This window comes from Yoonia sp., assembly GCF_046292185.1.
Lineage (GTDB): Bacteria > Pseudomonadota > Alphaproteobacteria > Rhodobacterales > Rhodobacteraceae > Yoonia.
Genome location: NZ_JBKBQY010000014.1, coordinates 1 through 45,456, shown reverse-complemented (window position 1 = coordinate 45,456; position 45,456 = coordinate 1). Strand labels below are relative to the sequence as shown.

Genomic DNA, 45,456 nt, shown 5'->3' with positions numbered 1-45,456 from the left:
GACGGGATTGAGCCAAAACTGTCCTCCCTGCCCGGTCGTGCAGCATTGCTGATCCCGGTGATCTTTCTGGCGGTGCTGACGATGGTGATCGGGTTGATGCCTGACCCGTTCGTGGAATTCGCGACGCGGTCATCGGTGCAATTGCTGGATTCCACCGCCTATATCACCGCCGTTCTGGGCGAGGATGCGATTGCAGCGCCAGTGCCGGATCTGGATGAAATCCCGACGACCGAGATTCTGGAGGTCGCGCCATGAACATGTTCATCCTCAATCTCGCGCTGGCGGTCATGTGGGCGGCGCTCTGGGGGAGTCCGACGCTGGTCATGCTGGCGGCCGGGTACGTGCTGGGCTTTCTGACGCTCTGGTTCGCGTCGCCGGTCTTTGGCTTGCCGGATGGATATTTCCTGCGCGCCTGGCGGATCGTGCGGCTGATCCTGTTCTTTATCTATGAGCTGATCATGTCGAGCCTGCGCGTCGCTTATGACGTGTTGACCCCGAATGATTACAGCACGCCTGCAATCCTTGAAATGCCGCTGGATGTGAAAACCGATTTCGAGATTCTGCTGATCACCAATCTGATTTCGCTGACCCCCGGCACGCTGAGCCTTGATGTATCGGATGATCGCAAGACACTGACCTTTCATGCGATGTATGCCGAAGACCCCGAGGCGTTGATCAGCGACATGAAAAACGGGATGGAACGGCTGGTCATAGAGGTATTTGAATGATGGACACCGCTAGCTTTCTGAACATCGCGGTCACGATATCCGTCGCGCTGGTGGCGCTGTCGCTGGCGATTGCTTTCGTGCGCATGGTACTGGGGCCGACATTGTCGGACCGGGTCGTAGCATTGGACATGATGACCACGCTGATCATCGCCTTCTGCGGGATCATCGCCACGATGACAGCCGTGGTGGCGTTTCTGGATGTCGCCATCGTTGTGGCACTGATCGGGTTCCTGGCGACCGTGGCGCTGGCGCGTTATGCGGATCGCCGCGACCCCGACAATGAGGATCATGCCAATGATTGATATTCTGGTTGGAGTGTTTCTGCTGATCGGCAGTTTCTTTGCGCTTGTTGCCGCTATCGGCATTTTCCGCCTGCCCGATGTGTTGATGCGGATGCACGCGTCAACCAAGGCAGGGACTTTGGGCAGCAGTCTGATCTTGATCGGCTGCGCGATTTTCTATGCCGATGGCGCCACCACGACGCGCGTCATTGCGACAATCGTTTTTCTGATGCTGACCGCCCCGATTGCCGCCCATATGCTGGGCCGCGCGGCGGCACGCGGCTACAAGAAATCCACCTTGGCGAAATAGACCGCGCCTTTAGCGGTCTGGCGCGTCCTTGGCGAGGGTGGATTTGTTTTCATCGCGGTGCATCTTGGGATCATTGATCCTGTCGATTGTTTTCTTGCGACTGCGCACAGCGAAAAAAATTACCGCCGCGAAGGTGAAAAGCGATAAAATCGCCAGAAAGATTCCGGTGTCCATGACTTTCTCCTGAATGTTGCTTTGTGCGGTCAACCGGTGACCTGCGCGTCGGTTCCATCACGAAAAGATGGAACAAAATAATTGCCCGCGGGTTGAGTAAACACTGGAAACATCGCCAGCACTGCTGGCCGAACGTCACGGAGGCCCTTCATGAGCCATTCAGAACAAAATCTTGATCGCCAGATCAAACGCCACAGAGGCCCGCTTTATGGCATCACAGCCGTCGCTGTCTTTGTCGCAGTATTGATCGTTTGGTGGCTTGCCCGTGAGGTGGACGAAGCACCGGGTTCGCAAGCCTCCCCTGCCCCCACAGAAACGACGGCACCGGACCAGACCGAAGGCACGATGCCGATCCTTGATGGTGAGAATGTGCCGGTGCAAACCGTGCCAGTCCCAGCAGAATCCGATGCTGCGGGACAGGCTGATAACCCGGTGGCCGAGTAACACCACCAAAGCGGATAATGGCCGTGTGACCCTTGGGTTGTGCGGCCATTGTTATTGGTAATAACCGCTAACTCACCCGTGGTTTCGGCCAATATTGTTTCGCCGCCGCCAGCCCAAGCTGGGCCAACAGCCCGGCGCCGATCATCAGCGTATCCAGCACGACATCCTGCCCTGTCACCGTTTTGACCGCCTGGATTGCAAAGGCCAGCACTGTGCCGAGTGCGAACACCGGCAGGGCCTGCTGACCCAGCAAGGCAAAGGGTGCGGCAACGGCTGTTGCACATGCTCGCCGCACCGCGCCAAAGCTGGACAGGAAATAGGCGAGCGCAAGGATATGCAGCAGGCGTGGCGCGGCCAGATAGGTCTTGTTGAACCCAGTGATCAGCACCGGCACGCCCGCGTCCTGCGCGGCGCGCAGCCCACCGCGCATCACCGCCGCAAAATCAGGCCATTGCATCCAGACCAGCGACAGCAGCAAGAAGCCACCGGTCAGGCATTGCAACCAAAGACGGACAGGGACAAACCTTTGGCCCGCCTTATGGGCAACCCCGGTCAGCACGCCGACGATGAACAGCAATTGCCAGGAAAACGGGTTCAGAAACCAGCCACCGTCGCCGGGATAATTCGGAAAATTGATCCGCGCGATCCCCGCCGTCAGCCAGACGATCAGCGACAGGCCCAGCACGACAAGGGGCCAGCGCAGCGCCGCCCAGATCACGGGCGGCACCAGCAGCAACAGCACAAGGTAAAGCGGCAGGATATTCACATATCCGATCTGATGGCCCAACAGCGGCACACCGATCAGGAACCCCAAGGGGTCCTTCACCAGCGTCCAGATGCCATGCTTGCGCATCATGTCGGGGGCATCGCACCAATGCGCGGCGGCAGCAGCAATCGCGATGGAAATGACGGTGATCAGAATATGCACCTGATACAACGTCCAGACCCGGCGCAGGACCCGCGCAACCCCGGCCAGCGGATCGCCCCGCCGGAACACGCCCGAATAGGCGATCCCCGCAGCGATGCCGGACATGAAGACAAACCCTTCTGCCGCGTCTGAGAAACCGAAATTGCGGTTGGTGAATTGTTCCAGATAGTTCTTCGGCGCATGATTGATAAAGATCATCACCAAGGCAAGGCCCCGGAACACATCCAACCTTGGGTCACGCTCTGTGCCGGGTGCCCGTCGGTCTTGCGACCCGATGATGTCAGACATGCTGCAGGCGTCCGCTCAGAAGTTCGGGTTGTTCATCGCTGTTGCCCGCCTGCCATTGGCCCAGCACATCGGCGCGCAATTGCATCACCGGGGCCGGTGCCAGCTCTTCGGGGGTGACGAACAGCGCCGGATGGCCCGGCCGCGACAGCCATGCGATGATGAAAGGCGCGCAGACCATCGGCAACGTAACCGGCAGGAACCATGCGATCAGCGCAGGCGACAGCGCGGTGACAAGCCCAAGCCCGACCAGCCCGGTCAGCACGATCCAGTAACTGGCCCCGAACGCGTCCAAGATGCGCAGTTCCGGCGTGTCGCGGTCATGCGCAGGCCAGCCGCCGTCACGCCCCAACAGAACCTGAAACACCGACCGCGTCTGATACATCATCGAAATCGGGGCGATGATCGATGACAGCAAAAGCTCTGTCATGGCTGACAACGTTGCGTGAAGCCAACCCCCGAACCGCCTGACGCGGCCCCACAGGACCGCATCCGCGCCGATCAACAATTTAGGCAGGATCAGCAGGCCGAAAATCCCGATGATCAGGCCGATCGCAAGCGTCGTCTCATCCGGTGGCATGACGGGCATCGGCCAGTATTGCGTCGGGAAATAGACGGTCGGCGGGCCAAAGGCGGGGGCGGCGATACTGGCCACCAGAAACCCCAGCCAGCAAAGCGACACCAGATAGGCAAGGATACCCTGGACAAAGACAAACCTGCTCCACCCGCGCAGGCCGGGGGCGAAGACAAGACGGCTGTGTTGCAGATTTCCCTGACACCAGCGCCGGTCGCGTTTGGCGTGATCGATCATGTTTTCGGGGCCTTCTTCGAAACTACCGTCCAGATCATCATCCAGCCTGACATGCCATCCGGCGCGCGCCAAAAGCGCCGCTTCGACGTAATCATGGCTCAGGATATGGCCGCCGAAGGGCGGTTTGCCAGCCAGTTCCGGCAGTCCGCAGCTTTGCGCAAAGGCACGTACCCGGATGATCGCATTATGCCCCCAGAACGGGCCGGTATGCCCCTGCATCATCGCCAGCCCGCGCGCGAACACGGGGGAATTGAAGGCGGTGGAAAACTGCATCGCCCGGCCGAAGCGGGACCGCGCGTGAATGATCCGTGGCAAGGTCTGCAGCAGCCCCAGTTTCGGGTCGGCCTGCATCCGGCGGGCCATTTCAACCATGGTTGCGCCTTCCATCAGGCTGTCGGCGTCCAGAATGATCGCAAATTCATAGGCGGCGCCGGAGGATTGGATAAAATCCTCGACATTGCCGGCCTTCTTGCCGGTGTTGCTGGTGCGGCGGCGATAGAATATCCGCCCCTGCCCGTTCCGATCACCCAACAGCCGCAGATACCAAAGCCGTTCACGCGCCGCGACAAGATCATCGCGCGTATCCGACAGGATCGCGAAATCGAAATGCCCGCCGTGCCCGGTGGCGGCAAGCGACATATCCATTGCGGCAATGCGCGAGAATGTGGCGATGGGGTCTTCTTCATAGACCGGGACCAGCACCACGATACGCCCACCCAAGGGTTTGTCGCGGTCGATCAGTGGTACCTGTGCATGGGTGGTCAGCCCCATAAACGCCTGCATCGCCCCCCAGGCCAGCCAGAAGGTCGAGATCAGCATGAAAACACTGCGCAGGATGTCGATCTTGTCCAGCCCGTCGGCGGCGCCGAATTTCAGGAACAACGCGAATGCGGAAAACGCCGCGATCAGGCTGGCGATCAGCGCGACGCTGCGGGCAGTTGTGACGCCCCGGCTTACCGGGCGCGCGGTTGGCATCGCTTATTGACCCGCTTTGGGTAGAAATGCGCCGAACAGCCGTGGCAGGAGACCGTGATGTTCGTCGCCCTTGCCATGCTCTAACTGCTGTCGGACGATAGCCATCGGGGCCGCAGGCGGCGCGCCGATGACCGCGATCAGTCGTTCGATGTCGGGATTCTCATCAGACATTAAATCACGCATTCTCTCTGGTCCATTGATACAGCCACGTTTCTGTAAGCTTCCGGCTGTAACCCGCGACATGGGCGGAAAGTTCCACAACATCACTGTCCTGTGCGCTGACATCCAGCACCATGCGCCAGATTTCGCCACCCGGCACCGGGCCAAGCGTGACATTCACCAATTCGCCGCCCGTCACGCTGACGATCGGTGTCACGTCATCCTCTGCCGTCAGGCGCGACAGCAGGCCGCCCTTGAAATCGATCACGAATTTGCGCTTGTTGGCGGCGTTGACGACGCCGGACACACCGCCGGCCCCGGCCAAAGTGTCGACGACATGCGCAATCTCTGCGCCGTCGTTTTCGGGCAGGTCGCCCCAGCGCAGCAGATAGGAAAATTCGCGCGCATCGCCTGCCTTGATGTCACCTTCGGGGATGAAATAGGCGACGATATTGTCGTTCACTTCCAGGTCGGTCGGGATCTCGACCAGCCGGATATGACCAGGCCCCCAATCGGTGGCAGGCACAACATCCAGCGAGGGCCGCATTTCATAATGCGCTTCGGGGTCCTGATAATTGGCGAAATCACGGTCGCGCTGATGCAGGCCGAAACTGACCGGGCCGTTTTCCGCAAAATACGACCCCGCCAGCCGGCTAGGGTTGTTCAGTGGCCGCCAGATCACATCGCCGCCACGCTGCACAATACGCATCCCATCGCTGTCGTGGACACGGGGGCGGTAATCATCGAAACCGGCGCGGTTGATCCCGTTGTAAAGGAACATGGATGTCAGCGGCGCGATCCCCATCTCGGCCACATCGGCGCGGAAGAACAGCCGGGCGGTGACATCCATTTCCGTCGCTTCGCCGGGCCGGATGACAAAACGGTAGGCACCAGTCACACTGGGGCTGTCCAGCAGCGCATGCACAACAGCAGCGCCCTGCGCGTCATGTTCCAGATAGAACCGCGTGAAGCGGGGGAATTCTTCCGGCATTGGGCCAGCGGTGTTCAGCGCAAGACCACGCGCGCTTAACCCATAGCGGCTGTCGCGGCCCAAGGCGCGGAAATAGCTTGCCCCCAGAAACGCCACCAGCTCATCAAAACGATCGGGATGGTTCAGCCGGGCATTCAGCCGGAATCCCGCAACACCCGGCAATTCGGCATGTTCGGGCACGCGGTCGGCCAATGCGTTGAGATATTCAAAATCATCAGTAGAAAAGATCATCGGCGCAGCGGTGGCGGTATCGCCGTCACGCGTGACCTCGAACAATTTCACGGGTTCGCCGAACAACCATCCGGTATGGAAGGCATGAACGTGAAACTGCGAGTCTGTGTCGGCCCAGCGGGCGCGGTCGCCGTCAAACCGGATCAGGCGATAGTCGTCATAATCGAGGTCGCCAAGGAAACCTTCTGGCGGTGTCGGTTCGACATAGGCTTCGGCGGCGCGGGCCTGTGCCATTTCGGTCAGGGTTTCAAAGGAAAATGGCTCGGACGCAGGCGCATCCTGTGTATATCCACGACTGGCGAACATGAGCGCCGTGACTGCGGCGGTGCTTTGCAGCAAATGGCGACGGCTCATCTTGGTCGAAAAAATCATGTCGTTCCTTAAAGTGTCTTATTCCAACGGCTTGCGCAGCGGCCTGCAGCGATTCTTCCGGATGGTATTCAAATCAGCACATATTGCGGCAGTGCAGCAAAGCCAAGATGTCACGCGCGAAGCAATCCGCATGAGCATGGTTCCGCCATTAAATAGCCTTGTTTTTAGCAAAGTCGCCTGTTTTCGGGCAATTATTCGACGCTTGCCAAGCCTTTGATCAATGCCGACACAACAAAGTTGGTGCTGGTTCAGACCTGATGCAGCGGTTGGCCTGACGACCACGGTGGCCTGCTGCGGCGTGGTCATCATCGTCCCTTGGTGCGCGCGACCCGCCGCCCAAAGGACCCGTTTTATGCAGATGCTGATCATTGTCCGGCAGATCTGCCGGACAATGTCCCAAGCCGGCTATTATCCTTCGGGTGTCAGGCGGAGGATCGTGCCGTTCTCTTCATCGGTCACAAGCCAAATGTTACCGTCCAGCCCGTTGTGAACGTCGCGCACGCGGTAACCCAGTTCGATCTCTTCCTGGGTAACGACTTCACCATCTTCCAGCCGCACACGCACCAGCCCTTCGGTGACAAGGCCACCGATGATCATGTCGCCCGCCCAGTTTTCAAAATTTGACCCGTCCGAAACGAAGGTCACACCCGACGGGGCAACCGTGTCTTCGAATACATGCACCGGCGAGGTCATGCCTTCCATGCTCAGCCCGACCCCGAGCGGCGCGCCGGAATAATCCGGCCCCCCCGCCAGGAACGGCCAGCCATGGTTATTGCCCGCCGCGATCAGCTGGATGGTGTCGCCACCTTCGGGTCCATGATCGACAGCCCAGATTTCATTGGTTTCGGGATGTATCGTCAGGGCCTGAATGTTGCGGTGACCCATGGAAAAGATATAGGGATCCGCCTCGCCTTCTTCGGCCTCATCTGCGAAGGACGGATTGTCGGGATGGGCATCGCCTGCGTCCGTGAGGCGCAGCACCGAGCCTGCCTGATCCGCAGCATCCTGGGCGCGTTCAAGATTGCGACGCTCGCCTATCGACAGAAACAGCGATTGATCCTCTGGATCAAATGCCATCCGTCCGCCGAAATGCAGGCCGCTGGAATCCTGATCGTCCTGTTTCATCACGAAAATATCCTCGACATCGCTGAAGGCGACACCGTCGTCATTCTGTTCTATTGTCCGCGAATGATCGTCACCGCCGCGCCGTGATCGGTTTCGCGCGAATAGCTCAGATAGGCCCAACCATTGTCGGCGAAATCAGGGTGCAGTTTCACATCGAAAAGCCCGGCCTGACTACGCTCGGTTTCGCCCTCGTAACGGAAAAGATCGTCCGCTTCCCAGATCGGTTCTGACAAAGCGCCGCCCACATCGCCCACGCGCAGGGTGCCGGTATTGCGTTCCGTGACCAGAAATTCCGTATCGGATATAAAGGCCATGCCCCAAGGGTGCGACAAGCCCTCGACCACGGTTTCGACGGCGAAGGCATGATCCTGCGCATCGACGCTTGTCTCTTGTGCCAGTGCAGAGCTTCCGAGCAAGAGCGTGAGGTGGGTAAAATATGCAGCTTTCAAAATCCGTGACATATGCGTTTTCCTTCCTGAATGCGTTGCAATTGGTCCAAACCTGAGGTCTGCAGGAATGTTCCCGCTGCTCGCCCGCGCACGGGCAGTGATCATGCACCGTCAGGCAGGATCACTCTGCTTGTTCCATCACGAATTGCCCGGCTTGCGGGGCGACATCTGCGCCCTCTATGCGGCCCTCGCCGTCTTCGCGCATATCGGTGACATCTTCCGCGCTGACGGCACCGGCGTTGTTCGACCAAGCGCTGCGCACAAAGGTCGCCAGTTCCGCGACTTCCTCATCGCTGAGGCGGTGGGCGAAGCCAGGCATCTCCAGCCGCATCGGCCGCTCCTCGGTCGAGGGCAGCGTATCGCCGTACATGATCATGTGGATCAGCCCCGTCGGCAGTTCGGCATTGACCAGATGGTTACCGTCAAGTTCGGGGAAAACCTCGTTGGCCCCCCGTCCATCGACAAAGTGGCAGGCGTTGCAATTATCCAGATACAGCCGCGCCCCAAGGCTCATCTGCGGGTCAGCGGATGTCAGCAGAACCGATGTTTCGCTTTCCACGAAAGTTTCCAGCTTGGTCGCATCCGGGTCCTCGGCGACAGGCGCAGGATCACCGGCAGCCCCCTCGCGCCCGATATGGCGCAGATAGGCGACGACCGCGGCCATATCATCGGGCGTCAGATGTTGCAGTGAATCCTCGACTACCAGTTTCATCTCGCCCACGATACTGGCATGGACATTGCGCCCGGTGGCCAGGATGCGTGCAAGCTGTTCGGGTTCCCAGCGCTGCGGCGGGCTATCGGGGCCGCGCAGGTCCGGCGCGGTCCAGCCGTCGATTTCCCCGCCGGTCAGGAAACGTGCGTCCCGCGCGGTAAACCCGTCCTGCCCGAATATCACATTGCGCGGCGTATGACACGCACCGCAATGGCCCGGCCCTTCCACGATATAGGCACCACGGTTCAGGACATCATCCTCGAACATCGGCGTGAACCCGGCATCGGGCAGCCCGACCCAGTTCCACGCCCGCAGACCCCAGCGTTGATTGAACGGAAACGGCAGATCGTTTTCCGGCACAACGTTATGAACAGCCTCTACTTCTTCGGTGAAATACTGATAGAGCGCGCGGACATCGGTTTCCGAAATAAGCCGGTAATTGTCATAGGGCATGGCGGGGTACAGATGCGCGCCGTCCTGACGAATTCCATCATAGAGTGCGGCGCGGAATTCATCCAGCGTATAGCCGCCGATGCCGGTGTCCGGCTCAGGGGTGATGTTGGAGGAATAGATCGTGCCCACCGGGCTTTCGATCGGGCGACCGCCTGCGAATTGCTCACCGTCCTCGGCAGTGTGACAGGCAGCGCAATCGGCCAGCCGCATGGCGTAATAACCTTCACCCTCGGCGGGTTCCCAGTCGGGGGCAAGGGCCTGCTGGGGGCCGGTCCTTTGCACCGGCACCAGGATGAACAGCGCCAACCCGACAAAGCCAAGGATGACCAGAACAAGGACGATCCGCAGAAAGGTTTTCATCGCAACGCCCCCCTATACCAACGGACGCGGATTTTGCAGATAATCGCGCCGGATCGCATCGGCCGACCAATACGTCAGCCCGCCCACCATGCCGGTGGGGTTGTATTGCAGGTTTTGCGGAAAGGCCCCCGCCCCCATGACAAAGACGTTATGCACATCCCATGATTGCAGATACCGGTTCAGCGCCGATGTGGCCGGGTCATTGCCCATCACCGTGCCGCCGACGTTATGGGTGGTCTGATAGCTAGTCGTGTCATAGGTAGCGCCTTCTTCTCGATAACTCGATGTCCAGCTTGTCGGATTCATCGCCGCAACCATGGGTTCGATGCGCTGGCGCATGAATTGCGTCATCGCAATCTCGTTCGGCTTCCAGTCGAAAGTCAGCCGCAGCAACGGCCTGCCGTGCCGGTCGGTATAGGTCGGATCAAGGTCCATATAGGTATCGCGATACGCCATGTTCGATCCATGTGAGCCGACGGACATGGACCGCCCGTACCATTCACCGATGCCCTGTTTCCATTCGGCACCCCATGTCTTTGTGCCTTCGGGCAGCGACATGGACCGGATCGGCTGGCCATTGGTCTGGCTGTTGCTGATATAGCTGCCGCCGATGAAACCTTCGGCGGCAAAGTCGATCTGGTTGATGGCGAAATCATCGATCGCCATGCCGTTCGCACCCGCGCCGACAAAGGGATTGAAATCGATATCTCGGAAATAGGCCGCCGTGCTGCCCATCATCTGATAGGAATAATTCCGCCCTGTCACACCTTGGCCCGTGGCCGGATCATAGGGCTGGCCGATTCCCGACAGCAGCATCAGATGCACATTGTGCAACTGATAGGCGGCAAGGATCACGATGTCGGCTGGTTGAAACACCTCTTCCTGTGCGGCCTCGTCATAATAGGTGACGCCCGTCGCGGTCTGCCCGTCGGGCGCAAGTTCGACGCGCAACACCTCGGCACCCGTGCGATACTGGAAATTCGGCTTGCGTTTCAGCGCGTCAAGAACGCAGGTCTGGGGTGACGATTTGGAATAATTCAGGCATCCATAGCGTTCGCAGAACCCGCAGAAATTACACGGACCAAGCTGCATGCCGTAAGGATTGACATAGGCCTGGCTCGCATTGGCCGCAGGTTTGATGAACGGGTGATAACCCGCCGCCTCTGCCGCTTGGGCGAACATCCGGTTGGACAGCGTGGTCGGCAGCGGCGGCATCGGGAAAGGCTGGGCGCGCGGTGCCTCGAACGGGTTGCCGCCGGGCTGGATTTCACCGTTCAGATTGCCCGCGACCCCGGCAATGCCCGCCACCTGTTCGAACCGATACAGGTAAGGTTCCATTTCTTCATAGGTGACGCCCCAATCCTGCAATTGCATATCTTCGGGGATGATGTCGGCACCAAAGTTTTCCTCGACATAGCTGCGCAGGCGCAGCTCTTCTTCCAGCGGACGCCAGTGGACGCCGTTCCAGTGGATGCCCGCACCGCCGACACCGTCGCCCAGCAGAAATGACCCGAACCGGCGATAGGGCAGCGCGGTTTGGCCGGTGTTGTGCCGTATCGTCAGAGTCGACTGACGCGCGCGTTGCATGAAATCAAAGCGGACACCAAAGCGCAGTTCATCCGCGACATCGGGATACCGGAAATTCGGTACCGTTTCGCGGTCAGGACCGCGTTCCAGCGCCAGAACCTCCAGCCCTTCTTCGCACATCTCCATGCCCATGATCGCGCCGGTCCATCCCAGCCCGACGATGACAACGTCTTTCCTTGGATCCTGTCGTGCCATGATCAAGCCCTTTCGCCGTTGATGGAAACTGGACCAAGCGGATAGGGAATGTTGTCCTTGTCGACCCATTCCAGAAAACTGGCGCGGGCACCCGGAAACCCGATATAGACCCAGGATGCCATCTGATGGTTGCCACCGTATTTCGGGTCAGAGAAATACCCTTCTTTGGTGTTCTGGACCAACATGGCAAAGAAATCGCGCAATTCGTCGGGCATGATGCGGACCGCGGTTTCAGTATCGTCGTTCTCATCCTCGCCTTGCTCGGTGCCTTCGCCCTCATCGTCGCCTTGCTCGGCACCCTCGCCGCCGTCACCGCCGGGCGAGGCTGCCGTCTCTTCGGTGGCTTCTTCGCCTTCGCCCGCCGCAGGCCCCAGGGATTCCCCGGCGCGTTCGGCGTCAGCCTCCAATGCATCCAGCGCTGCGTCCTGCATGTCCGGTGACAGCGCGGCAAAGGTATCGCCGTATGCGTCCGCGCACCATTCATCGAAACGCGCGATCCCGGCGCGATAAATTTCGGCAGGGGTCAGCGGCGTCTGATAGCCAAAGTCGGGGTCGGCGCCGGGGTCATGCGGCCCTGCCATATACCAATCCGCCGCCTGCCCGAACGGGCCTGCCAGATCGCGGTCGATGAACACCGGCACGCGGGCCTCAATCGCGCCCGGCCCGTCGCCTTCGGACGGGATCAGGCGCGCTGTTGCCGCCATGACGAACGCCCATTCCGCCCCGCTCAGGAATTCCGGTTGGTACTGGTCCAGCGGGACCGCCGCCTCTTGTGCCCATAACGGCTGAAACCCGGTGGCAGCCACGCCTGCGGCCCCCGTCTGCAGGAACGCGCGGCGGGTCGGAGCGAGAGTTTTTGTCATGAGTATCCCCTGTTGCAAGCCGTTGCCCTGTCTGGTCCGCCTGCAACAAACGCGCATGCAACCGGAAGATAAGGCATGTTTTTCTGTTGCAACCGACAGCCCGTTAGGATGTTCCCAAGGAAATTTCAGAAAATCCGCAGTGGGGCCGCAACGCCCTGAGCGTCACAGACCATCAGACGCCGCGAAAGAAACTTGCGGATTTGCGCCCCACCTTCAACCTCGCGGTTGAGAGGCGCGATTTACATCGCGGATATGATTGCCGCACGCGATCAAGGGGCGCAGCAATGACGTCATGAACCGGCATAAGCCGAAAACTAAAGGAAATATCCGATGTCATTGAAATCCAGAAAATTCGCTTTCTCAGCCGTGATGGCCGTCATCCTTGCCGCCGCCGGCACCGTCGCGGTGACGCCCTTGACCAGCAGTGCCGCCTATGCGCAGGGCAATTCCGGCGGAAACGGTGCCGGCAACAGAGGCAATGGCCGCGCCGCTGAACAGCGCGGACGCAACAACGCCGAGAACCGGTCAAACGGCCGGGCGTCCACCGCTGGCGAAAGATCCAACAGGGGCGCGCTCGCGTCCGAACTGAAAGGGTTGAACGCGGCCCACGCAAGCGCGCAGGCATTCGCGAACGCAGCGCCAGACAGCATGCCCGGCAAACTGGCAGCATTCAAAAATGAATATCAGTCAGTCTATGATGCGACTGTTTCCCTGAACGATGCAACCAAGGCGCTGGAAGATTTCCCCGAATTTTCGACCGATTTTGACGAAGGCTCGCCGGAATATGACGCGGCATTCGCGGTCTACGAGGCGGAACGCGAAGCGCTGGAAATTGCGGTGAGCGATGCAGAAGCAGCGCTGATCGACCAGAGCGTCGACTACACCGAATCTTACGCAGCCCTGACAGGTGGCGTCGAGCTTTCGCCCGAAGCCCAGGAAGAACTGATGCGGCTTCTGGGCCTGCGCTGAACCGCTGCGGGCCGGGGATTTTCCGGCCCGTACCACCGCGACTAAGATCGCCAGAAACGCCTTACCGCGCAGCCTCAGGCAGGCGCGTCCCGGCACCCGGTTCATGCACAAACGTTTCGATTGAACCGCGTCCAGAAATCATCACCGCCGGGAAACACTTGATCTGATCGCCTGATCATGCATCTTTGGGATTAGCAGCGGGCCACCTAACGCAACCGCAAGAACAGGTCGCATGCCATCAGGGCGCATCGCCTGACATGGCCCGCAATGCAACGCAGGGAGATTCACATGCATCGTTCTACATCCACAGCCATTCTGGTCTTTCTTTTGGCCGCACCCGTGATGGCGCAGCAGGCGTCCGACGTGATCGTTCCGGAACCAGAAACACAGGTCACGCAGGACTTTCCCGGAATTTCTGACGCAGCGGCAGCGGCGCTGGATGCAAAGCGCGAAGGTCGCACCGTCGAAGCCGACGACTGGATGGTCGCCGCAGCCCATCCGCTAGCGGTAGAGGCCGGTGCGCAGGTGCTGCGCGACGGTGGGAATGCCGCCGATGCGATGGTCGCCGTGCAGGCGGTGCTGGGTCTGGTCGAACCGCAATCATCGGGGCTTGGCGGCGGTGCCTTTCTGGTCTGGTACGATGCCGCCACCGGCGAGATCACGACACTTGATGCGCGCGAAACCGCGCCACTGGCCGCCGACCCACGCTATTTTCAGGATGAAGATGGCGAACCTTTGGATTTCATGACTGCCGTGGTCAGTGGCCGGTCGGTCGGCACGCCGGGCACCCCCAGGTTGATGGAAGAGGCGCATCGCCGCTGGGGCCGCTCAAACTGGTCCGGCCTGTTTGACACGGCGATCACCCATGCCGAGGATGGTTTCACCGTCTCGACCCGCATGTCGGAATCAGTGGCCGCTGCGGCAGAGAGCCTTGCCGCCTTCCCCGCCACGGCGGATTATTTCCTGCCTGACGGCGCGCCGATTGCCACTGGGGACACGCTGGTCAATCCCGATTACGCCGATACGCTACGCCAGATCGCGACGCGCGGCACGGAGGCTTTCTATACCGGCGAGATCGCGGCGGATATCGTGGCTGCGACCCGCACCGAAGATCATCCCGGCCTGCTGTCGATGACCGATCTTGCGCGGTATCGCGTGATCGAACGGCCTGCCGTCTGCTATGATTATCGCGGTGCAGAGGTCTGCGGGATGGGCCCGCCTTCATCCGGGGCGGTAGCGATTGCGCAGATCCTGGGCATGCTGGAAAATTTCGATATCGCGGAAATGGGTCCACAGGACACCGAGGCGCGGCGGTTGATGGGCGATGCCACCCGGCTCGCCTTTGCTGACCGGGGCCGGTATCTGGCCGACAGCGATTTCGTGCCGGTGCCGGTGCAGGGCCTGATTAACCGCGATTATCTGGCACAGCGTGCCGATCTGCTGCGCGGCGACGACGCCCTGCCAGAGGTGGCGGCGGGTGAACCGGAATGGGACCACGCCTTTCTTTGGGGCGACGACCTGCGCGAAGAACGCCCTGCCACCTCGCATATTTCCATTGTCGATGGCGATGGCAACGTGCTGTCGATGACGACGACAATCGAAAGCGGCTTCGGGTCGCGGATCTTTGTTCGCGGGTTCCTGTTGAACAACGAATTGACGGATTTTTCCTTTGCCACCCACGCGAATGGCTGGCCCATCGCCAACCGGGTAGAGCCGGGCAAAAGGCCCCGGTCATCGATGTCACCCACCATCGTGCTGCGTGACGGCGCGCCGGTACTGGCCATCGGCAGCCCCGGTGGGGCCACGATCATCGGTTTCACGGTGCAGGCGATCATCGCGCATCTGGACTGGGGAATGGACGTGCAAGAGGCGATTTCGATGCCGCATCTGATCAACAGTTTTGGCACCTATCAGATCGAGGCCGGCACATCGGCCGAGGATCTGACCGCGTCTTTGTCCGATCTGGGGTTCGAGACGAACGTGACGGCGATGACATCGGGCCTGCATGCAATTTCACTTGGCGACGGGCTGCAAGGCGGTGCTGACCCACGGCGCGAAGGCATCGCGCTGGGGGAATAAAGGGACGCGTCAGCCTCTGCAAAGTGGAGGAGGCTGACGCGCGGCACTAATAATAATCCGGGGAGCGGATAGCGGCCCAACGCGGCTGTTGATTGCCGTGAAGGGCAGTTACTACTACTCTGCCTCGACCGCGCTGACCAGAACGTCGACGAGTTCATCGCCGATCTGTCCGCGGACCATGTCCTGCAACGGTGCCGTCGCTTCGCGGAATGCGGCCAGCTCATCTTCGCTCAGGTCAATGATCTCCATATGTTCAAGAATGGCTGCGCGTTGTTCGCTCAGCATCTCGTCCTGAAGCTCCCATTGGAACGTCTCTGCATCGGCCAGCGCCTGATCCACGACCTGCTGAAGATCGTCGGGCAGGCTGTCATACCATTCCTTGTTGATCAGGTTCACGTTGGCCAGAAGAATATGGTTCGTCGTCGTCAGATAGGTCTGCACCTCGTAGAACCGTTGCGACAAGATGTGGCCAAAGGGGTTTTCCTGACCGTCCACGACACCCTGCTGCAGCGCGCCGTATAGTTCGGGGAAAGCAATCGGCGTGGGGGCGGCACCCATGGCTTCCCATGTCGCGACCGAGAATGGGTTTTCGGGCACCCGGATGCGCAGGTTGTTGTCGCTGATATCCGCAGGCGAGCGCACCGCGACCGAAGATGTCGTCAACTGCCGGAAGCCACCGTTGTAAAAGCTGCCAAAGTGAATGCCGCGCTCCTCCAGCGCCTCTTCAAGGGCGGCGGTAAAAGCGCTGTCGTTAAGAATGGCGCGCAGGCGGATTGTGTCCGTCGGGAACAGATAGGGAATCTCGAAAGCGGCGAATTCGGGTACGAACTGCACCGCGCCAGAGGTCGAAGTGGGAACGAACTGAATATCGCCCAGCAGCATCGATTCCAGCAATTCGCGATCACCGCCCAATGCGCCGCCGGGCTGGTGCTGCACATCGATCCGGCCTTCGGACCCGGCTTCAATGTCGGCTGCGATCTTTTCGAACGCCTGATAAAGCGGATGCGTCGTATCGTTGAGCGTATGCGCAAGGATCATTGTATAGTCCTGCGCGTGAACCGGCAGCGCTGTGCCGATGGCCAGCAATGCTGACACGGAAAGGGTTTTGTATGTCATGAAATCCTCCTTTTCATGGGGTGACGGCCGCGCGGATTATCCCGCAAGACCGGGAAGCCAAAGCGTCAGCCCGGGCACATAGGTGACGAAAAGCAGACCGATGAGCAGCAGTGCGATAGGCACCAGCAGCCCACGGCAAATCTCTACCACCGACAATTTGGTGATGCCCGACGCGACATAAATGTTCACGCCCACCGGCGGGGTGGCAAAACCGATGGCCAGATTGACCACCATGATCATCCCGAAATGGACCGGGTCGACGCCATAGGGTGCCACAACCGGCAGCAGCATCGGCGTCAGAACGATGATCGCAGACAGCGTTTCCATCACCATGCCGACGCCCAGAAGCACCAGATTGATCAGCAACAAAAGGATCAGACGTTCATCAATGGCCCCACCGACAAAAGCGCCCAAGGCCGCCGGAACCTGCAGCAAGGTCAGCACGCGGCCCAAGGCTGCCCCGGTGCCGGCAATGATCAGGATCGGGCCTATGATCAGGGCCGTGCTGACAAGCACATTTCCGATATCGCGCACCGACAATTCCCTGAACACCACCATCGAGATGACGAGCCCATAGACGCAGGCAATCGCCGCCGCCTCGGTCGGTGTGAAGGCGCCCCCGTAGATACCGCCCAGCACGAAGACAGGTGCCATCAAGGCCCAGAAACTACGCCGGAACGCCGCCCAGACCGAAAGCTGTCCGGTGTCCGAGGTGATCCGATGCGCGTTGCGCCGCCCATAGACATGCGCATACCCCATCAGCAGGCCACCGATCACACAGGCGGGCAAAATGCCGCCGATGAACAGTGCCGATACGCTGACCTGTGCCGCCATGCCATAGATGATCATCGGGATCGACGGCGGCACGATCACCCCCAGCGTTCCCGCAGCCGTCACCAGAGCTGTGGAAAAGCGCAGGTCATAACCTTTGGAAACCAAAAGCGGGATCGACATTGACCCGATTGCCGCGACCGTGGCCGGAGAACTGCCGGAAATGGCACCGAACAACATGCAGGCCGCGACGGTCGACATCGCCAACCCGCCCCGGAACCTGCCAAATACCGCATCCGCGAAAGAGAATAACCGCCGCGCCAGACCACCCTTGGTCATGATCTCGCCTGCGAGAATGAACAAAGGCACTGCAAGCAACGGAAAACTGTCGAGCGCCGTGACAATGGAACGGACGACCTGACCGGGGTTTGTCGGCGCGCCCATCCATCCCGGCAAGAGCGCGGCAAAGCCGAGCGAAAAGGCGACCGGCACGCTCAGAAGCAGGACGACGAGAAAAAAGCCAAGGGCATAGACCGGGATCATGGATGCGACCTTTTGGAAATGTCAGCCTCGGGTACGAGGTCCGCAACGATGATCAGGCCGGGCACGTCGCCGCCCCGCGCGATCCGCCACAACGCCTGCAGCGCGCGCAGAAAAGCCAGCCCCATGCCCACCGGCACAGCAGCATAGACGACCCACATCTGCAGGCCCAGCCCCGGCGATTTCTGGCCGATCTGCGCGATCCGCTGCGTCAGCGGCACCGAATACCAGACCATCAGCGCAAAAAAGAGCGCCGAGGACATCAGGGCAAAGACCCCGAAACTGCGCAACCATCTTTGCCCTGCCATGACCGGCAGCAGATCGACCGATATGTTGCGGCCTTCGCGCACCGCAAGGCTGACGCCGATGAAAGTGCACCAGATCAGCAGATACCTTGCCAGCTCCTCGGACCAGACCAGCGGCGATCCAAGAAGATAGCGGAACACCACCTGCGCGGCGAGGATCACCACCATCGCAAGCAGGATTGCCGCCAACGTGAACCGTTCCAGATTGGCTTCCAGAAATCGCAGGGCTTTCATGCGTCGATCACCTTGCCCGGATTCAGAATGCCGTTGGGGTCCAGCGCCGTCTTGATCCGGCGCATCAGCGCCATTTCTGCTTCGCTGCGGGAATATTGCAGATACGGTTTCTTGGTCGTGCCGATACCATGTTCGGCTGACACCGATCCGCCGAATTTGCGCACGGTCGCGTAAACCGCGGCATCCAACGCCTTGGCGGGTTGATCATCGCTCCCCGGCAACCAAGCCAGCAGGTGCAGATTACCATCCGCGACATGGCCGTAATAAACAGAACGCGCCCCTAGGACCGCCATTTCGATGGCTACGGCGCAGTCCTTGGCAAAATCATCGGCCTGCCCGGTGGGCAGCCCCACATCATAGGCAAGATGCGGCCCGAGGGTGGCCTTGAATTCCGCACAGGCGTCACGAACGCCCCAGAATGCCTTAACGTCAGCGATGCTCTGGGAAAGGACCGCGTCCTCTACCACTGAGGCCTGGAACATGTCTTCCAGAAAGGCGTTGAAACGGTCGCTGTCGGCGTCTTCATCCGTGCCCTGCGCCTCGATCAGGACCCGAAAAACGTGCTGCCCCTGCAGCGGGTCGCGCACGCCGGGGACCTCGCAGGCGACCTGCCAGTAATCCGGCCACATCACCTCGAAGGCAGACAGTGTCGGCCCCAGTTTGCGCCGCGCGCCGTCCAACAAACGCAGGACAGAGCCGTAATCCGCAAGCCCGCACAGGGCGGCATGCGTGCAACCTGGCAGCGGATAAAGGCGCAGCACAAGCCGGGTGATGACCCCCAGCGTGCCTTCGGAGCCGATGAACATCTGCCGCAGGTCATATCCGGTATTGTTCTTGATCAGCTTGGAGGTGGCGTCGATCACCGTGCCATCTGCCAGCACCACCTCCAACCCGAGAACAAGATCGCGCATCATGCCATAGCGGATGACGCGGTTGCCGCCTGCATTCGTGGCCGCATTGCCGCCAATCGCGCAAGACCCCCGCGCCCCAAGGTCCAGCGGGAAATAGACGCCCGCATCGGCTGCGGCGTTCTGCACGACCTCAAGCGGCGTTCCGGCCAGAACGGTCATGGTCGCGGCGGCGGTGTCAATTTCTTCGATGCCGGTCATTTTTTCTAGCGATAGCGCGACGCCCCCTGCAATGGGACGCGCCCCGCCGCACAACCCGGTCAGCCCGCCTTGCGGCACGACAGCAATCTGATGCGCGTTGGCGACCTGCAAGAGCATCGCCACATCTTGCGTTGTGCGCGGACAAAACAGCGCGGCAGGTTGCTGCGGGGAAAGTGCTGACCAATCGTTGTGATTGCGTGGCGGCACCGGATCGATGCGACTTGCGCAAAGCTGGTCCGGCAAATCGTCAAGAAACGCCTGCAAGCATTGATTGCTATCCCGCCCTGCGCGCATTCCCGATTCCTCCCTTGCCGTCGAATTTGTTTGAAGTTACCGATTGTAAGGTCAATGTCAACAGACTAACATGTTACTAAATGTTCAGTCAGGAATCTCTACAATGATCAATTCTACCGCACCCACGCTTCGCACGGAACAGGACGTTACTGCGCCACGTGCGCATCTTTTCGGTTTGTCCGCTGCCATGGTGACACCCTTCACCGAGGAGGGTGCCATCGACACCGCGCGTGCCGCAGCCCATGCCGATTTTCTGATGCAGGAAGGTTTGTCCGGCGTGACCCTGTTCGGGACCACGGGAGAAGGGGCGTCGCTTGGCCCGAAGGATCGTGCGCGCCTGCTGGATGCCGTGATGGATGCAGGTGTGCCAGCGGCGAAAATCACCGTCGGTATCGTCGCATCCGACAGCGAAACCGCGTTGGATCAGATCGCCGCAGCGCAAGCCAAGGGTGTTGACCGGCTGCTTTTAGCACCGCCGTTTTATTTCAAGGGCATTTCGCAGGCCGCTTTGGGCACCTGGGTCGCACAGATAATCCGCGCGATGAAGCGCGAGGCGCAGATCATTCTTTACCACATTCCGCAGGTCACCGGCGTGGCCTTTGACGCGCCCCTTGTGCGCGACCTGAAAGACAGGTTCGGCACCACGATCTTTGGCGTCAAGGACAGTGCCGGCGATTGGGATCACGCACAAAACCTGCTTGCCCTGGATGATCTGGCGATCCTGATCGGCGACGAACGCCTGCTTGCGCGCGCCGCACCGCTGGGTGGCGCAGGCGCGATCAGCGGAATGGGAAACCTGTTGCCGGGCCGCGTCGCGAAGATGATCCAGACCGGCGTCGCCGATCCTGCGCTTGATGCTTTGGTGGACCGCGTTGTGTCCGTTCCCGTCACGCCGCTGGTCAAGGCTCTGGTCGGGGGGCTGCACGGGGATGCCGGTTGGTCTGCCACGCGCCCACCGTTGGAACCTGCCGATCCTGCACTGGTCAGCAGCTTGCTTGAGACGGTAAGGTCAATGAGGCCCTGAAGTGGCTGATTTCACAAGGATGACCGGATGAAGTTAAGAGAACAAGCCTACGACGCCTTCACCGAAAACCTGCTGGCGCGGCAGATATCGCCCGGTCAGTTCATTTCGCAACGCGAGCTGGTCGCACTCACCGGGATGAGCCTTGGGGCCGTGCGTGAAATGATCCCCCGGCTTGAGGCGGATGGGCTGATCCGCACGGTGGCACAGCGCGGGCTGCAGGTGATGAATGTCGATATGGAACTGATCCGCAACGCCTTCCAGTTGCGGATCATCCTTGAGCGCGAGGCGATCCGACATTTTGTAACGGTGGTGTCGGACGAGGAAATCGCAGCCTTGCGCACCGCGCATGAACAGGCGCGCGCCGACGCTGTTTCCGGCGTGACACCCGATGTTCTGGCCCGTGCGCAGCAGACTGACTGGGATTTTCATGACCGGATCATCGACATGCTTGGCAACGAATTGATCAAGACGATCTATCGCACCAATGCAATCAAGGTGCGCCTGATCCGCAACGACGATACCCGCATGCTGCCGGAACTGGCCGTATCGGTGATGGACGAACATCTGGCCATCATCAAAGCCATCGAAAGCCGCGCGCCCGAGGCGGCGGAAGCGGCCCTTCTTGCGCATTTGACAAGTGCCAAGCACCGTGCTGTCAGGATTTGACATGCGCGCACACTTCGCCCCGGGCACGCCAGACCGCACCTCCGATCACCCGCGAAAAATCCCGGATGCAGCGCAGATGACGCTAGGGTAGCTTTCGCTGACGCTTGTCATTTCTATCTAAGCGTGTGAAAAATTGCCATGCGCGGATTTTACCGCGGCTCAACTGATCTGCGCACAGCGCTTGATGGCTTTGTCCGCAGAGGCAAACAGGGAGATTCCCATGAAACTCAGAACTATTCTTAAAGCAGGCAGCGCAATGGTCCTGCTGTCGGCTGTCGCGGCGAACGCGCAGGCGACTCACCCGCAAACCGGCGAAGCGCTGGCAGAGGTGCAGACCTTCACCTATCGCGTGCTGGATGAACATTCCTCTGTCGATCCGCAGGTAGTCGAAGACACCTATGGGTCCGACATCGTGCGCGACCTGTTCGAAGGTCTGATGAATCAGGATGCGAGCGGCGAACTGACCCCCGGCGTGGCTACCGGATATGAGGTATCCGACGACGGGCTGACCTATACTTTCACGCTGCGCGACAATGCGCGCTGGTCCAACGGCGACCCGGTGCTGGCCAGCGATTTCGTCTATGCATGGAAACGTGCCGTCGATCCGGCGCTGGCATCTGAATACGCATGGTTCATGGAACTGATGTCGATCAACAACGCCGCCGAGATCATCGCAGGCGAGATGGACATGGAAGAACTGGGCGTTGCCGCCCCTGACGATCAGACCTTTGTCGTCACCCTGTCGCAGCCCCTGCCCTATTTCGCGCAGATGACGACGCATTCCACCACTTTCCCCGTGCATCCCGCCACGGTGGAAGAATTCGGCGATGCATGGACGCGCCCTGAAAACATCGTGTCCAACGGCGCCTATATGCTGCGCGAACATGTCCCGCAGGAACGTCTAGTGCGCGTGCGCAACGAAAACTATTGGGACAATGAAAACACCATCATCGATGAAGTCACATCCTTGGTGATCAATGACGTGAACCAGGGCCTGACCCGTTATCTGGCCGGCGAGCTTGACCGGACAGAGACACCCCCCGGTCAGTTCCAGCGTCTTTCGGCGGAATATCCTGATCAGGCGATCAGCATCCCGCGGCTGTGTTCATATTATTACAACTTCAACCTGTCCGACGGTGGCCCTGAAGCCTTGCAGGATGTGCGCGTCCGTCAGGCGATGAACCTTGCAGTGAACCGCGATGTCATCGTCGACAACGTGCTGGGTGCGGGCCAGACGGCGGCCTATAACTTTACCCCTGTCAAGACCGCCGGGTTTGAATTGCCCGACCTGCCCATCGCGGACATGACGCAGGAAGAACGCAACGCCATGGCAGTCGACCTGATGAATGAGGCAGGTTACGGCATCGGCGGTGAGCCGCTAAGCATCGAATTGCTTTACAACACTGACGAGGCGCACCGGAACATCGCCGTCGCCCTCGGCCAGATGTGGCAGCAGACGCTGGGCATTCAGACCACGCTTTCCAATCAGGAATGGCAGACCTTTCTGCAGACCCGCGGCAACCAAAGCTTTGAAATGGCGCGTGGCGCATGGTGTGGCGATTATAACGAAGCCTCGACCTTCCTTGATCTGGTCACCACCAATTCCGGCTATAACGATGCGAAATATTCCAACGCCGAAGTAGATCAGCTGATGACCGACGCCAAAACGGCAGAGGACCCGCAGCCGAATTACACCCGCGTGGAACAGATCATCGCCGAAGAGGTGCCGATCATCCCGATCTACCATTACGCCGATGGGTATATGTTCTCTGACGATCTGCGCGGCTGGCCCGTGGATAACGTGGAACAGAACTGGTATAGCCGCCAGCTTTACAAAGTCGCGGCAGAGTAAACCTGCGTCATCGCCAAAGCCTGTACTCCGTTCGCGGGGTGCAGGTGTTCTATGAATTTGAAGACAGGGACTGCCATGTTCAACTTCGTGCTGAAACGGCTTGCGATTGCTGTGCCCACGATCCTTATCCTGATCGTGTTGTCGTTCATGCTGATGTTCGCAGCCCCCGGTGGCCCGTTCACCAGCGAACGCCCGCTGCCGCCACAGGTGCTTGCCAATATCGAGGCGCGCTATGGGTTGGATCAGCCCTATTGGAAACAGATGTATGATTACGTGGTGAACGTGGTCACGCGGTTCGATTTCGGCCCCTCGTTCCAGTACCGCGACCGGACGGTGAACGATGTGATCCGTCAGGGCTTTCCCGTGACGTTGACCTATGGGTTCTGGTCGTTCCTTGTTGCTGTGATCGTCGGTGTCTCGCTGGGCGTGGTGGCGGCGATCAAACACAACAGTTGGGCCGATTATCTGGCTGTTGGCGTCACGGTGGGCGCGCAGGTCCTGCCGAATTTCGTCATGGCACCTATTCTGGTGCTGGTCTTTACCTTGTGGCTGGGCTGGTTGCCGGGCGGCGGCTGGCAAGGCGGACAATGGCAATATCTGGTGCTGCCGGTGATCGCGCTGTCGACCAGTTACATGGCATCCATCGCGCGGATCATGCGGTCTTCGATGCTGGAAGTGCTGAATGCCGGTTTCATCAGGACCGCCCATGCCAAGGGTCTGCCGATGTGGCGGATCATCCTGCGCCATGCGTTGAAACCCGCGATGCTGCCGGTGCTGTCCTATCTGGGGCCCGCCTTCGTGCTGATGATCACCGGGTCGGTTGTCATTGACGTTTATTTCTCGACGGGCGGGATCGGGCAGTTCTTTGTCAATTCGGCCTTCAGCCGGGATTATGCGGTCATCATGGGGATCACCATTCTGGTGGGTGTCCTGACCATTGGCTTTAACCTTTTGGTGGATGTGCTTTATGCATGGATCGACCCCAAGATCCGTTACTGAGGGGGGCCGCGTCATGTATCCCGACAAAACCACCGCCGACAATCTGGTCGGCTCCGCCCATCTGGCCGAGGTACGGGGCCGCTCGCTCTGGACCGATGCGCGCCGCAGGTTCATGCGCAACAAGGCCGCCGTGGCCGGGATGATCGTGCTGTTCCTGATCACGCTGTTTGCGTTCTTCGGCGGTTATCTTGCCCAATGGTCCACGCAGGAAATCGACTGGCCGATGATGGGACGTGTCGCACAAGACGGCGGGCCAAGCTTTGCCAACGGCCATTATTTCGGCGTCGATGAATTGGGTCGCGATCTATATGCCCGCACCGTGCAGGGCACGCGGATTTCCTTGCTGGTCGGTTTCGTCGGTGCCGGGATCGCGGTGATTGTCGGCACGCTTTATGGCGCGATTGCGGGGTATTTCGGGGGGCGTATCGACGGGATCATGATGCGCACCGTCGATATCTTGATGGCAATTCCTTTCATGTTCGTGCTGATCCTGATGCTGGTGATTTTCGGGCGGTCGATCCTGATGCTGTTCATCGGGATCGGGCTGATTTCCTGGCTGGATATGTCGCGCATCGCGCGCGGCCAGACCCTGACGCTGAAAAACAAGGAATTCGTCGAGGCCGCGGTCGCCACCGGCGTGCGCCCATTGACCATCATCCTGCGCCATATCGTGCCGAACCTGCTGGGCCTTGTGACGGTCTATGCCACCTTGCTGGTGCCAAGCATGATCATCACTGAAAGTTTCATCAGCTTTCTGGGTCTTGGCGTACAGGAACCGGCGACATCGCTAGGTGCGCTGATTTCGGCGGGTGCCGGGCAGATGCAATACGGCGTGATCTGGCAACTGGCCTTTCCGTTGTTTTTCTTCATCCTGACGCTTTTTGCGTTCTTCTTTGTGGGTGACGGGCTGCGCGACGCGCTCGACCCAAAGGACCGCTAGTATGACATTGTTGCAGACCAAAGACCTGACCGTGACGTTCCAGACCGCTGATGGGCCGGTCAATGCGGTGAACGGGGTAAACTTCAGCATCGACACTGGCGAGACGCTCGCCATCGTCGGCGAAAGCGGATCGGGCAAAAGCCAGACCGCCTTTGCCATCATGGGCCTGCTTGCGCGCAATGGTAAGGCCAGCGGGCAGGCCCTGTTCGACGGGCAGGATTTGCTGAGCATGTCCACCAAGGACCTGAACAAGATCCGCGCGCGTGAAATCGCCATGATCTTTCAGGACCCAATGACATCGCTGAACCCCTATATCCGCATTTCCGACCAGATGGCCGAGGTGCTGACCCTGCACAAGGGCGTGTCCAAACGCGAGGCGATTGCCCAATCGGTCCGCATGCTGGATGCCGTGCGCATCCCCGATGCCAAGGCGAGGATCAGCAGCTATCCGCATGAATTCTCCGGCGGCATGCGTCAGCGGATCATGATCGCGATGGCACTGTTGTGCGAACCCCGCCTGCTGATCGCGGATGAACCGACCACGGCGCTTGACGTCACGGTGCAGGCGCAGATCATGCAGGTGCTGGCCGATATCCGGCGCGATTTCGGCACGGCGATCATCCTGATTACCCATGATCTGGGGATCGTGGCCGATGCCTGTGATCGGACATTGGTGCTTTACGGTGGTCAGATCATGGAAGACGGGCCCACCGACGATCTGTTCGCCCGCCCGTCGCACCCCTATACATCCGGCCTGCTGCGTGCGGTACCACGGCTTGACCGCGACGATGATGAATTGCTGACCATCGCGGGCGAACCGCCCGATATGTCGCGCTTGCCGGCGGGCTGTCCGTTTTCGCCCCGCTGCCCGGCAGTGATGCCACATTGCCCCAGCATCAAACCCGCATTGGAAGGGTTCGACGGCAACCGCCGCCGGTCCTGCCACCTGCCCCTCAGCGAGGTCGCATGATGGAACCGATCCTGTCCGTTCAGGACCTCAGCGTCACTTTCGACGTTCACCCGCAAGGTGCATGGCCCTGGACCAAGCCGCAGAAACTGCATGCCGTGAACGGGATCAGCTTTGATCTGGCCCCGGGCGAATGTCTGGGCGTCGTGGGCGAAAGCGGATCGGGCAAATCCACGCTCGCGCGCGCCGTTGTCGGCACCGTCCCGTCAAGCCATGGGCGCATCGTCTTTGAGGGCCATGATCTGGCGGCCATGTCCACATCCGCGCGCCGCGTACATCGCAAAGATGTGCAGATGATCTTTCAAGACCCGCTGGCGGCGCTGAACCCGCGCATGACGGTGGGTGACATCATCGCCGAACCGCTGATCACCCATGAACCGCGCACACCGCGCAAAGAGGTCCGCAAACGGGTGCAGGCCTTGATGGAACGGGTCGGGCTGCTGCCCAATTTGGTGAACCGCTATCCGCATGAATTTTCCGGCGGCCAGTGCCAGCGGATCGGGATCGCGCGCGCGCTGATCGTGAAACCGAAACTGCTGATCTGCGATGAACCCGTGTCAGCGCTGGATGTGTCTGTGCAGGCGCAGGTTGTGAACCTTTTGCGCGCATTGCAGCGCGATATGGGGCTGTCGATGATCTTTATCGCCCATGATCTGAGCGTGGTGAAACATGTCTCTGACAGGGTGATGGTGATGTATCTGGGGCGCACGATGGAGCTGGCCGATGGCAAGATGCTGACGCGTGCGCCGCGCCATCCCTATAGCCAGGCGCTGATCGCCTCGGTGCCGATCCCAGACCCGGTGCTGGAACGCGCGCGCAAACGGCCGGTGCTGGAAGGCGAACTGCCCTCGCCCCTGCGGCCGCCATCGGGCTGCGTGTTCCGCACCCGCTGCCCCAAGGCACAGCCGGTCTGTGCCGATATTCGCCCGCCGCTGATCGACGCAGGTGAAGGCCACAAGGTCGCCTGCCTGTTCGAGGAACCGGAACTGATGCTGCATGTCACAGAGGAAAGCGTCTGACCCCGAAGGCGGTCTTCTGGTCACCCCTTCAGCCGGGGAGCTGATGAAACGCGTCACAAGGCGGAAGGTCTACGCCTGACTGCCGTGTCAATCTGTATGCGGGTGCGATGCCTCATATTCCGCCGCAGTCTTTCGCGCGTGATCACCTTTCAAACGAACCGACGTCATGGCCTTGTCGGTATAGATCTCGGATCGCAGCGGCCAGTCATGCGCGGCGTCGAACAAACCTGGCATCAGATCATAGTCTTCCGCCGGATCACCGGTATTGCGCATCCACAGATGCGATCCGCAGGTGCCGCAAAAGGCGCGTTCTGCAAAGGGGGTCGATTGAAAACGCTTTACTGGTCCTGTCACACTCACCGCATCGGCGGCGGCGGTGAATGCAAGGAAAACCCCGCCTGACCAGCGTTGGCACATGCGGCAATGGCAGACACCCGGTTGCGCGTCATGTTTTCCATCAATGGTGATCGTGACCTCGCCGCAAAGGCAGCGGCCCGAAATCCTCGTCGCGTTTTGCATGACTCAGTCCTCTTTCAGGGGTGCAAACATAGTCCGTCGGTGACGGAGAGTGATGCGATAACAAGAACCGGGACAAGAGAGTTCCGGCAAGCGGGTTTCAACAACCCTGATCCGTTCTTTACCCGGCAAGCTTGCCACCAGATGAGAAACCTTTAGGTTTTAACCAGATATGTGGTTCTGGAGGCGTGAAAGATGATGAAATACCTGATTGCTATCGGCGTTCTGGTTGTCGGGGTAGCCGCTTACTTTGTCTTCGCGCCCGCCACCACGCCACCCGCACCGGTGCCGGAACCGGTTGCTACCGCCCCGTCAGAGCCCGAACCTGTCGCCGCGCCCGCAGCGCCCGACGACGACACGCGCCTTGCACAGATGGCCGCCGATACCCGTGAAAACCTGCCCTCTGCGCTGACCGACAATGTGACCTGGACGGATGCGCTGTTTCTGCCGCGGATGCGGATCATGGAATATAGCTATGTCGCCACCGGTGCCGACGATCTGCGGGATATGATCGCAACGCGCGCCGAGACGATCTGCCGGGACGGACGAGAAATGTTCGCTCTGGGCACGACCCTGCGCAACAGCGTGGAAAACAGCGAAGGCGTCCTGATCGACCGGGTCTATCTGCTGCCCGAAGATTGCCAGCGGTTTTACTGAATGTATCCATGATCGCCGTGACCGTTGGCACGAAATCGACCAAGTCCGGGATCGTTTTTGGATATCAAGCGCTATCTGCCTAGATTGAAATCGCGCTGGCAGTCTGCCGGTCGCTACGATGTCAAAGGGCCGTTCGCTTTCGTATCGGTCTGAAAAACAAAGGAAGAAAAGATGCCTCTTGCACCGCTCAAGACCACGACGGCCCTTGTTGCCAGCCTTTCCCTGATGCTGCCACATTCCTTGCTCGTGACCACCGCCATGGCACAAGAGGCCACGCTTTTGTGCCTGGACGAAAGCGAGCCCCCCTGCCCCGAGGGAGAACCCGAAGACGGGTCGACCCCGCTTGCCCGCGCCGAATTCGCCGCCATGACGGCGCGGACGCTAGCAGAGCAAGCCGAGCAGACGGCCCAGCAGTTGCAAGAGGACGCCGCCGCCGCAGAGGCGGGAGGCGACCCTGACGCGGCAGAAACCGCCCGCGCCGCCGCTACCGAAGCGCAAGCCGAGGCCGAAACCCTGCGCGCCGAAGCCGAGGCACTGACAGAGATTGCTGAAGGGCTGGCAGAGGAGGCGGAGATCGCAGCGGAAGCCGAGGCTGCGGAGGCTGAAGCACTGGCGGCAGCGGAAGCGGCTGAAGCCGAGGCACTGGCCGAAGCAGAGGCGGAAGCCGAGGCACTGGCCGCAGCAGAGGCGGAAGCCGCTGAAGCCGAAGCACTGGCCGCAGCAGAGGCGGAAGCCGCTGAAGCCGAGGCACTTGCCGAAGCAGAGGCGGAAGCCGCTGAAGCCGAAGCACTGGCCGCAGCAGAAGCGGAAGCCGCTGAAGCCGAGGCACTAGCCGCAGCAGAAGCAGAAGCCGCTGAGGCCGAGGCACTTGCCGAAGCAGAGGCGGAAGCCGCTGAAGCCGAGGCACTAGCCGCAGCAGAAGCGGAAGCCGCTGAAGCCGAGGCACTCGCCGCAGCAGAAGCAGAAGCCGCAGAGGCCGAGGCACTGGCCGCAGCAGAAGCAGAAGCCGCAGAGGCCGAGGCACTGGCCGCAGCAGAAGCGGAAGCCGCTGAAGCCGAGGCACTCGCCGCAGCAGAAGCGGAAGCCGCTGAAGCCGAAGAACTGGCCGAAGCACTGGCCGAAGCTGAAGCGGAAGCCGCTGAAGCCGAGGCACTCGCCGCAGCAGAAGCAGAAGCCGCAGAGGCCGAGGCATTGGCCGAAGCAGAGGCGGAAGCGGAAGCCGTTGAAGCTGAGGCACTAGCAGAGGCCGAAGCAGAAGCCGCTGAAGCCGAGGCACTAGCCGCAGCAGAAGCGGAAGCCGCAGAGGCCGAGGCACTGGCCGAAGCAGAGGCGGAAGCCGAGGCATTGGCAGAAGCAGAGGCCGAAGCGGAAGCCGCTGAAGCTGAGGCGCTAGCAGAAGCAGAAGCGGAAGCCGCTGAGGCCGAGGCGCTAGCAGAAGCGGAAGCCGCAGAAGCCGAGGCACTGGCCGCAGACGCAGAGAGCGATGAACTGGCACTGATCGACCCGACCGTGGAAGAGGATGACGCGGCGCCAGCGGCGGCGACGTCAGAGCAGGAAGCCGCGCCAGAGGATGTGGTGGAAGAAACGCTGGACGCGGACTCCGTCCGGACAAGCGATCAGGATTTCCTGACTGCCATCGGCACAGCGGCGGCCACGGCCTCTGACCAGAATGACCGGAGTGGCCGGAGCAATTTTGAAACGGCGATCCTGCTTGGTCTGGGTGCCGTCGTCGTCGGGTCTGTGCTGCGCAATGGCGACCGTGTTGTTGCGAATACCGGCGACCGCGTGGTCGTCGAAGGGTCGCGCGGGCTGACCGTGTACAAGGATGACGATGCCCTTTTGCGTCAGCCAGGGGCGACGATGCGTACTGAAACCTTTGATGACGGGTCGTCGCGCACAACGCTTGACCGCGCCGACGGATCACAGGTCGTGACGATCCGTGATGGACGCGGGCGGGTCCTGCGCCGGGCCGCTGTCTATCCCGATGGCACGCAATATGAATTGTTCGATAACCTGCAACCCGCCCCCGCCGTCGACGTGCGGGAATTGCAGCAAACCCGCCCGGTCGCGCGCAGCCTGTCTTTTGCCGAAAGCGATCTTTCCGCCCTGCGCACGGCGCTGCGCGAAGACACCCCCGTCGATCTCGGCCGGGCCTTCAGCCTGCGCCAGATCCGTGAAATCGAACAGGTGCGCAGCCTTGTTCCAGCGATCGATCTGGACACGGTGACATTCGCGACCGGCTCTGCCGCGATCCCGGCGGCGCAGGCACGCAGCCTTGTGCGGGTCGGCATCCTGATCGAAGAGATGCTGATGGAGAATCCGCGGGAAGTGTTCCTGATCGAAGGCCACACCGATGCCATTGGCAGCGAAAGCAACAACCTTGCCCTGTCGGACCGGCGCGCCGAATCCGTGGCCCTTGCCCTGACCGAGAATTTTCGCATTCCACCGGAAAACCTGATCGTCCAAGGCTATGGCGAGGCATTTCTGAAAGTGCCGACACAGGCCGCCGAAGAACGCAACCGCCGCGCGACAGTGCGCCGGATCACGCCATTGCTGCAACAGGTTGCCGCGAACTAAGCGTGAAATTATAGGAACCTCTCGAACGGGTCGCCGCGCAAAGGCGGCGGCCCATCATGCCGTCAGGCATTTCTGCCGATGCGTCTGCCAAAGCTGAGGCGCCGCGCCTTCCCCATCACAGCGAGGCGCGCAGATGCTCGATCAGCGCGGTGTCCATCGCGGCAGGATCGGGGGCATCGTCACCCTCGGTCTCTTCGCCTTCGATCAGCTCTTCTTCTTCCTCCTCCTCGGCCAGCAGGATTTCCAGCGCGCCTGCGACGGAGTCGAGCACGCCGCCGCGCGCTGTGCCGCGGATAAAGCTGCCGCCCAGAATTTCGGTTTCGACACCGACATCGGGCGTGTAGCCCTGCCCGCCATCAAGGCTGACCCCGGCCAGCTTGCGGTTCAGCACAAGCACATCCTGCGTGGTCAGGATGAGCTGATCGCGGATGGTAAAGCCGATCTTGCCCTCATCTGTGGCAAAAACCTGTGCATCGGCTTCGGTATCAAGGAAACGGAAATTGGTATGGGCATAAAGGTCAAAGGTCCGCTGGCGGAAGTAGACGTCGCCGTCGATCCGGTTGTTGGTGCCAACAAAGAATGGTCCGGCATGGATCACCTCGCCGGTGCCGATCATGCTGTCTTGCAGCAAAAGCGTGCCGGTGCTGGCGAACAGCCGGTTGGCGACAAGATCGAACATATCGTTATACAGTGCATCCGCTGATCCGACGCTGAACGGCATCACCGGATCGGCAAAGGCATAGCCTTCGCCATCGCCGATGACCCGCAGATAGACCTGCGACACGAAACCGCCATCCGGGTTGGTCATGTTCACCGCCAGATCGCTGGCAGGGTCGATATCGTAAAGCCGTCCGGCGATATTATCGGCATAGAGCGAGGCCGTCTGACGGATATTGGCCAGTCCCAGATCGATCCGCCCGCCGCTGCGATAGGCGGTGATATCCAGCACCCGTGGCGCTTGGGCCGTTGCGGTGCCATAGAAACCGGGGCGGACCAGCGCAAGGTTGGTTTCATCCGCGATATCTATCGTCGCCCGCCCGATCAACGCGACCTTCACATCGGCAGCGCGCAGGGTGATCGTACCGACCGCCCCCAGCAGACCGGTGGTAAAGCTGCCGTCGACCACGTCGATGAGCAGATCGCCGGTTTGCCCGCCATTGCCCGCCAGCACGAATTGCGACAACAGATCGCCCGACATTTCACGATAGCGGATGTCCGTGTCGGACAGCAGCCGCAGGTCATTGCCATCCATGACGTCGCCCTGGAAGTAATCCTGCGTTTCGCCCGTGATCTCGCCGCCGAAGCTGAACAAGGACACGATATCGCCCTGCAGTGTCGCGTTATCGGACCGGATATCGCCCAAGGCCGAAAGCACGACATGCGATTGACCGCTGCGCAGGGACCGCGCATTGCGCACGACCATTTCGTCCTCGACGAAGATATCGACATTGCCCGTCTCGGCCAACGCCTGTTCCACGGTCATCCGGCCCCGGTCGTTGATATGCAAGTCGCCATCGGTGACGATGATATCAAGCCGGTCGATATCCGTTTCCAGCCCCACCGGCCCCACGGGTGCCAATGCCCCAAGACGCAGCACCGACAGGCCACCGGTGTTTGCCGCATCGATGTTCAGCCCGGTGCCCGCAACCTTGCGCAGCGTGCCGTCCACATTGAGGCGCAGCGCGTCGTCACTGGCATTGGTCGTCCGGATCAAGGCGAGATCGAAATCGCCGCCCACGTCGATTGCCAATGTGGCCGTGCCGGATGCGATGTAGCTGTCCGCGCTCTGGCGAAGGTCCTGTGCGACGCTGATCGCGATGTCGCCACTGTCGGTTGTCACGGATGACGCACCCGCCTGTGCCATATCGCCGCCGACATCAAGGCTGATCGCGCCCGTTTCCGAGCCGATCCGCGATGCCTGCGATTGGGCAAGGGCCCCGCCGATGGTCAGGGTGATATCGCCTGATACGGTGGCGGTCTGCGACCCGTCGCGTTGGGTCAAATCGCCGCCGATAGCGGCAAGGATCGTGCCGCTGTTGCTGATGATGCTGGATGCATCCGCTTGTGTCAGTGCCGCGGTTACTTTGAGCGTGATATCGCCCGAAGTGGTAACGATCCGTGCGTTCTGCGCCTGTGACAGCGCACCGCCGATTGTGGCGCTGATCGCGCCGCTGCCGGACAGAATGCCGGATGCGCTGTTCTGGACCAGATCACCGACCAGACCGACCGTGATATCGCCACCGTTTGAGGCAACATCCGCACGCGCCAGAAGGCTGGTGAGGTCAAGCCGCATATCGCCGCCTGCGGTCATGATCCCCAACCCATCGGACAGGCCGGTGCCGAAGTTCAGCGCATCGCCCGCCGCAAGCAGCCGCACGGCGGCGTCAGTGCTGCGCAGATCAAGCTGGCCCGCGCCGCCGATGGTGACATGGTCGATATCCACCGCGCGGTCGCGCAGAAGGATGGTCGCGTCGCCATCTGTCGTCCGGGCGCGGAACAACGCTGTTTCCACTTCGATCCGCGACAGGTTGCCGATATCCTGGCCTGCCTCCAATGTGGTTTCGGCGGCGATGATCGTCCCGTCGGTGATGCTGCCACCTGCGGCAAGCCGGGTGCGCGATTGCGATGTCGCCTGCCCCAGCGATATGTCACCGCTGGCGTTGATATCGGTCTGCGACGCGGCGTCCGTGGTCTGGTCGACGAAAGCGATGCGGATCGAATCCTCTTCCTCCAGCCAGAGCGCGGTTGGGCCATCCCCCCATCCGGTGAAGGACAATTGCACCAGCGCGGTGGTCAGACGGTCCAGATCGCCGGAGCCTGTGCCGCCGCCGCTGAACAGGTCCAGCGTGCCGCCAGTGATATTGCGCCCCGTGGTGCCAGCACGCAGAATGCCGGTCTGGGTTTCCAGCCGCAGCGTGGACAGCAGACCGAAGGTCAGCGTGTCATTGCCATAAAGTGTGACGCCCTTGCGCGCCTCGATCCGGCCACCAAAGGCCAGTTCGGCGCGCGCAAGGCTGAATTCGCTGACCACATCGAGATAGATCGCGCCGGTCCGCGTCGTCAGGGTGATGCGGCCATCTTCTTCATCGGTCAATTCGATGCCAAGCATGTTGTCATCTTCACCGATGCTGCCGGCATCCAGCGCGATATCGCGCGCAACGATCCGTGGCAGGGCCGATCCGACATTATCGATGATCGCGCCTTTGGCGGTCACGGATGCGGTCAGCCCGGCGAAAAGCGCCTCGATCGGCAGATCGCCAAACGGGGCGGTGACAAAGATATTCTGCCCAGACCGCGCGTTCAGCGACCCGCCGGGCAGGATTTCAATGCTCAGCGGTTTGTCCTGCGTGCCGATGGAATGCTGGTTGCCCGATTCCAGAACAAGGATCGAGCCGCGCACCGCAGGCGCATCATCGCCCGACGCATCGGTCATGGCGCCATTGATCAGGATCTGCACGTCGCCCGTGCCATCCACCTGCCGGATCGCGGCGGCGGTTTCGGCGCCCACGAAAATCTCGCGCCCGTTGGCGACCACGGTCAGGCTGCCGATGGGCCGGCCCGCATCATCGAAACCGGCAAAGGCGAAATTTACATCCTCGCGCTGGACCACACGGATATTGCCGTCACTGTCCAGCCGCAGATTGCCGTCTTCATCGAACAGATCCAGACGGTCGGCAGCCCCCAGCACCAAAAGATCGGCGGCGGTCAGCGTAGCGCCCGGATTGATGATGTAATCGGGCGTCAGTTCACCCACTGATCCGCTGGCGCGCAGGACGATGTTGTTGTTGGCGATGATGTTAGGATTCTCGACGCGCGCGGTGGTGTCACCTGTGCGCCGGACAAGCCCCGCCGACAGGGTCTGCGTCAACTGGTCATTGGTCCAGCCTGCACCGTCGAAAATACCGGCAAATTCATCGGTCAGACCGATCAGCGCATCAGCATCGTCGCGCGTGGCACGGGCGTTCCATTCAGCATAAAGCGCTTGGCGGCTGGCGACATAGGCATCGACCATGTCAGCCGTGCTGGATTGTTCCAGCACCTGACGGGTCTGGCTGTCCAGCGTGAAATCGACGGCGGTGCCACCGGATTCTTGCCGGGCGATCCAGTAGTCGTCGAACATGCGCTCGCGCTGGGCGCGCAGGGCGGCAAGCTGTTCCGCCGCGCGGGCCTCCAGCCCGTCGCCGAACAGGCCCAGACCTTCGCCGTATAGCTGGGTCAGTTCCGCCTCGGTGCGGATGTCGCGGTCTTCGATATTGTTGCGGTCGGTGATGGACCCGTCCAGGGCGTGCAGATAGACTGATCCACCGCGCGAGCGGATTGTATCGACACCCAGATCGCCCGTGACTTCACGGATCGCGATATCGCGGGCGGCATCGGCGTTCAGGCGGCCACCAATCAGATCGGTGCGGACAGGCGCATTTTCGGCACCGATGGCACCGGTGATCGATTCAAGCCGGATATTGGCCCCCTGCACCAGACCGGCCCCCGGCAGATGCACCAGATCGCCACGGGCGATCAGATGGATATTGCCGGAACTGGCGGAACTTGCCCCGCCGGAGGACGGCGCTGTCGAAGTCGCGGACACCAGATTCATGTTGCCGCCGGTTTCGCGCACAAAGATGTTGTCGCGCGCGGTCAGCGTCAGCGTCGTATTAGCGAACTGGTTGACGTTGAACGCATCGCCGTTGCCCGTGATACTGCCACCGCCTGCTGTGATCGACAGATTGGCGGTGTTCAGCGCAACCTCGTTTGACTCAGTGCGCACAGACCCACCTGTCGATGCGACGACCGACTGGCCATAGGCGTTGATGACCGTATCGCTGAAAATCAGATCGCCCGCCGTGCGCAGGTTCAGCGCGCCGACATCGCTGCCGCCAAAGGCGATATCGATGGTCTTGCTGGCGTTCAGGCGATGTTCATAAAGCTGTTCGGTAGTCTGCACCCGTTCATAGGCGCGGTGAATCCAGCCAGAGCCGAGCTTCCACCAGCGGACCGAGTTATGCACCTCGCGCTTGGGCGTATTAGGGGCAAAGCTGTTCTGAACCTGCCGGCCGACAAAGGCGTAATCATAGGTCTGCCCTTCGAGGCTGGCCCCCAGATAGGGCAGCGACCCGAAGGTGGGCGCAGGCCCAAGCTGGGTACGTTCCACGGAACGGACGGTCGACACCGTCTCGACCCGTCGGCGCACGCCCCGGAAACCGATGACGACCAGTTCCTTTTCCAGCATGTTATAGGTGGTGACGATCTTTTCGCCGGTCAGCAGGATCAGATCGCGGCCCTGCGTCGGGTCATAGGTCGCGCTGCGACTGCCCGCGCCCAAGGTGGCAACCAGATTGGACGGTACGCGGCGCGTCGGACGTTCCCCGTCCGAGGCATTTTTGATGGATTCGTCGTCGAACAGAAAGACTTCACGCTCGGTCAGGTTGTTGTAGATCGTGACCTGGCCATCCAGGCGGCGGTATTCGGTGGTCAGGAAACGGTCGGCTGCAACGTTTTTCGACGTATCCGTGATCCGCACCACGCCTTCCACGCCACTGCCGGAACCGCCGGTGTCGATCCGCGTCAGCGCGATGGCAAGTTTCGTGTTGCTGTCCAGCGTGATTTCCCCGAACCCGTCCAGCGCCTCGATCCGGCCGTTGCCGGTGGACAGGATATTGCCCACCAAATCGACCTGACCGCCCTGCACGATCATCCGCGCAACCTCGATCCGATTGTCGTCATAGTTCCAATAGACCGGCACATCGCTGTCGATGAAGGCGCTACGGACCACATCGCCGTCATCGCCTTTGGCCGGATTATGGATCAGCACACGGCCCGTGCCGTTGGCCCCATAGCGTTCCACAATTTCATTCCACAGATCGCCATCAATGGTTTCATCGATCACGACGGAATAGGCACCGCGCCCTGCCTGGATCAGCCCGTTGATATTCAGCATATCGGCGCTGATAAACACGTTCTTACCGGCCCGGATACCGCCATCATTCTTGATCGCCGGCAGCGGCCGGTATTCGGTGAACACCTGTCCGGCGGCGGCATTGCGCACCCAGTTTTCATTCTGCCGCTGGACACTGTCAAAGAACAGCCCGTACTGGCCTTCCAATGTCACGACAAGCTGGCCCTCGGCACGGGCAACAGCCTGCGCTGCCGGGGTGCCGCCGACATTGGTGATGCCGGGGGTGTAGCCCTGAATGAAATTGCCGTTGGTGGCTTCCATCTTGATCGTCAGCGCGGCCACATCGGCGCGCACGTCGATATCACCTTCCTGTGTCGTCACCTCGACCGTGCCACGCAGGTTTTCAATGTCGCCGTTGAGGATGATCGTGCCCGCAGGACCTTCTGTATTAAATTCTGCCAATCCAGTGGATCGCACACGGACTAGCGGCCCTTCCTCTGCCAGACCAGCGATCAGGGCATAACTATGCTCGGCCGCCGACCCGCGCGCGGTCAGGTCACGGATTTCCGCGGCAGAATTCACATCGACGTCGTTCAGCGTCACCCGCCCGCCGGAGCGTGCCGGGATCGTCAGCCGGTCCACACGCACGAAGGCGGCAGAAGTGACCAGAATGTCGATGATCGCCTCTCCGGGGGCGCGCAGCGTGCCGGTCTCAGAGCCATGGACATAATCGGCGCGCATGAAGATGCTGCCGCCGGTGGCGCGGATCGCATCGACATCGATCAGCGTGACCCGCTGTCCGGCGGTCGCATTGACCTGCACCAGCAAACGGTCGCGTTCGGCAGTCCAGGCCGCGACGGCCGTCCTGCTGCTCTCATCTGTCCGGCTTCCCCATCCTGCGATAAAGGCATTTAATTCGTCGACCCGCTGTTGCAGATCACCCAAGACGCCGAAGTTTTCGATCACGCGCCAGCCGATATTTTCATATTCCCAGGCTTCATAGCCGTCGTATGCAGTATCGATCTCGTTCTGCTGGTTCAAAAGCAGGCGCTGGCTGTTGCGCGATCCGGCGCGGACATAGCCATTGACGATGATCCCGTTGTCACGGTTGTCGGTACTGGTGCCGCTTTTGATATCAAGTGCGACCGGCGCAGCACCGAAGATACCGCCGATGGCATTGGCGATGGCTGCGGCAACTTCGCGCCACAGATCCTTGCCCCGGCCATAGCCTGTCACGTCACGGGTACCGCCGATGGCATTGATGTAGATATCCTGCACCGCCTCGACCGATGCGCCCGCGCCGATGGTCACGCGCGATGTGGTATTGGCCAGTGCATCCGCCACAGGATCCGTGGGGATCGGGATGGCGGTTTTATTGAACAGACGGGTTTCGGCGCGCACATTCACGACCTGCGTCTGGCGCGCGATCTGACCTGCGCGCAATTCGATATCGCGCATCCCTTCGATCATGGCACCCGAGGCGATATTGATCAGGTTGTTGCCGTTATAGATCGCCTTGGTCGCGCCAGATGCAGCGCCGGCAAGGCCATAGGTATTGGCATCTACCTCGGCCAAGATGCCGATATTGGACCCACTGGACACCAGCAGCACACCTTCGGCCAGAATCCGGCTGTTGCCGATATTGACCGCTGTGTCATCGCGGCTGACCCGGATTTCGGATTCACCGCGCGGCAGTGCGATGGCACCGCCGGAATCCAGCAGAACGCGGTCCGTCAGGTCCAGATTGCTGGACGCTCCGATACGGAATTCCTCGGGTTCATTCAGCCGGTTGACCATGGTCTGGGTCAGCCGCGCGCCGTCATCGATGGTGGTATTGGTGCGGGCATCCAGCGTGACCACGGACCTGATTGCCACCGCATCCAGCGCGCCACCGCTGCCAGAGCGGATGTTGAAACCGTTATTGCCGCTGGCACGGGCGCGTTGCACGGATTGGTTGGTGCGCAGGTCAAGCTCGCCCGCGCGCAGGGCCACATTGCCACGCAGGCGCATATCGGCGGCAGTGACATAGGATGTCTGTTGCGACACGCCCGACACGCCGACCAACGTGGCGTTGATGTTGTTCATCTCAGATCGCAAGGTGCCGTCATGGCCCGTCGCCATATCCAGCTTGCCAGTGGCAACCAGCGATACCGCACCCGCCGTACCGATATCAGTCAATGATTTGGCCGCAACCCGCGATGTCCCGACAGAGGCGGACCCGGCGACAGCACCGCCGGACCCGGCGGTGGTCGTCAACGCAAAGCCCGCGCCAGAGACGTTGCGCAGCGACATTTCAGCCGCAAAGAAATCGCCTGACTTGATATCGGTAGTCACCGATGAGGTGCGCGCGCTGCTTGACCCGACCTCGGCCAGAACGACGCCGACCGCGATCAGCCCGCCGGTGACACCGCTGGCCGTCGCCGCGCCGCGCCCGCCGGATGAATTGGCGGCGACGGACAGCCGGTCCACCGCAAAGAACAGACCGGAATAAGTGGTCGCAATCGTGTAATCAAGGAAAGCCCGCGCCTGCGCGCCATTGCCGGCGATCACGCCGCCCGCAGCGGAAAACGCCGTGGCCGCCGCATTGTTGCGCCCGGATGCCGCGCGCAGCAGGGTCTGGATGTCGATATTGTTGCCGACGATCCCGCCATTGGTCACGCTGGTCGTCATCTCGGTTTCGGTCGTGGCCTCTGCGACAGAGGCACCGATGCTGACGCCGCCGGACACGACGACGCCATCGGCGCGGGCCGATGCCTCGGCCTCGCTGATGGATTGCAGGCTGATATTGCCCGCGGCCTGAAGTCCGGCATGGTCCAGCCGCAGATCAACCTGCCCCCGGTTCGTCGCGATGACGACCGTCGCATTGCCCGCCGCAAAGATACCGCCTGCGGCCCCGATCCCGCGGGCCTGCGTGCGCGTCGTGTCGCGCAGACTGGCGGTGATATTCGCCGCGCGGATATCGACCATCGCGGCGCTTGTGCCGGCCATGGTGATCGCGGCGCGACCCGTATTGCTGGCGGTGACGACGACAAGGCCGATCCCGGCCAGACCGCCGGCCACATTCAGCACCTGCGCGTCGATCACATCGGATCTTGTCGCCGACAGGGTGACGTTGCGCGCGGCATCGGTGGTATTCCCGACCAGGCGGGCACCCTCGGCAATAGTGATTTTCGATTCAGAACTGGTCTGGCCGACGGCGATCCCTGCGCCGATGGCGACGGCCCCAAGAGCCAGTGAATAGGACCGCATGCGCAGGCTTTCAGCATCCAATGGCCGCGTCTGCGTCTGCAACCGGATATCGCGGTCCGCCGCCAGAAGCGCGCGCGCGCCAATATCGACCGACGATGTCAGGCCGACATTGCCGACCAGCACACCTGCCGTAGCGCCGACGCCACCCGCGCCCAGCGATCCACCGATCTGGGACACGCTGACATTGCCCGTCGCCGTGGCCGAAAGATCGCGACCGGCGCGCAGCGTGCTGTCAGCATCGATACTGACACCGATATCATCGGGAACGGCGGCCTGACCGGTCACATTCACGTTCTGACGCGCCGCGACGATATCGCTGCGCACACCGGAACCGCCACCGCGGGCGGTCAGCGCCTCGATGGAATTGCTTTCGGACAGCTGGCGGTCTTCCGCGCTCAGTTCGGGGTCCTGATCGGCGGTGGTCTGATCGCCATCCAGATCCCTTTGCACTTCGGCCAGAAGACCGGCACGGGCGGTCTGCGCCTTTTGTTCATTGGCGCTGTCACCCAGAACGACGGCCTTGCCCATCTGCACCACAGAAAGCCCGACCGACAGGCCGACCGTGCCACCCACGGCACCGACGATGACCGTGCTGGCCAGACGCCGGTTCGCGGTTGCGTTGACCTTCATGTCGCGGCCCGCGAGCAGGACGGAATTATTGCCGACCGTAACGTTGGTCTTGCTGCTGAAAATCGCCAGGTCAAAGGCTGCACCGACACCGGCACCACCGCCAAGATCAATCGCCACAGCACCGCTGGCATTGCGCAGATCGACATCCTCGCGCGCGGAAAGACGCAGATCCCGGCCTGCGTTGATCCGCTGGTTGGGGTCAATCACCACTGCGGTTTCGGCCTGAACCAGATTGATGTTGATACTGGCCGCCAGCGCAAACCCTGAACTGATCGCGCCGCCGACGGCAGCCGCGACATTGTCCAGCGTGCTGCGCGCATCAAGGCTGATATCGCCGCCCGCATCGATCCGGGTCTGGTCGATATTGTCGCCGACGCCCGCATCGAGGACAGAGATCCGCGCGACGGAATCGAACTTGTTGACCTGAATAGCCGCTGCGGCAGCCGCCGCCCCAACAGCAATCGCGCCGGTGGCAGCGATGGTGCGGCTGATGACATCGGCATTGATCGCGACGGACCCGCCTTCGATCAGCGCACCGTCACCGGTGGCAAGCCTGCCAGCGCCGATATTGGCACCGCGCAGTGTGACAATCGCTTGCGACGACAGGATATTCACCCCGACGCTGCCGCCCACGCCGACGGCACCGCCAGCGGCACCGGCGGCAATCGACATCACCGATGTATCAGTCAGCGCGCTGATCTTCACCTGATCGGCGGCAGCGACCTGCCCACGGTCCACCACGACTTCGGCCAGTGAGGTGACCAGCGTCGTCCCAGATGCGGCACCCACGCCCCCCGCGCCGATCCCGACCGCCAGATTGAACTGCGACAGATCATTGCGCACCCGCGCCGACAGATAGCTGTCCTGCCCGGCATTGGGGATGATGATATCGCCATCCTCGTTCAGCCGCTGCGCGTTGATCGCGCCCGATCCGGCAAAGTTGCCATCGCCGATAAGCACCCTTGCGCTGTCTTCAGCGATGTTGAAACCGAATACGCCCGACACCCCGGCATACAGCCCGGCGCCGACATTTGCCGTCAGCACCTTGATGCTGGTGCCGGCATTCGCCTCGACCGCGACGCCGCGTATGGTGCCAAGCGCGGCGCTGGTCGCGGTGCTGTTGCCAAGTCCGGTGATCCGGGACCCGCCTGCCAAAGCGACCAGTACATCATTTGATGTCCGGTTGACCGACACTGACCCACCGATCCCGGCCGAGCCGCCGACCGCGATGCTGACATTGACGCTGGGCACGCCGCCGTCATTGGTTTCGGTCGCGCCGGTGGTGGTGGGATTGCCGTCTGCATCAACGCCGTCTGTTGTCTTGGCGCCGCCCAGCAGGCTGATCGTATTGGTGCCTTCGGCGCGGACCAATACCGTGCCATCCGTCAGGATATCGGCACCCAGCGTGCCTGTGCCCGCATCGTCGGGCAGATCTGCATCCGCCAGCGTGCCGTCAAAATCCACATCAAGACCGGTTGTATTACGCACCTGCACAGCGATGTTGTTGGTCGCGACATTGGTCACGACCGTCCCTGTCACCGAAACCGTTCCCGATGCCGCGCCGCCGATGGCATTGCCCGACAGGCTGGTGGCGCTGACCGCCTCAACCCGGACCCGGCCGTTCGCAACGATGCGGCTGGCGTCAAAGTCAGTCAGCACATTCATCGATGACACGTTGATCGCCGCGCCCAGACCGACCGCCACCGTGCCAGAGCCTGCAATGGCCCCGGCAAGGCTAAAAATCTGTGCATCGCCGGTCGCCCGCAGATCGACCTGATTGGCGCGGATATCGCTTTGGTACATCCGCGCGGTCATGCGCGCCTGATTGACGTTGACCGCAAAGCTGCCGCTGATCCCTACGGTGCCCGCCGCCCCGACGGACACGGCCAGACCATAGATCGCCAGATCCTGCCGGGCGGTGACAGCGACATTGCCCGGCGTCAGATCGACGGGTTCCGCGTCAGGCGCGATGTCATCCTGTTCCGCATCCGGGTCGGGCTGCGGCAGGGCGACAGTCGTATTGGCGCGCACGCGCACCATTTCCGATGTCGCGCTGTCCGCCATGACGTTCACGCCAACGGCTACGCCGATCCCAACATCACCTGCGGCACCGACTGCGCCTGCGAGGCTCTGGATCAGGCCGGTCTGGATGGCGCGCACGTTGACCTCACCGCCGTCGGCGGACAGGGTCGCGATCCCGTTGTCACCGTAGACACCGGCGCGCAGCGCGCGGTTCATCACATTGACCGTCACCGATCCCGCGATCCCCGCCGTACCGCCGACACCGGCGCTGGCGGCGGCGGTCTGGATCACACCGTCCTGCACGGCGGTCACGCTCAGATCTCCGGCCAGAGCGGTGTTGGCACCGCTGGGCAGATTGACCTCGGCGATGGTTTCGCCAAACAACAGGTTAACCGTGAAGGCAGCACCAACGCCGCCCGTGCCGCCGACGCCAAAGGCACCGGCAAGGCTGCGCAGATTGGCGCGGTCGCGGATCGCTGTCGCATTTTCGGCATCGACGGCGGTGCCGCCGACGGCCAGTTCCTGTGCATTCACAGCGATCGCACCGACGTCAAGTGTGCCTGCGCCCCGCACCGTCAGACCCGCATAGGTCAGATCCGCCTGATCCAGCGCAAAGCTGGGTGTGGCCGCTGCGTCGCTTGGGCGTTCCTGCGCCAGACGGTCGCGCAACAGCCCGGTTTCGCTGCCGACAAGGTTGAAGGCGTTGTCGCGTTCTTCGCCGGTTCTTGTCTGCGCGTCTGCAATAGGGTCTTTTTCGCCCTCGGACAGGCCTTCCATCTCGGGTGTCTCGGCCCGGCCTTGGGGCGCCTTGCCGATCATGGCAAAGACAAAGGATCCGGCCACGGCGGTATCACCGGATGCCCCGGCACTGGCTGCGATGGCATCGATACTGGCCTGATTGGTCGCAGTGATCGCCAGCGCCCCGCCGCGCACGGCGCGGTTGGTGGCCAGTTCCGCCGAAACCGTGTCATGGATCACTGCCACCGTGACCGCAGCACCGACTGCGCCACCGCCACCGCTAAGCGCGGCAGCACCCGCAAGCGCGCGGATTTGCGATGTCTTGAGAGCGGCGACATCGATCCGGCCCGCGCCGGCATCCAGCGCCACGTCATTGGCCGAAACCCGGGCGGAATTGCCGATATAGGCCACGACGACCGATCCGGCCAATGCGGTGTTGCCAGGCGTCGCGCCGACGCCGACGGACAGCGTGTCGATCCTGGCATCGTTCCGGGCGGTCAGGTCGATATCACCGTCTTGGGCAACCAGCCCGCCACGCGTGACGATAACAGCCGTATCATGGGCCAGCACATTGGCGGCGATCGCCGCGCCGATCCCGATGGTCCCGCCAAAGGCGGCACCCCCCGCAAGGCTGCGGATATCGGATTTGTCCTGCGCGTTCAGCACGATCCCGCCCGCTGAGACGAGCTGTGCATCCTTCGCGCGCACCATGGTTTCGCCGGTGGTGATATTGACCGTCACCGACCCCGATACCGCCACCTTGCCCGACGCGCCAAGGGCGACGGCGACGCTTTCGATCAGGCTCGTCGCGTTGGCGCGGGCGGTGATATCGCCCTGCAGCGTGATGATCTCCGACCGGTCCAGACTGGCCAGCGTCGTATTGCGGTCGATCACATTGGCCGTCACCGCGGCACCCACCGCATTGCGCCCGGCAAAGGCGGCGGCACCGCCAAGGCTGCGGATCGCGCGATCCGAATGGGCCAGAAGATCGACGGAAGCGGCATAATTGATCCGGCTGTCATCTATCCGCGCAACCGTACCGGCAAGGATCGCATTGCCCGACATGCCCAGACCGATGGCATTGTCCTGCCCGCCCGCACCAGCGGCGGCCAGCGTGCCGATCCGGCTGCGGCTGGTGGCGGTGACGGTCACGGCATCAAGGGTCGAAACGATCTGGAACGGCGGTGTTTCCTCATCGTCATCACCACCCGGCGCTGCCGGATCGGGTTCCAGCGCGGGCATCCCCTCGCGCTGCTGGACATCGGCAAAGACCAGACCGGCCTCGGTCTCGGCGGTAATCACATTGATGGTCAGCGCGCCACCGGCGGCTGTCTTGAACCCGCCAGCAATGGCACCGGCCAGCGACCAGATCACTGCATCTTCATCCGCGGTAATCGACAGTTTGTTGGTATTGACCGTGATCCGGTCATCGGCAGTTCCGAATATCCCGGCACGCGCCGCCGTCGAAACCGTGTTGACCGTCACCGAACCGGTCAGACCCGTCTTGCCGACACCTGCAGAGACTGCAAAACCGTATAGCGCAGCCCGCATCGCGGCGGAAATCGCGACATCATCGGCGGTCAGACGGCTGGTGCCGGTTACTGTGGCACCCACCGCGCGGTTGACGACATTGACAGAGACGCCCAGCCCCACGCCCGCCGCCCCTGCCTTGTCAAGATTGATGGCAACCGCACCGCCCGCGCCCACGATGGTCGCGTCATCGCTGGCGGTCAGGGTGATCCGGTCCGCAGCAAGCACGGCATCGGCGACCTGCACGACGGTCTGGCTGTCATTGCCGCCGACGCCTGTCACGACGTTGACCGCGACCGATCCGGCCAGCGCGATCTTGCCCTTGGA

At 61.5% G+C, this 45,456-nt stretch carries 32 protein-coding genes and 1 pseudogene; 17 read left to right on the top strand and 16 right to left on the bottom strand.

Features of this window, described 5'->3' with window-relative positions; genetic code table 11:
- The 4 genes and pseudogenes from ACK4TM_RS04475 to mnhG form a co-directional block, all read left to right on the top strand.
- Positions 1-255: pseudogene (locus tag ACK4TM_RS04475) on the top strand (hypothetical protein); the annotation flags it as partial.
- A complete protein-coding gene (locus tag ACK4TM_RS04470) occupies positions 252-728 on the top strand; it encodes a Na+/H+ antiporter subunit E (protein ID WP_409697358.1) in 477 nt (158 codons plus the stop codon). The pseudogene ACK4TM_RS04475 and the gene ACK4TM_RS04470, both read left to right, overlap by 4 nt.
- Positions 725-1,030 carry a monovalent cation/H+ antiporter complex subunit F gene (locus ACK4TM_RS04465; protein WP_409697355.1) on the top strand — a complete coding sequence of 102 codons (306 nt, stop codon included), beginning with the start codon at positions 725-727 and terminating at the stop codon, positions 1,028-1,030. The genes ACK4TM_RS04470 and ACK4TM_RS04465 overlap by 4 nt, the downstream gene beginning before the upstream one ends.
- Entirely contained in the window at positions 1,023-1,319 is a 297-nt protein-coding gene (mnhG, locus tag ACK4TM_RS04460) for a monovalent cation/H(+) antiporter subunit G (protein WP_409697352.1), read from the top strand. The genes ACK4TM_RS04465 and mnhG overlap by 8 nt, the downstream gene beginning before the upstream one ends.
- Positions 1,320-1,328: 9 nt before the next feature.
- Here mnhG and ACK4TM_RS04455 read toward each other — a convergent pair whose 3' ends face one another.
- Positions 1,329-1,493, bottom strand: a complete 165-nt coding sequence (locus ACK4TM_RS04455; RefSeq protein WP_409697349.1) for a hypothetical protein — start codon at positions 1,491-1,493, stop codon at positions 1,329-1,331.
- A 150-nt stretch (positions 1,494-1,643) separates the two neighbouring features.
- Between ACK4TM_RS04455 and ACK4TM_RS04450 the strand changes: the two genes are divergently transcribed.
- Positions 1,644-1,937: a hypothetical protein gene (locus ACK4TM_RS04450; RefSeq protein WP_409697346.1), complete on the top strand. Its 294-nt coding sequence runs from the start codon at positions 1,644-1,646 to the stop codon at positions 1,935-1,937.
- A 67-nt stretch (positions 1,938-2,004) separates the two neighbouring features.
- Here the strand turns inward: ACK4TM_RS04450 and ACK4TM_RS04445 are convergent, their stop codons facing one another.
- Genes ACK4TM_RS04445 through ACK4TM_RS04430 form a run of 4 tightly spaced genes read right to left on the bottom strand, consistent with a single transcriptional unit; the run spans position 2,005 to position 6,689 of the window.
- Positions 2,005-3,153 carry an OpgC family protein gene (locus ACK4TM_RS04445; protein ID WP_409697343.1) on the bottom strand — a complete coding sequence of 383 codons (1,149 nt, stop codon included), beginning with the start codon at positions 3,151-3,153 and terminating at the stop codon, positions 2,005-2,007.
- A complete protein-coding gene (gene mdoH / locus ACK4TM_RS04440; protein WP_409697340.1) occupies positions 3,146-4,936 on the bottom strand; it encodes a glucans biosynthesis glucosyltransferase MdoH in 1,791 nt (596 codons plus the stop codon). Before mdoH ends, ACK4TM_RS04445 begins: the two co-directional genes overlap by 8 nt.
- Positions 4,937-4,939: 3 nt before the next feature.
- A complete protein-coding gene (locus ACK4TM_RS04435; protein WP_409697337.1) occupies positions 4,940-5,119 on the bottom strand; it encodes a hypothetical protein in 180 nt (59 codons plus the stop codon).
- Entirely contained in the window at positions 5,112-6,689 is a 1,578-nt protein-coding gene (locus tag ACK4TM_RS04430) for a glucan biosynthesis protein (RefSeq protein ID WP_409697334.1), read from the bottom strand. The genes ACK4TM_RS04435 and ACK4TM_RS04430 overlap by 8 nt, the downstream gene beginning before the upstream one ends.
- On the opposite strand from ACK4TM_RS04430, the gene ACK4TM_RS04425 reads away from it, so the two are divergent.
- A complete protein-coding gene (locus tag ACK4TM_RS04425; RefSeq protein ID WP_409697331.1) occupies positions 6,673-6,906 on the top strand; it encodes a hypothetical protein in 234 nt (77 codons plus the stop codon). The two genes, ACK4TM_RS04430 and ACK4TM_RS04425, sit on opposite strands and share 17 nt — an antisense overlap.
- A 191-nt stretch (positions 6,907-7,097) precedes the next feature.
- On the opposite strand, the gene ACK4TM_RS04420 is transcribed toward ACK4TM_RS04425, so the two are convergent.
- The 5 genes from ACK4TM_RS04420 to ACK4TM_RS04400 all read right to left on the bottom strand — a co-directional run bounded on the left by ACK4TM_RS04420 (position 7,098) and on the right by ACK4TM_RS04400 (position 12,433).
- The gene (locus ACK4TM_RS04420; protein WP_409697328.1) at positions 7,098-7,814 is read right to left on the bottom strand and encodes a PQQ-dependent sugar dehydrogenase; all 717 of its coding nucleotides are present in this window, start codon (positions 7,812-7,814) and stop codon (positions 7,098-7,100) included.
- A 50-nt stretch (positions 7,815-7,864) separates the two neighbouring features.
- Positions 7,865-8,275 (bottom strand): PQQ-dependent sugar dehydrogenase, encoded by a 411-nt coding sequence (locus ACK4TM_RS04415; protein WP_409697325.1) that lies wholly within the window; start codon positions 8,273-8,275, stop codon positions 7,865-7,867.
- Between the two features lie 109 nt (positions 8,276-8,384).
- A complete protein-coding gene (locus ACK4TM_RS04410) occupies positions 8,385-9,788 on the bottom strand; it encodes a cytochrome c (protein WP_409697322.1) in 1,404 nt (467 codons plus the stop codon).
- A gap of 12 nt (positions 9,789-9,800) precedes the next feature.
- Positions 9,801-11,570: a GMC family oxidoreductase gene (locus tag ACK4TM_RS04405; protein ID WP_409697319.1), complete on the bottom strand. Its 1,770-nt coding sequence runs from the start codon at positions 11,568-11,570 to the stop codon at positions 9,801-9,803.
- A gap of 2 nt (positions 11,571-11,572) precedes the next feature.
- Positions 11,573-12,433, bottom strand: a complete 861-nt coding sequence (locus tag ACK4TM_RS04400; RefSeq protein ID WP_409697316.1) for a gluconate 2-dehydrogenase subunit 3 family protein — start codon at positions 12,431-12,433, stop codon at positions 11,573-11,575.
- Positions 12,434-12,763: 330 nt separating this feature from the next.
- On the opposite strand from ACK4TM_RS04400, the gene ACK4TM_RS04395 reads away from it, so the two are divergent.
- Together ACK4TM_RS04395 and ggt are read left to right on the top strand one after the other, a co-directional pair.
- Positions 12,764-13,402: a hypothetical protein gene (locus tag ACK4TM_RS04395; RefSeq protein ID WP_409697313.1), complete on the top strand. Its 639-nt coding sequence runs from the start codon at positions 12,764-12,766 to the stop codon at positions 13,400-13,402.
- A gap of 288 nt (positions 13,403-13,690) precedes the next feature.
- Positions 13,691-15,481 carry a gamma-glutamyltransferase gene (gene ggt, locus ACK4TM_RS04390; RefSeq protein WP_409697310.1) on the top strand — a complete coding sequence of 597 codons (1,791 nt, stop codon included), beginning with the start codon at positions 13,691-13,693 and terminating at the stop codon, positions 15,479-15,481.
- Between the two features lie 114 nt (positions 15,482-15,595).
- Here ggt and ACK4TM_RS04385 read toward each other — a convergent pair whose 3' ends face one another.
- From ACK4TM_RS04385 to ACK4TM_RS04370, 4 genes are read right to left on the bottom strand one after another with little or no spacing between them, the layout of a single operon-like run.
- A complete protein-coding gene (locus ACK4TM_RS04385; RefSeq protein ID WP_409697307.1) occupies positions 15,596-16,597 on the bottom strand; it encodes a TRAP transporter substrate-binding protein in 1,002 nt (333 codons plus the stop codon).
- 36 nt (positions 16,598-16,633) lie between these two features.
- The gene (locus ACK4TM_RS04380) at positions 16,634-17,911 is read right to left on the bottom strand and encodes a TRAP transporter large permease (RefSeq protein ID WP_409697304.1); all 1,278 of its coding nucleotides are present in this window, start codon (positions 17,909-17,911) and stop codon (positions 16,634-16,636) included.
- Complete coding sequence (locus ACK4TM_RS04375; RefSeq protein WP_409697301.1) at positions 17,908-18,447, bottom strand: TRAP transporter small permease; 540 nt, start codon at positions 18,445-18,447, stop codon at positions 17,908-17,910. Before ACK4TM_RS04375 ends, ACK4TM_RS04380 begins: the two co-directional genes overlap by 4 nt.
- Positions 18,444-19,850, bottom strand: a complete 1,407-nt coding sequence (locus ACK4TM_RS04370) for an FAD-binding oxidoreductase (protein ID WP_409697298.1) — start codon at positions 19,848-19,850, stop codon at positions 18,444-18,446. Before ACK4TM_RS04370 ends, ACK4TM_RS04375 begins: the two co-directional genes overlap by 4 nt.
- A gap of 103 nt (positions 19,851-19,953) precedes the next feature.
- Here ACK4TM_RS04370 and ACK4TM_RS04365 point away from each other — a divergent pair, with 103 nt between their 5' ends.
- The 7 genes from ACK4TM_RS04365 to ACK4TM_RS04335 all read left to right on the top strand — a co-directional run bounded on the left by ACK4TM_RS04365 (position 19,954) and on the right by ACK4TM_RS04335 (position 27,317).
- Positions 19,954-20,874 (top strand): dihydrodipicolinate synthase family protein, encoded by a 921-nt coding sequence (locus tag ACK4TM_RS04365; protein WP_409697295.1) that lies wholly within the window; start codon positions 19,954-19,956, stop codon positions 20,872-20,874.
- A 27-nt stretch (positions 20,875-20,901) separates the two neighbouring features.
- Positions 20,902-21,540: a GntR family transcriptional regulator gene (locus ACK4TM_RS04360; protein ID WP_409697292.1), complete on the top strand. Its 639-nt coding sequence runs from the start codon at positions 20,902-20,904 to the stop codon at positions 21,538-21,540.
- A gap of 220 nt (positions 21,541-21,760) precedes the next feature.
- A complete protein-coding gene (locus ACK4TM_RS04355; RefSeq protein WP_409697289.1) occupies positions 21,761-23,392 on the top strand; it encodes a peptide ABC transporter substrate-binding protein in 1,632 nt (543 codons plus the stop codon).
- Positions 23,393-23,467: 75 nt separating this feature from the next.
- Positions 23,468-24,391 carry an oligopeptide ABC transporter permease OppB gene (gene oppB / locus ACK4TM_RS04350; RefSeq protein WP_409697364.1) on the top strand — a complete coding sequence of 308 codons (924 nt, stop codon included), beginning with the start codon at positions 23,468-23,470 and terminating at the stop codon, positions 24,389-24,391.
- 13 nt (positions 24,392-24,404) lie between these two features.
- Positions 24,405-25,331: an ABC transporter permease subunit gene (locus tag ACK4TM_RS04345; RefSeq protein ID WP_409697287.1), complete on the top strand. Its 927-nt coding sequence runs from the start codon at positions 24,405-24,407 to the stop codon at positions 25,329-25,331.
- Position 25,332: 1 nt separating this feature from the next.
- Positions 25,333-26,301, top strand: a complete 969-nt coding sequence (locus tag ACK4TM_RS04340) for an oligopeptide/dipeptide ABC transporter ATP-binding protein (RefSeq protein WP_409697284.1) — start codon at positions 25,333-25,335, stop codon at positions 26,299-26,301.
- Positions 26,301-27,317: an oligopeptide/dipeptide ABC transporter ATP-binding protein gene (locus ACK4TM_RS04335; protein WP_409697361.1), complete on the top strand. Its 1,017-nt coding sequence runs from the start codon at positions 26,301-26,303 to the stop codon at positions 27,315-27,317. Before ACK4TM_RS04340 ends, ACK4TM_RS04335 begins: the two co-directional genes overlap by 1 nt.
- Positions 27,318-27,404: 87 nt before the next feature.
- Here the strand turns inward: ACK4TM_RS04335 and ACK4TM_RS04330 are convergent, their stop codons facing one another.
- Positions 27,405-27,836 (bottom strand): GFA family protein, encoded by a 432-nt coding sequence (locus tag ACK4TM_RS04330; protein WP_409697281.1) that lies wholly within the window; start codon positions 27,834-27,836, stop codon positions 27,405-27,407.
- A gap of 192 nt (positions 27,837-28,028) precedes the next feature.
- On the opposite strand from ACK4TM_RS04330, the gene ACK4TM_RS04325 reads away from it, so the two are divergent.
- The gene (locus tag ACK4TM_RS04325) at positions 28,029-28,490 is read left to right on the top strand and encodes a hypothetical protein (RefSeq protein ID WP_409697278.1); all 462 of its coding nucleotides are present in this window, start codon (positions 28,029-28,031) and stop codon (positions 28,488-28,490) included.
- A gap of 171 nt (positions 28,491-28,661) precedes the next feature.
- Positions 28,662-31,067 (top strand): OmpA family protein, encoded by a 2,406-nt coding sequence (locus ACK4TM_RS04320; RefSeq protein ID WP_409697275.1) that lies wholly within the window; start codon positions 28,662-28,664, stop codon positions 31,065-31,067.
- A gap of 115 nt (positions 31,068-31,182) precedes the next feature.
- Here ACK4TM_RS04320 and ACK4TM_RS04315 read toward each other — a convergent pair whose 3' ends face one another.
- The gene (locus ACK4TM_RS04315; RefSeq protein ID WP_409697272.1) at positions 31,183-45,411 is read right to left on the bottom strand and encodes a hypothetical protein; all 14,229 of its coding nucleotides are present in this window, start codon (positions 45,409-45,411) and stop codon (positions 31,183-31,185) included.
- Positions 45,412-45,456 lie beyond the last annotated feature (45 nt).

Coding starts and splice junctions, on each gene's coding strand:
- ACK4TM_RS04385 (WP_409697307.1), bottom strand. CDS start 16,597: ATGACATACAAAACCCTTTCCGTGTCAGCATTGCTGGCCATCGGCACA.
- ACK4TM_RS04415 (WP_409697325.1), bottom strand. CDS start 8,275: ATGTCACGGATTTTGAAAGCTGCATATTTTACCCACCTCACGCTCTTG.
- ACK4TM_RS04465 (WP_409697355.1), top strand. CDS start 725: ATGATGGACACCGCTAGCTTTCTGAACATCGCGGTCACGATATCCGTC.
- ACK4TM_RS04360 (WP_409697292.1), top strand. CDS start 20,902: ATGAAGTTAAGAGAACAAGCCTACGACGCCTTCACCGAAAACCTGCTG.
- oppB (WP_409697364.1), top strand. CDS start 23,468: ATGTTCAACTTCGTGCTGAAACGGCTTGCGATTGCTGTGCCCACGATC.
- ACK4TM_RS04445 (WP_409697343.1), bottom strand. CDS start 3,153: ATGTCTGACATCATCGGGTCGCAAGACCGACGGGCACCCGGCACAGAG.
- ACK4TM_RS04335 (WP_409697361.1), top strand. CDS start 26,301: ATGGAACCGATCCTGTCCGTTCAGGACCTCAGCGTCACTTTCGACGTT.
- ACK4TM_RS04365 (WP_409697295.1), top strand. CDS start 19,954: ATGATCAATTCTACCGCACCCACGCTTCGCACGGAACAGGACGTTACT.
- ACK4TM_RS04320 (WP_409697275.1), top strand. CDS start 28,662: ATGCCTCTTGCACCGCTCAAGACCACGACGGCCCTTGTTGCCAGCCTT.
- ACK4TM_RS04355 (WP_409697289.1), top strand. CDS start 21,761: ATGAAACTCAGAACTATTCTTAAAGCAGGCAGCGCAATGGTCCTGCTG.
- ACK4TM_RS04435 (WP_409697337.1), bottom strand. CDS start 5,119: ATGCGTGATTTAATGTCTGATGAGAATCCCGACATCGAACGACTGATC.
- ACK4TM_RS04410 (WP_409697322.1), bottom strand. CDS start 9,788: ATGAAAACCTTTCTGCGGATCGTCCTTGTTCTGGTCATCCTTGGCTTT.
- ACK4TM_RS04370 (WP_409697298.1), bottom strand. CDS start 19,850: ATGCGCGCAGGGCGGGATAGCAATCAATGCTTGCAGGCGTTTCTTGAC.
- ACK4TM_RS04470 (WP_409697358.1), top strand. CDS start 252: ATGAACATGTTCATCCTCAATCTCGCGCTGGCGGTCATGTGGGCGGCG.
- ACK4TM_RS04380 (WP_409697304.1), bottom strand. CDS start 17,911: ATGATCCCGGTCTATGCCCTTGGCTTTTTTCTCGTCGTCCTGCTTCTG.
- ACK4TM_RS04330 (WP_409697281.1), bottom strand. CDS start 27,836: ATGCAAAACGCGACGAGGATTTCGGGCCGCTGCCTTTGCGGCGAGGTC.
- mdoH (WP_409697340.1), bottom strand. CDS start 4,936: ATGCCAACCGCGCGCCCGGTAAGCCGGGGCGTCACAACTGCCCGCAGC.
- ACK4TM_RS04345 (WP_409697287.1), top strand. CDS start 24,405: ATGTATCCCGACAAAACCACCGCCGACAATCTGGTCGGCTCCGCCCAT.
- ACK4TM_RS04395 (WP_409697313.1), top strand. CDS start 12,764: ATGTCATTGAAATCCAGAAAATTCGCTTTCTCAGCCGTGATGGCCGTC.
- ACK4TM_RS04400 (WP_409697316.1), bottom strand. CDS start 12,433: ATGACAAAAACTCTCGCTCCGACCCGCCGCGCGTTCCTGCAGACGGGG.
- ACK4TM_RS04375 (WP_409697301.1), bottom strand. CDS start 18,447: ATGAAAGCCCTGCGATTTCTGGAAGCCAATCTGGAACGGTTCACGTTG.
- ACK4TM_RS04450 (WP_409697346.1), top strand. CDS start 1,644: ATGAGCCATTCAGAACAAAATCTTGATCGCCAGATCAAACGCCACAGA.
- ACK4TM_RS04340 (WP_409697284.1), top strand. CDS start 25,333: ATGACATTGTTGCAGACCAAAGACCTGACCGTGACGTTCCAGACCGCT.
- ACK4TM_RS04455 (WP_409697349.1), bottom strand. CDS start 1,493: ATGGACACCGGAATCTTTCTGGCGATTTTATCGCTTTTCACCTTCGCG.
- mnhG (WP_409697352.1), top strand. CDS start 1,023: ATGATTGATATTCTGGTTGGAGTGTTTCTGCTGATCGGCAGTTTCTTT.
- ACK4TM_RS04420 (WP_409697328.1), bottom strand. CDS start 7,814: ATGAAACAGGACGATCAGGATTCCAGCGGCCTGCATTTCGGCGGACGG.
- ACK4TM_RS04325 (WP_409697278.1), top strand. CDS start 28,029: ATGATGAAATACCTGATTGCTATCGGCGTTCTGGTTGTCGGGGTAGCC.
- ACK4TM_RS04405 (WP_409697319.1), bottom strand. CDS start 11,570: ATGGCACGACAGGATCCAAGGAAAGACGTTGTCATCGTCGGGCTGGGA.
- ACK4TM_RS04430 (WP_409697334.1), bottom strand. CDS start 6,689: ATGATTTTTTCGACCAAGATGAGCCGTCGCCATTTGCTGCAAAGCACC.
- ggt (WP_409697310.1), top strand. CDS start 13,691: ATGCATCGTTCTACATCCACAGCCATTCTGGTCTTTCTTTTGGCCGCA.